Origin of the sequence: Nonomuraea aurantiaca (assembly GCF_020215705.1) — a bacterium.
GTDB lineage: Bacteria > Actinomycetota > Actinomycetes > Streptosporangiales > Streptosporangiaceae > Nonomuraea > Nonomuraea aurantiaca.
In genome coordinates this window covers 166,284-223,549 of record NZ_JAIWNB010000017.1, presented here as the reverse complement: position 1 = coordinate 223,549, position 57,266 = coordinate 166,284, and the positions used below count along the sequence as shown (strand labels likewise).

General features: G+C 69.9%; 50 protein-coding genes and 2 pseudogenes (1 of these 52 only partly in view). 26 read left to right on the top strand and 26 right to left on the bottom strand.

Annotated elements, in window-relative coordinates:
* Both LDL49_RS34465 and LDL49_RS34460 read left to right on the top strand, forming a co-directional pair.
* A protein-coding gene (locus tag LDL49_RS34465; protein ID WP_225297435.1) for a sugar ABC transporter ATP-binding protein crosses the window boundary here: on the top strand, positions 1 to 807 show its 3' portion. 699 nt of this gene lie to the left of the window's left edge; only the last 807 of its 1,506 coding nucleotides appear in the window; the start codon falls outside the window, past its left edge; it ends in the stop codon at positions 805 to 807.
* Positions 800 to 1,822, top strand: a complete 1,023-nt coding sequence (locus LDL49_RS34460; protein WP_225297433.1) for an ABC transporter permease — start codon at positions 800 to 802, stop codon at positions 1,820 to 1,822. The genes LDL49_RS34465 and LDL49_RS34460 overlap by 8 nt, the downstream gene beginning before the upstream one ends.
* Before the next feature lie 110 nt (positions 1,823 to 1,932).
* Here the strand turns inward: LDL49_RS34460 and xynC are convergent, their stop codons facing one another.
* Complete coding sequence (gene xynC / locus LDL49_RS34455; RefSeq protein ID WP_308016234.1) at positions 1,933 to 3,174, bottom strand: glucuronoarabinoxylan endo-1,4-beta-xylanase XynC; 1,242 nt, start codon at positions 3,172 to 3,174, stop codon at positions 1,933 to 1,935.
* A gap of 848 nt (positions 3,175 to 4,022) precedes the next feature.
* Between xynC and LDL49_RS34450 the strand changes: the two genes are divergently transcribed.
* The 4 genes from LDL49_RS34450 to LDL49_RS34435 all read left to right on the top strand — a co-directional run bounded on the left by LDL49_RS34450 (position 4,023) and on the right by LDL49_RS34435 (position 10,343).
* Positions 4,023 to 5,978, top strand: a complete 1,956-nt coding sequence (locus tag LDL49_RS34450; protein WP_225297431.1) for a glycoside hydrolase family 127 protein — start codon at positions 4,023 to 4,025, stop codon at positions 5,976 to 5,978.
* Complete coding sequence (locus tag LDL49_RS34445; RefSeq protein WP_225297428.1) at positions 5,975 to 7,576, top strand: glycoside hydrolase family 43 protein; 1,602 nt, start codon at positions 5,975 to 5,977, stop codon at positions 7,574 to 7,576. The genes LDL49_RS34450 and LDL49_RS34445 overlap by 4 nt, the downstream gene beginning before the upstream one ends.
* 106 nt (positions 7,577 to 7,682) lie before the next feature.
* Positions 7,683 to 9,104: a non-reducing end alpha-L-arabinofuranosidase family hydrolase gene (locus tag LDL49_RS34440; RefSeq protein ID WP_225297481.1), complete on the top strand. Its 1,422-nt coding sequence runs from the start codon at positions 7,683 to 7,685 to the stop codon at positions 9,102 to 9,104.
* A gap of 219 nt (positions 9,105 to 9,323) precedes the next feature.
* Complete coding sequence (locus LDL49_RS34435) at positions 9,324 to 10,343, top strand: LacI family DNA-binding transcriptional regulator (protein WP_225297426.1); 1,020 nt, start codon at positions 9,324 to 9,326, stop codon at positions 10,341 to 10,343.
* Between the two features lie 50 nt (positions 10,344 to 10,393).
* Here LDL49_RS34435 and LDL49_RS34430 read toward each other — a convergent pair whose 3' ends face one another.
* Entirely contained in the window at positions 10,394 to 11,422 is a 1,029-nt protein-coding gene (locus tag LDL49_RS34430) for a LacI family DNA-binding transcriptional regulator (protein ID WP_225297425.1), read from the bottom strand.
* Between the two features lie 97 nt (positions 11,423 to 11,519).
* On the bottom strand, positions 11,520 to 12,938 hold the full coding sequence (locus LDL49_RS34425) for a glycoside hydrolase family 10 protein (RefSeq protein ID WP_225297424.1): 1,419 nt from the start codon (positions 12,936 to 12,938) through the stop codon (positions 11,520 to 11,522).
* Positions 12,939 to 13,669: 731 nt separating this feature from the next.
* Between LDL49_RS34425 and LDL49_RS34420 the strand changes: the two genes are divergently transcribed.
* Positions 13,670 to 14,956 carry a cellulose binding domain-containing protein gene (locus tag LDL49_RS34420; protein WP_225297421.1) on the top strand — a complete coding sequence of 429 codons (1,287 nt, stop codon included), beginning with the start codon at positions 13,670 to 13,672 and terminating at the stop codon, positions 14,954 to 14,956.
* A gap of 32 nt (positions 14,957 to 14,988) precedes the next feature.
* A complete protein-coding gene (locus tag LDL49_RS34415; RefSeq protein WP_225297418.1) occupies positions 14,989 to 16,416 on the top strand; it encodes an arabinofuranosidase catalytic domain-containing protein in 1,428 nt (475 codons plus the stop codon).
* Positions 16,417 to 16,450: 34 nt separating this feature from the next.
* Here LDL49_RS34415 and LDL49_RS34410 read toward each other — a convergent pair whose 3' ends face one another.
* Complete coding sequence (locus LDL49_RS34410; RefSeq protein ID WP_225297416.1) at positions 16,451 to 17,059, bottom strand: TetR/AcrR family transcriptional regulator; 609 nt, start codon at positions 17,057 to 17,059, stop codon at positions 16,451 to 16,453.
* Between the two features lie 148 nt (positions 17,060 to 17,207).
* On the opposite strand from LDL49_RS34410, the gene LDL49_RS34405 reads away from it, so the two are divergent.
* Positions 17,208 to 17,768, top strand: coding sequence for a hypothetical protein (locus LDL49_RS34405; RefSeq protein WP_225297415.1), 561 nt, complete (start codon positions 17,208 to 17,210; stop codon positions 17,766 to 17,768).
* A 75-nt stretch (positions 17,769 to 17,843) separates the two neighbouring features.
* On the opposite strand, the pseudogene LDL49_RS59790 reads toward LDL49_RS34405, so the two are convergent.
* Both LDL49_RS59790 and LDL49_RS34395 read right to left on the bottom strand, forming a co-directional pair.
* A pseudogene (locus LDL49_RS59790) lies at positions 17,844 to 17,927 on the bottom strand (WYL domain-containing protein); the annotation flags it as partial.
* Positions 17,928 to 17,948: 21 nt separating this feature from the next.
* Entirely contained in the window at positions 17,949 to 18,641 is a 693-nt protein-coding gene (locus tag LDL49_RS34395) for a TetR/AcrR family transcriptional regulator (RefSeq protein ID WP_225297413.1), read from the bottom strand.
* A gap of 53 nt (positions 18,642 to 18,694) precedes the next feature.
* Between LDL49_RS34395 and LDL49_RS34390 the strand changes: the two genes are divergently transcribed.
* A complete protein-coding gene (locus LDL49_RS34390; RefSeq protein ID WP_225297411.1) occupies positions 18,695 to 19,891 on the top strand; it encodes an FAD-dependent oxidoreductase in 1,197 nt (398 codons plus the stop codon).
* 46 nt (positions 19,892 to 19,937) lie between these two features.
* On the opposite strand, the gene LDL49_RS34385 is transcribed toward LDL49_RS34390, so the two are convergent.
* Entirely contained in the window at positions 19,938 to 20,546 is a 609-nt protein-coding gene (locus LDL49_RS34385; RefSeq protein WP_225297409.1) for a TetR/AcrR family transcriptional regulator, read from the bottom strand.
* A gap of 93 nt (positions 20,547 to 20,639) precedes the next feature.
* On the opposite strand from LDL49_RS34385, the gene LDL49_RS34380 reads away from it, so the two are divergent.
* From LDL49_RS34380 to LDL49_RS34370, 3 genes are all read left to right on the top strand, one after another.
* Complete coding sequence (locus LDL49_RS34380) at positions 20,640 to 21,389, top strand: SDR family NAD(P)-dependent oxidoreductase (protein WP_225297407.1); 750 nt, start codon at positions 20,640 to 20,642, stop codon at positions 21,387 to 21,389.
* Between the two features lie 311 nt (positions 21,390 to 21,700).
* Positions 21,701 to 21,988, top strand: coding sequence for a hypothetical protein (locus tag LDL49_RS34375; RefSeq protein ID WP_225297405.1), 288 nt, complete (start codon positions 21,701 to 21,703; stop codon positions 21,986 to 21,988).
* A gap of 13 nt (positions 21,989 to 22,001) precedes the next feature.
* Positions 22,002 to 24,011 carry an ATP-binding protein gene (locus LDL49_RS34370; protein ID WP_225297403.1) on the top strand — a complete coding sequence of 670 codons (2,010 nt, stop codon included), beginning with the start codon at positions 22,002 to 22,004 and terminating at the stop codon, positions 24,009 to 24,011.
* A 30-nt stretch (positions 24,012 to 24,041) separates the two neighbouring features.
* Here the strand turns inward: LDL49_RS34370 and LDL49_RS34365 are convergent, their stop codons facing one another.
* The 4 genes from LDL49_RS34365 to LDL49_RS34350 form a co-directional block, all read right to left on the bottom strand.
* Positions 24,042 to 24,734: an aspartate/glutamate racemase family protein gene (locus LDL49_RS34365; protein WP_225297401.1), complete on the bottom strand. Its 693-nt coding sequence runs from the start codon at positions 24,732 to 24,734 to the stop codon at positions 24,042 to 24,044.
* An 83-nt stretch (positions 24,735 to 24,817) separates the two neighbouring features.
* Positions 24,818 to 26,197 (bottom strand): UDP-N-acetylmuramoyl-tripeptide--D-alanyl-D-alanine ligase, encoded by a 1,380-nt coding sequence (locus LDL49_RS34360; RefSeq protein WP_225297399.1) that lies wholly within the window; start codon positions 26,195 to 26,197, stop codon positions 24,818 to 24,820.
* Entirely contained in the window at positions 26,194 to 27,156 is a 963-nt protein-coding gene (locus LDL49_RS34355) for a D-alanine--D-alanine ligase family protein (RefSeq protein ID WP_225297397.1), read from the bottom strand. The genes LDL49_RS34360 and LDL49_RS34355 overlap by 4 nt, the downstream gene beginning before the upstream one ends.
* A 131-nt stretch (positions 27,157 to 27,287) precedes the next feature.
* Positions 27,288 to 28,172, bottom strand: a complete 885-nt coding sequence (locus LDL49_RS34350; RefSeq protein ID WP_225297395.1) for an SDR family oxidoreductase — start codon at positions 28,170 to 28,172, stop codon at positions 27,288 to 27,290.
* Between the two features lie 115 nt (positions 28,173 to 28,287).
* On the opposite strand from LDL49_RS34350, the gene LDL49_RS34345 reads away from it, so the two are divergent.
* The 3 genes and pseudogenes from LDL49_RS34345 (at position 28,288) to LDL49_RS34335 (ending at position 30,787) form a co-directional block, all read left to right on the top strand.
* On the top strand, positions 28,288 to 29,169 hold the full coding sequence (locus tag LDL49_RS34345; RefSeq protein WP_225297394.1) for a LysR family transcriptional regulator: 882 nt from the start codon (positions 28,288 to 28,290) through the stop codon (positions 29,167 to 29,169).
* Between the two features lie 406 nt (positions 29,170 to 29,575).
* Positions 29,576 to 30,469 (top strand): sensor histidine kinase, encoded by an 894-nt coding sequence (locus LDL49_RS34340; protein WP_225297393.1) that lies wholly within the window; start codon positions 29,576 to 29,578, stop codon positions 30,467 to 30,469.
* Positions 30,466 to 30,787: pseudogene (locus LDL49_RS34335) on the top strand (response regulator transcription factor). Before LDL49_RS34340 ends, LDL49_RS34335 begins: the two are co-directional and overlap by 4 nt.
* Before the next feature lie 30 nt (positions 30,788 to 30,817).
* On the opposite strand, the gene LDL49_RS34330 reads toward LDL49_RS34335, so the two are convergent.
* From LDL49_RS34330 to LDL49_RS34320, 3 genes are all read right to left on the bottom strand, one after another.
* The gene (locus tag LDL49_RS34330) at positions 30,818 to 32,623 is read right to left on the bottom strand and encodes a caspase family protein (protein ID WP_225297392.1); all 1,806 of its coding nucleotides are present in this window, start codon (positions 32,621 to 32,623) and stop codon (positions 30,818 to 30,820) included.
* On the bottom strand, positions 32,620 to 33,021 hold the full coding sequence (locus tag LDL49_RS34325; protein ID WP_225297391.1) for a hypothetical protein: 402 nt from the start codon (positions 33,019 to 33,021) through the stop codon (positions 32,620 to 32,622). Before LDL49_RS34325 ends, LDL49_RS34330 begins: the two co-directional genes overlap by 4 nt.
* Before the next feature lie 147 nt (positions 33,022 to 33,168).
* Complete coding sequence (locus LDL49_RS34320; protein ID WP_225297390.1) at positions 33,169 to 34,041, bottom strand: aldo/keto reductase family oxidoreductase; 873 nt, start codon at positions 34,039 to 34,041, stop codon at positions 33,169 to 33,171.
* Positions 34,042 to 34,171: 130 nt separating this feature from the next.
* Between LDL49_RS34320 and LDL49_RS34315 the strand changes: the two genes are divergently transcribed.
* The 6 genes from LDL49_RS34315 to LDL49_RS34290 all read left to right on the top strand — a co-directional run bounded on the left by LDL49_RS34315 (position 34,172) and on the right by LDL49_RS34290 (position 39,766).
* Positions 34,172 to 34,615: a winged helix-turn-helix transcriptional regulator gene (locus LDL49_RS34315; protein ID WP_225297389.1), complete on the top strand. Its 444-nt coding sequence runs from the start codon at positions 34,172 to 34,174 to the stop codon at positions 34,613 to 34,615.
* Between the two features lie 142 nt (positions 34,616 to 34,757).
* Positions 34,758 to 35,873 (top strand): sensor histidine kinase, encoded by a 1,116-nt coding sequence (locus tag LDL49_RS34310; RefSeq protein ID WP_225297388.1) that lies wholly within the window; start codon positions 34,758 to 34,760, stop codon positions 35,871 to 35,873.
* Positions 35,874 to 35,877: 4 nt separating this feature from the next.
* Positions 35,878 to 36,540 carry a response regulator gene (locus LDL49_RS34305; protein ID WP_225297387.1) on the top strand — a complete coding sequence of 221 codons (663 nt, stop codon included), beginning with the start codon at positions 35,878 to 35,880 and terminating at the stop codon, positions 36,538 to 36,540.
* A gap of 190 nt (positions 36,541 to 36,730) precedes the next feature.
* A complete protein-coding gene (locus LDL49_RS34300) occupies positions 36,731 to 38,170 on the top strand; it encodes a nitrilase-related carbon-nitrogen hydrolase (RefSeq protein WP_225297386.1) in 1,440 nt (479 codons plus the stop codon).
* A 304-nt stretch (positions 38,171 to 38,474) separates the two neighbouring features.
* Complete coding sequence (locus LDL49_RS34295) at positions 38,475 to 39,170, top strand: CBS domain-containing protein (RefSeq protein WP_225297384.1); 696 nt, start codon at positions 38,475 to 38,477, stop codon at positions 39,168 to 39,170.
* A complete protein-coding gene (locus LDL49_RS34290) occupies positions 39,110 to 39,766 on the top strand; it encodes a helix-turn-helix domain-containing protein (RefSeq protein ID WP_225297382.1) in 657 nt (218 codons plus the stop codon). The genes LDL49_RS34295 and LDL49_RS34290 overlap by 61 nt, the downstream gene beginning before the upstream one ends.
* 27 nt (positions 39,767 to 39,793) lie before the next feature.
* Here the strand turns inward: LDL49_RS34290 and LDL49_RS34285 are convergent, their stop codons facing one another.
* The 9 genes from LDL49_RS34285 to LDL49_RS34245 are packed head-to-tail and all read right to left on the bottom strand — an operon-like array spanning position 39,794 to position 48,801.
* Entirely contained in the window at positions 39,794 to 40,519 is a 726-nt protein-coding gene (locus LDL49_RS34285; protein ID WP_225297380.1) for an SDR family NAD(P)-dependent oxidoreductase, read from the bottom strand.
* A gap of 1 nt (position 40,520) precedes the next feature.
* The gene (locus tag LDL49_RS34280; RefSeq protein WP_225297378.1) at positions 40,521 to 41,840 is read right to left on the bottom strand and encodes a sialidase family protein; all 1,320 of its coding nucleotides are present in this window, start codon (positions 41,838 to 41,840) and stop codon (positions 40,521 to 40,523) included.
* A complete protein-coding gene (locus LDL49_RS34275) occupies positions 41,837 to 42,619 on the bottom strand; it encodes an HpcH/HpaI aldolase family protein (protein ID WP_225297376.1) in 783 nt (260 codons plus the stop codon). Before LDL49_RS34275 ends, LDL49_RS34280 begins: the two co-directional genes overlap by 4 nt.
* A gap of 60 nt (positions 42,620 to 42,679) precedes the next feature.
* Positions 42,680 to 43,657 (bottom strand): aldo/keto reductase, encoded by a 978-nt coding sequence (locus LDL49_RS34270; RefSeq protein WP_225297374.1) that lies wholly within the window; start codon positions 43,655 to 43,657, stop codon positions 42,680 to 42,682.
* Complete coding sequence (locus LDL49_RS34265; RefSeq protein ID WP_225297372.1) at positions 43,654 to 44,514, bottom strand: ATP-binding cassette domain-containing protein; 861 nt, start codon at positions 44,512 to 44,514, stop codon at positions 43,654 to 43,656. Before LDL49_RS34265 ends, LDL49_RS34270 begins: the two co-directional genes overlap by 4 nt.
* Entirely contained in the window at positions 44,511 to 45,380 is an 870-nt protein-coding gene (locus LDL49_RS34260; RefSeq protein ID WP_225297370.1) for an ABC transporter ATP-binding protein, read from the bottom strand. Before LDL49_RS34260 ends, LDL49_RS34265 begins: the two co-directional genes overlap by 4 nt.
* Positions 45,377 to 46,339 (bottom strand): ABC transporter permease, encoded by a 963-nt coding sequence (locus LDL49_RS34255; RefSeq protein WP_225297368.1) that lies wholly within the window; start codon positions 46,337 to 46,339, stop codon positions 45,377 to 45,379. The genes LDL49_RS34260 and LDL49_RS34255 overlap by 4 nt, the downstream gene beginning before the upstream one ends.
* Complete coding sequence (locus LDL49_RS34250) at positions 46,336 to 47,271, bottom strand: ABC transporter permease (RefSeq protein ID WP_225297366.1); 936 nt, start codon at positions 47,269 to 47,271, stop codon at positions 46,336 to 46,338. The genes LDL49_RS34255 and LDL49_RS34250 overlap by 4 nt, the downstream gene beginning before the upstream one ends.
* A gap of 3 nt (positions 47,272 to 47,274) precedes the next feature.
* Positions 47,275 to 48,801, bottom strand: coding sequence for an ABC transporter substrate-binding protein (locus LDL49_RS34245; protein WP_225297364.1), 1,527 nt, complete (start codon positions 48,799 to 48,801; stop codon positions 47,275 to 47,277).
* Between the two features lie 359 nt (positions 48,802 to 49,160).
* On the opposite strand from LDL49_RS34245, the gene pdxA reads away from it, so the two are divergent.
* Positions 49,161 to 51,512 (top strand): 4-hydroxythreonine-4-phosphate dehydrogenase PdxA, encoded by a 2,352-nt coding sequence (pdxA, locus tag LDL49_RS34240; RefSeq protein ID WP_225297362.1) that lies wholly within the window; start codon positions 49,161 to 49,163, stop codon positions 51,510 to 51,512.
* 38 nt (positions 51,513 to 51,550) lie between these two features.
* Positions 51,551 to 52,366 (top strand): DeoR/GlpR family DNA-binding transcription regulator, encoded by an 816-nt coding sequence (locus LDL49_RS34235; protein WP_225297361.1) that lies wholly within the window; start codon positions 51,551 to 51,553, stop codon positions 52,364 to 52,366.
* 71 nt (positions 52,367 to 52,437) lie between these two features.
* Here LDL49_RS34235 and LDL49_RS34230 read toward each other — a convergent pair whose 3' ends face one another.
* Together LDL49_RS34230 and LDL49_RS34225 are read right to left on the bottom strand one after the other, a co-directional pair.
* Positions 52,438 to 53,559 carry a sensor histidine kinase gene (locus LDL49_RS34230; RefSeq protein WP_225297359.1) on the bottom strand — a complete coding sequence of 374 codons (1,122 nt, stop codon included), beginning with the start codon at positions 53,557 to 53,559 and terminating at the stop codon, positions 52,438 to 52,440.
* Complete coding sequence (locus LDL49_RS34225; RefSeq protein ID WP_225297357.1) at positions 53,556 to 54,218, bottom strand: response regulator transcription factor; 663 nt, start codon at positions 54,216 to 54,218, stop codon at positions 53,556 to 53,558. The genes LDL49_RS34230 and LDL49_RS34225 overlap by 4 nt, the downstream gene beginning before the upstream one ends.
* Before the next feature lie 115 nt (positions 54,219 to 54,333).
* Between LDL49_RS34225 and LDL49_RS34220 the strand changes: the two genes are divergently transcribed.
* Entirely contained in the window at positions 54,334 to 55,824 is a 1,491-nt protein-coding gene (locus LDL49_RS34220; protein WP_225297355.1) for a DUF1349 domain-containing protein, read from the top strand.
* Here the strand turns inward: LDL49_RS34220 and LDL49_RS34215 are convergent.
* The gene (locus LDL49_RS34215; protein WP_225297353.1) at positions 55,815 to 56,669 is read right to left on the bottom strand and encodes a helix-turn-helix transcriptional regulator; all 855 of its coding nucleotides are present in this window, start codon (positions 56,667 to 56,669) and stop codon (positions 55,815 to 55,817) included. The genes LDL49_RS34220 and LDL49_RS34215 overlap by 10 nt on opposite strands.
* A gap of 319 nt (positions 56,670 to 56,988) precedes the next feature.
* On the opposite strand from LDL49_RS34215, the gene LDL49_RS34210 reads away from it, so the two are divergent.
* Entirely contained in the window at positions 56,989 to 57,246 is a 258-nt protein-coding gene (locus LDL49_RS34210) for a response regulator transcription factor (RefSeq protein WP_225297351.1), read from the top strand.
* Positions 57,247 to 57,266: the final 20 nt, after the last annotated feature.

Genomic DNA, 57,266 nt, shown 5'->3' with positions numbered 1-57,266 from the left:
GAGCTGGTGGCGGCCCTGGCGGGTGAGGCCGCCGGCCTGGCCGGCGCATCCTCCCGGACGGCCGTGCCCGCCGGCGCCGGTGTGGTGCTCGGCGTGCGGGGACTGGCGTACGGCGACGCGTACAGGGAGATCGGCTTCGAGATCCAGGACGGCGAGATCGTCGGCCTGGCGGGCGCGGCCGGCAGCGGCCGGACCGAGCTGGCCGAGACCATCGCCGGGTTGCGCGCGGCCGATTCAGGCACGATCGAGGTCGCCGGGCGGGTCCCCAGTCCCGGCAGCGTGCCCGACGCGCTGGCCGCGGGCGTCGGCTTCGTCCCCCGCGACCGGCACCATCAGGGATTCGTCCCGATGATGTCGATCGCCGACAACGCCACCATGACGGTCCCCGAACGGCTCGGCGAGGCCGGCCTGATCAGCGGCCGGCGGCGCGACCGGCTGGCCGGCACCCTGATCGCCAACCTGGCGATCAAGACGCCCGGTCCCGGCCTGCCCGTGATGGGCCTGTCCGGCGGCAACCAGCAGAAGGTCGTCATGGCCAGGGCGCTGGCCTCCGACCCCCGGTTGCTCGTACTGATCACCCCCACCGCCGGGGTGGACGTGAAGTCCAAGGAGTTCCTGCTGGGCAAGGTCGAGGAGACGGCCGCCAAGGGGACCGGCGTGCTGATCGCCTCCGACGAACTCGACGACCTGCGGCTCTGCGACCGGCTGCTGGTGATGTTCCAGGGTCGCGTCGTCGCGGAGATGGCCGCCGGATGGCACGACCACGACGTGGTGGCGGCCATGGAAGGAGTCCGGCTCGATGCCTGAGAAGACCCTCACGCCCCCCACCGGGAGCGCCACCCGGAAGCGGGCACGGCCACAGGTGCGGCTCGCCCGGCTGCGCGACTTCGCGCTGATCCCGGCGATCATCGTGATCGCCGTCGTCGGCCAGATCGTCAACCCGATCTTCCTGCAGGGCGACAACCTGATCAACATCCTGCAGACCATGTCGGAGATCTCGCTCCTGGTGCTGGCCCAGACCATCGTGCTGGTCGCCGGCAAGATGGACCTCTCGCTGGAGTCGACGTTCGGCCTGGCGCCGGGCGTGGCCGCCTGGCTGACCGTCGCCGCCGGCTCGGGCGCCGGGCTCGGCCTGGTGCCCGGCGCCTGGTCGATTCCGATCACCCTGGCCGTCGGGGCGCTGATCGGTATGATCAACGCCCTGTTGATCGTCCGGTTCGGGCTCAACGGCTTCATCGTCACGCTCGGCATGCTGATCGTGCTGCGCGGCCTGCTCACCGGCATCTCCGGCGGTCAGACCTTCTTCAACCTGCCGTCGTCGATGCTCTACCTCGGTTCGGCCATGTGGCTGGGCGTGCCCGCCTCGATCTGGCTGTGCCTGCTGCTGTTCGCCGCCGGCATCGTGCTGCTCGGCTTCACCAAGTACGGCCGTGCCCTGTACGCCATCGGCGGCAACGTGGACGCGGCCAAGGCGGCCGGCATCCGTACCGACCGGGTGCTGTGGACCGCCTTGGTGGGCGCCAGCCTGCTCGCCGCGCTCGGCGGCCTGCTGATGTCGGGTCACCTCGCCTCTGTGGCCGCCGGTCAGGGCGATGGGGCCATCTTCACCGTGTTCGCCGCGGCCGTGATCGGCGGCGTCGGCCTCAACGGCGGCAAAGGCACGATGTTCGGCGCGTTCACCGGCATCCTCCTCCTCTACATGATCCAGAACGTCCTCACCCTGGCCGGCGTGCCCGCCCAGTGGATCCAGGCCCTCAACGGCGCCATCATCATCATCGCCCTGGTCCTGTCCCGGCTCACCGGAGGCAAGGTCCAGGAGTAGGCGCTTCACGACCCGGCGCAGGTGGCCCGGCGGCGGGCGGGGTCACCGCGTTGCTGCTGGGGCCACGCTCAGCTCCTTCTGAGCCGGTGACGCGGGGGCAGGGCCGACGGTCAGCCGGTCACGAAGGTCGTCACACTTCGAGCGGGCAGCGTGACGGTGAAGGAACCGTTCGACACGCCGGTCGAGCCCTGGGGCGCGACGTTCCTGCTCGCGTCGGTCAGCCAGGACGAGACGCTGGACGCGGTGCCGTTCCTCAGGGTGAACTGCTGGCTCACCGCGGCGGTCCCCTTGTTGATGGCGACGATGACGACCGTGGAGTTACCGCCCCGGTACGCCGAGACGTAGACGCTCGACGCCGGGTTCGCCGTCGCCTCGATCCGCACATATCCGGGGCGGACAAACCTCGCGAAGTGCGCCATGTTGGCGCCGCGCTTGCTGATCCGGCCGTCCTCCCGCATGGGGCCGTAGCTGCGCCGGATGTACCACCAGATGTACGCCTGGAACTCGGCGTCCACCATGGCGCGGTGGATGTGCTCCCCCACGTCCAGCGCCTGCGGCCAGAGGTCCGCCGAATCGGTGCTGTTGGGGTGGTAGACCTCGGTCATCCAGAGTTCCTTGCCCGCGCCCTTCTGCTTGAAGAGGGGGTAGGGGAAGTTCGCGAACGAGGTGCCGTAGAGGTGCGCCCCGATGATGTCCACGTTGGCGAGCGCCGTGGGGTCGTTGAGGATCGGGTCCGACATGTTCTTCAGGTACTGGAAGGACTCGGGCGCGATGACCCTGGTGCCGATTGAGGCGGCGTTCTCCCGCAGGAACCGGACCATTTCGGTGGGCGTCCACCATGTCCAGTCATGCGCGTAATCGGGTTCGTTCTGCATCGATATGCCGTAGAGGTTCACCCCGTTGTTCCGCAGGTACCCGTTGAAGTCGTTCAGGTGCTGGGCATAGGCGCCGTACATGTCGTATCTGAGGCGTCTCGCGTTGGTCTGGCTGCCGCGGACGAAGGTCTCGACCATGCGGGCGGGCGGATTCCACGGCGACGCGATGACGGTCGCCCCGAGCTCGATCGCGCGCCTGGCCGTCGCCACGTCACGGCTCCAGTCCGCCTGGTTCTCGGGGACGGGGATCCGCAGCACGGAGAACCCCAGCCGGCCCTCGCCGGTGCCGAACGCCGTGTCCCGCTGGGCGGCTGTCAGGTCGCCGATCCAGGCCGTGTGGGTCATGCCGCCGAAGCCGCGGATCGTCTGCCGCTGCGCGGACGGATCGATGATCACCGCGGCGGCGGCCGTCGCGGCCGCGGCCGACGAGGCGCTCGCGGCCGACGCCCCGGCGGTGAGGACCGGCAGAGCCCCCATCGCGGTCAGGACGCTTCTCCGGCTCGGCAATTTCCGCTCGCTGCTAAGAGGCCCATTCCGACCTTGCGTCATGTCTCCTCCTAGAGTCCGTGCGTTTCCGATCCCGGTCGGCGCCGCTTCTGCGCAAAATGGGAGCGCTCCCACAGGAAAGGGAATCTGCCCCACCCGGCCAGGAAGAGCGGGGTCCAGCGCCGATTGTTCGCGCTAACAGCTCTTGCTGGAAGGTAAGGCCGTGACTGCGGCTCGTCAACCGTTCACCGGGAAGAAACTTAATGAAGATCAAGTAGCCGGTGAGTGGAGGGCGATGAGTAGCGGTTGAGCCCAGAGCCATGCCCGCCTATCGCCGCCGGCGATAGGGCCGGACCTCACTGAAGAGCGGAAATGCGGGCCCGCCACCCCTCGCGAGGCGCCGGGAAACCAGCTGGAGCTGGATGCGCCAACGTGGCCACGCCCGGCGGCGGCAAGTTAACTCCGAAAGCCCCGCAAGTTACCGTTGCCACCGCGTAACTTCGGTGAAACTTTCACATGTACGGGCAGTGCGACTCGATCTTCCCGGAGGCGAATCTCCAGGCGGGAAGACATTCCGCGTCAACGCCCACGTTGGCGAGGGCCGCCCCTCGTTGACGCGGGCCGGGCCGTCGGATGTACTCCGCGACAACGCACTCACTCACCGGAGGTAGGCGCAGATACACAAGCCCCGATGTTAGCGCTAACAATCCTCCGGCGGCCATCTTCGATCTAGTCAAGGAGCCCTGGATGTCCCCCCTCGTTCGCGTACTCCTCGTCGAGCACCGCCGACCGCCGGCCCCCCTGACGGAGCATCACCGCTGACATCCAAGGAGCCTCCCATGTCCCTGAGCCGTCGCCGGCTCTTTCAAGCCGCGGGCGCGACCGTCGCCCTCTCGGCTGCCGGCCAGGTATTCGGCGCTTCCCCCGCTCTGGCCGCACTCCCCTGGGCCAGATCTGACATCGGCGTCTCGGCCTACGAGTTCGACCTCGGCCAGGTCCGGCTGACCTCCGGTCGTTGGCTGGACAACCAGAACCGCACGCTGAACTACCTGCGCTTCGTCGATGTCGACCGGCTGCTGTACGTCTTCCGGGCCAACCACCGCGTGTCCACCAACGGCGCGGCGGCCAACGGAGGATGGGACGCGCCCAGCTTCCCGTTCCGGTCCCACATGCAGGGCCATTTCCTGACGGCGTGGGCACAGGCCTACGCCGTGCTCGGCGACACCACCTGCCGGGACAAGGCCGACCGCATGGTCGCCGAACTGGCCAGATGCCAGGCCAACAACGGCGCCGCCGGGTTCACCAGCGGCTATCTGTCCGGTTTCCCGGAGTCGGACTTCACCGCCCTGGAGAACCGCACGCTCACCAACGGCAACGTGCCGTACTACTGCGTCCACAAGACCCTGGCGGGGCTGCTGGACGTGTGGCGGCTGATCGGCAACACCCAGGCCCGGACCGTGCTGCTGGCCCTGGCCGGATGGGTGGACACCCGCACGTCGCGGCTCAGCGCAAGCCAGATGCAGGCCATGCTCGGCACCGAGTTCGGCGGCATGAACGCCGTGCTGACGGACCTGTACCAGATGACCGGCGACTCCCGCTGGCTGACCACGGCCCAGCGGTTCGACCACGCGGCCGTGTTCAACCCGCTGGCGGCGAACCAGGACCGGCTCAACGGGTTGCACGCCAACACGCAGGTGCCCAAGTGGATCGGGGCGGCCCGCGAGTACAAGGCGACGGGCACCACCCGCTACCGCGACATCGCCGCCAACGCCTGGTCCATCACCGTCGGCGCGCACACGTACGCGAACGGCTCCAACAGCCAGGCCGAGCACTTCCACGCCCCCAACGCGATCGCCGCCTACCTGACCAGGGACACCGGTGAGGCGTGCAACACCTACAACATGCTCAAGCTCACCCGGGAGCTGTGGCTGCTGTCGCCGGACCGGGCCGACTACTTCGACTACTACGAGAACGCCCTGCTCAACCATCTGATCGGGCAGCAGAACCCGGCGGACGCACGCGGGCACGTCACCTACTTCACCCCGCTCAACCCGGGTGGACGGCGAGGTGTCGGCCCGGCCTGGGGCGGCGGCACCTGGAGCACGGACTACAACTCCTTCTGGTGCTGCCAGGGCACCGGTATCGAGACCAACACCAAGCTGATGGACTCGATCTACTTCCACAACGGCACCACGCTGTTCGTGAACCTGTTCGTGCCCTCCACCCTCAACTGGAGCCAGCGCGGCATCACGGTCACCCAGACCACTTCCTACCCGGTCAGCGACACCACGTCGCTGCAGGTCACCGGCAACGTGAGCGGATCGTGGACGATGCGCGTCCGCATCCCGGCCTGGACCCAGGGCGCGACGATCAGCGTCAACGGGGTCCAGCAGGCGGTCACCACGACTCCGGGCACCTACGCTGCCCTCACCCGCTCGTGGGCGCCGGGCGACACCGTGACCGTGCGGCTGCCCATGCGCGTGATCATGAAGGCCGCCAACGACAACCCCGGCGTGCGGGCCGTCACCTACGGCCCGGCCGTGTTGTCGGGCGACTACGGCAACACCAGCCTGTCGTCGGCCCCGACTCTGGCCCTCTCATCGATCACCCGGACCAGCACCTCGTCCCTGGCCTTCACGGCCACCGCCAACGGGGCATCGGTGCGGCTGGAGCCGTTCTACGACGCCCATGGCCACAACTACGTCGTCTACTGGAACACCAGTGGTCAGGAGCCTTCCCGCGCGGCCGGCGCCTCCCAGGGCGCGCAGACCGACAACCTTGGGAGGTTCTCGTGAGGCGCGTGCTCGCGGTGCTCTCGTCTCTGCTGCTCGTGGGCGTGTTCCTCACCGGCCAGGCGTCAGCGGCGACGGTCGACCAGCGGCAGTTCATCCACTCCGGCGGCAACTACACCAACCCGGTCGTCTGGCAGGACTTCGCCGACGGCGACATCATCCGGGTCGGCGACGCCTACTACTACTCGGCCTCGACGATGCACTACTCGCCGGGCGCACCGATCCTGCGCTCCTACAACCTGGTCGACTGGGAGTACGCCGGCCATTCGGTCCCGAGGCTCGACTTCAACTCGGGCGCCTATGACCTCAACGGCGGCCGGGCGTACGTGAAGGGCATCTGGGCCTCGGCCCTGAACTACCGGCCCGGCAACAGCACCTACTACTGGATCGGCTGCGTCGAGTTCAACCGGACCTACGTCTACACCGCCTCAGCCGTCGACGGCACCTGGACCAAGCGCTCGCAGATCAACAACTGCTACTACGACGCCGGCCTGCTGATCGACACCAACGACACCATGTACGTCGCCTACGGCAACGGCACCATCAGCGTCGCCCAGCTCTCGCCCGACGGGCTCAGCCAGGTGCGGGCCCAGCAGGTGTTCCAGACCCCGGGCAACGTCGGCACCCTGGAGGGCTCCCGCTTCTACAAGCGGAACGGCTACTACTACATCTGGCTGACCCGCCCGGCCAACGGCCAGTACGTGCTGCGCTCCACGTCGCCGTGGGGCCCGTACGAGATGCGGCAGGTCCTGCTCAACATGCCCGGCCCCATCTCCGGCGGCGGCGTCCCCCACCAGGGCGGGCTCGTCCAGACCCAGAACGGCGACTGGTACTACATGTCGTTCGTCGACGCCTACCCCGGCGGCCGCGTCCCCGCGCTCGCTCCGATCACGTGGACCGGCGACTGGCCGACCGTGCAGACCGTCAACGGCGGCTGGGGAGTCACCTACCCGAAGCCGAACATCCAGACCAACCGCACCGTGGCCTCCATGATCGGTCCCGACACCTTCACCTCGGGCAGCCTCGGTCACCGCTGGGAATGGAACCACAACCCCGACACCAGCCGCTTCTCCACCGGCAACGGCCTGCGCCTGCAGACCGCGACCGTCACAGGCGACCTCTACAACGCCCGTAACACTCTGACCCACCGCATCCAGGGGCCGTCGTCCACGGCGACGATCGAGCTCGATTACTCGCAGATGACCAATGGCGACCGCGCCGGGCTGGCCATGCTGCGCGACCAGTCGGCGTGGATCGGCGTCAAGCGCGACAACGGCGTCAACCGGGTCGTGATGACGAACGGGCTGACCATGAACAGCTCGTGGCAGACCACCGGCACCGGCACCGAGGCGGCCGGCGCCACCATCTCGGGCGGCCGGATCTGGTTGCGGGTCAACGCCGACATCCGCCCCGGCTCCGGCAGGCAGGCGCGCTTCTCCTACAGCACCGACGGGAGCACCTTCGCGAGCCTCGGCCCGGCTTTCACGTTGAACAACGCCTGGCAGTTCTTCATGGGCTACCGCTTCGGGATCTTCAACTACGCCACCCAGTCTCTCGGCGGCGCGGTGACCGTGCGCCGCTTCGACCTCACCACCCCTTGACGCGATACCTCGACGCAGGAAGGCACCAACCAGCGATGGCAACTCGTCCAAGTCGGATAAATCGGAGCACATCGTGAAATTCAGATCCATATCCGTTCTCGCGACGGTGATCACCTTACTGGCGAGCCTGTTCGTCGCCCTTCAGACCCAGTCCGCCAACGCGGCCACCGTCGACACCAACGCCTGGTACGTCCTGGTCAACCGCAACAGCGGCAAGGCGCTCGACGTCTACAACCAGTCCACCGCCGACGGCGGCCGCATCACCCAGTGGACCAGGAACGACCAGAACCAGCAGCAGTGGCAGTTCGTCGACTCCGGCGGCGGCTACTACCGCCTCAAGTCCCGCCACTCCGGCAAGGTGGTCGACGTCTACAACTTCTCCACCGCCAACGGTGGCTCCATCGTCCAATGGGCCGACGGTAACGGCACCAACCAGCAATGGAGACTCGCCGACTCCGCCGACGGCTACGCACGCCTGATCAACCGCAACAGCGGCAAAGCCCTCGAAGTCCAGGGCGCCTCCACCGCGGACGGCGCGAACATCGTCCAATACGACGACTGGGGCGGCACCAACCAGCAGTGGCAGCTCGTCCGGGTCGACGGCGGCACCCCGAACCCGGGATGCGATCTTCCGTCGACATACCGCTGGACATCGACGGGCCCGCTGGCGACCCCGAAGTCGGGATGGGTCTCGCTCAAGGACTTCACCGTCGCCCCCTACAACGGCAGGCATCTCGTCTACGCCACCACGCACGACACGGGGACGAGGTGGGGCTCGATGAGCTTCAGCCTCTTCACCAACTGGTCCGACATGGCCTCGGCCGGCCAGAACACGATGTCCTCTTCCACCGTCGCGCCGACGCTCTTCTACTTCGCCCCGAAGAACATCTGGGTGCTCGCCTACCAGTGGGGTGGGACCGCCTTCTCCTACCGGACCTCCAGCGACCCCACCAATCCGAATGGCTGGTCCTCGCAGCAGGTGCTCTTCTCCGGCAGCATCTCCGGCTCCGGAACAGGCCCCATCGACCAGACGCTCATCGGTGACAGCACGAACATGTATCTGTTCTTCGCCGGGGACAACGGCAAGATCTACCGGGCCAGTATGCCCATCGGCAACTTCCCGGGCAGTTTCGGCGCCACATCGACCGTGGTCATGAGCGACACGACGAACAACCTGTTCGAAGCCGTCCAGGTCTACAAGCTCCAGGACCAGAACCGCTACCTCATGCTCGTCGAGGCGATGGGCGCGCAGGGCCGCTACTTCCGCTCGTTCACGGCCACCAGTCTGGGCGGCTCGTGGACACCGCAGGCCGCGACCGAGGGCAACCCCTTCGCCGGCAAGGCCAACAGCGGCGCCACCTGGACCAACGACATCAGCCACGGCGAGCTGATCCGGGCCGGCGCCGATCAGACCATGACCGTCGATCCCTGCCACCTGCAACTGCTCTACCAGGGACGCAACCCCAGCTCCGGCGGCGACTACGGCCTCCTGCCCTACCGGCCAGGTCTGCTGACCCTGCAGCGCTAGGGGCGTGACACGGGTCCGGCTCGGATGTTCCTGACGTTCACCGCGAAGGCGTGTGCCCCATCGGGCGAGCGCTGTCACCGCACGCGATCAGGCCCGGACGGAGCCGGTGTGGCGGGCTCGGGCCAGGCCGAGCCCGCCCGTACCCCGTGGGGCACGGAAGCCTTGATCTTGCGAGACGGTGACGGCCGCCTGCCGGTCCTCCGTGGCTAGACTGCCGCCATGACCACGGAGTCGTCTCCCCTCACCATCGCCCAGCTCGCCGAGCTGGCCGGAGTTTCCACCGCGACGGTCTCCAAGGTAGTGAACGGCCGATCCGCGGTGTCGTCCGAAACCCGCGCCGCCGTGGAGACGCTCATCCGCCAGTACGGCTACCGGCGGCAGCGCCGCCGGTCCACCTCGATGGCCCTGGTGGAGCTGGTCTTCCACGCGCTGGAGGGCGACTATCCCGTCGAGATCACCAACGGCGTATCGGAGGTGGCTCGTGAGCACGAGCTCATGGTGGGAATATCGGACCTCCGCCGCGACCACACCGCTGGAGACGTCTGGGTGGAGGGGGTGCTGCGACGCCGTCCGAGGGGAGTGATCGCCGTGTTCTCCGGTCTGACGGAAACCCAGCACGAACACCTCACCCGCCGCGAGATTCCGCTGGTCCTGCTGGATCCGGCCGACGCTCCCGGCAAGAACATCCCGTCGATCGGTGCCGGCAACTGGAACGGCGGGCTCGCGGCCACCCGCCACCTCTTGGAGCTCGGGCATCGCCGCATCGCCATCATCACCGGACCGGACTCCGCGCTGTCCAGCCGGGCCCGTCTCGACGGCTACCGCACCGCCCTGGACATGGCCGGCGTACCCGTTGACCCGCAGCTGGTCGCCCGTGGGGACTTTTTCATCGAGGGCGGTCTGGCGGAAGCCCGACGCCTGTTGCGCCTGCCCGACCGGCCGACCGCGATCTTCGCCACGAACGACGGTCAGGCCATCGGCGTCTACCACGCGGCTCATCAGCTCGGCCTGCGCGTACCGGACGATCTCAGCGTGATCGGCTTCGACGACATGCCTTCGGCACGGTGGGCCATCCCGCCGCTGACCACCATCCGCCAGCCCCTCAGGCAGATGGCCGCCGCGGCCACCTCGATGGTGCTGAAGCTCGCCCAAGGCGAGCCGCTGTCTCAGAGCCGCATCGAACTCGCCACCGAACTCGTCGTCCGCGACAGCACCGCCCCTCCCCCACGCCTGAGCTGAAGCCCGGCCTCCGGGGACAGCGGGGTGAGCTCGGCTGTCACCGGTGACCGTCAGACCGGCGACGGGCCGCTGCTCTCCCGCACGATGAGCTCCGGCTCGTTCCAGGTCGGAAGGGCCAGGGCGGCCTCCGGCTGCAGCCTGCGGAGCAGCCGGCCGAAACACGCGCGGCCGAGGCCCTCGAAGTCGAGCCGTACGGTGGTGAGCGAGGGGTGGAGGTAGGCCGACGCCGGGCTGTCGTCGAAGCCGGCCACGCTGAGGTCGCCGGGGATGTCCCGTCCGGCCTCGCGCGCGGCCCGCATGACGCCCAGCGCGAGGTCGTCGTTGCCGCACAGGATGGCGGTCACCGAGCGGTCCGCCAGCAGGGAGCGCACCGCGAGGTATCCGGAGCGGGGAGTCCAGCCCGCCCGCAGGGGCTCGGGCAGGGGTCGTCCGGTCGCCCGCAGCGCGTCCTGCCAGCCACGGGCCCGCTGCGGAAGCGCACTGGTGGAGGACGGGATGGACACGTAGTGGACGGTCCTGTGCCCCAGGCTCAGCAGGTGGCGCGTCGCGTGCGCCGCCGCGGGCCGGTCGTCCACCCAGACCTGCCATGGGTCGTGGCCCGAGCCGTTGCCGGGGCGTTCGACCGCAGCTGTCACCGGCACGTCCGGCGGCAGCGCGCGTAACGCGCGCACGCCTGGGTCGTCGTAGGCGATCACCATGACGGGCTCCTGAGGCCGGTTGAGGCGCAGAGCGATGTCCGTTTCGCTCGCGCCCGGCTCCAGCACGCTGATGCCCACCGAGAAGCCGGCCGCCCTGGCCGCCTCCTCCATGCCGCGCAGCGTGGCGGCTGCGCCGAACAGGGCGGTGTCCGAGGTCAGCACGGTGACCCAGCTCACCGGGCCGCCGGCCAGCGTCCGGGCGAGCCGGTTGGGCCGGTAGCCGAGCTCGGCGATGACCCGCATCACCTTGGCCCGGGTCGACTCGCTCACGCGGGTCTTGTCGTTGATGACGCGGGAGACGGTCTGCTGGGAGACGCCGGCCACCCGGGCGACGTCCCAGATGCTCGCGGACCGGCCTGGAGGAGTGTCGTTGGGTGGCATGTGACCGGTAACCCCCAAAGATGTCGAGGGCCTGCACGTTGGAGATGCCGGCCGCCGCCGTCAAGGGGTGGCCCATCGTGTCGCCCTCGACGTTCGGTCAGCTACGGGTCCACTTCTGGCCGGCTCCGCCCCCGCAGGAGTAGATCTGCACCTTGGTCCCGTTGGCTGTGCCCGCGCCGACGACGTCCAGGCACTTGTTCGCTCCGACCGCGGTGACGGTGCCGTCGGAGTTGAAGCGCCATTGCTGGTTCGTCTGTCCGTTGCAGTCCCAGATGATCACGCTGGTGCCGTCCGCCGTACCTCCGCCGTTGACGTCCAGGCACTTGCCGCCGTAGACCCGCAGCTCACCCGAGCTGGTGAAGGTCCACTGCTGGTTGCTCTGGCCATTGCAGTCCCAGATCTGGGCCTGGGCGCCGTTGGCCTGGGAGACGTTGGCGACGTCCAGGCACCTGCCGGAAGACGTGCCCTTGATCGTGCCGCCGGTGGGAGTCGGGGTGGAGCCGCCGTTGAGGGCGTTCAGGACGGCGTCGTAGGCGGATTTCTTGTTGTAGTTGCCGTCGAAGAGCAGGGGTGTGTCGCCGCTGCGCCATGAGTATTTGTCGGTGATGCCCCAGACGGTGATGCCTGTGCAGCGGGAAACCGCCATGCAGGCCTGGGTGACACGGCGGTAGGCGTCGGCCTGGGCCGAGCCGGAGCCGCCGATGTCCAGCTCGGTGATCTGCACGTCCACGCCGAGCGCGGCGAACTGGGCGATGTTCTGCTGGTAGTTGGCGGGCGGGTTCCCGAAGTGCGACTGCAGGCCCACGCAGTCGATGGGGACGCCGCGGGCTTTGAAGTCGCGAACCATGTTGTAGACGCCGCGGGTCTTGCCGGCGTTGGCGTCGTCGATGTTGTAGTCGTTGTAGCAGAGCTTGACGTCGGGGTCGGCGGCGTGTGCGGCGCGGAAGGCCTCTTCGATGAAGCCGTTGCCGAGCTTCTGGGTGAACACCGAGCTGCGCAGCGTCCCGACCGCGCCACCGTCGGCGAAGGCCTCGTTGACCACGTCCCAGGCGTAGATCTTGCCCTTGTAGTGGCCCATCACCTGGTTGATGTGGTTGGTCATCGCCGAGCGCAGGTCAGCGGCCGACATGTTGCCGTTCACCCACCCGGGCAGCTGGTTGTGCCAGACCAGGGTGTGGCCGCGGATCTTCATGCCTTTGCTCACGGCGTGGTTGACGATCTGGTCGGCCGGGCCCCAGTTGAACGAGCCACGGGAAGGTTCGATGGGGCCCCACTTCATCTCGTTCTCGGTGGTGACCCCGTTGAACTCCCTGTCCCACGTCGTCACGTACGCCGACTCACCGAGATGACCGGCCGCCACCGCGGCGCCGAAGTAGCGCCCGCTCTGCGCCGCCGCCGCGCCCAAGGTTCCCGCGGCGGCGGCTGCGGGAGTGGTGACAGCCAGTGCGGTGAGCACGCCGATCGCGCCGGTGAGCAGCGCCCGGGCGCCTGATGCGAGTATGGGCTTTTCACTCATGCCTGAGCCTCCACTAGGGGATGCGAAAGAGAGCGTTCGGAGAATCCGCGCGCATCAGCACGCGGCCTGCCGCCCGGACCGCGTCACGCCCTGCGCTCATGTCGTCCGCCACCGACCTCGGCAGAGGGCAGACCGTTCGGGGACTCAGTGTGGAAACCGGCACGAAACATGTCAAGCTCCACCCGAAAGTTTCGCCGCCCTCCCGGTGACCGCCTCATGGAGAGGAGGCCTCGGCACTGCGCGTTCGCGGGAACAGCGGCAATGAACCTTTCATCAGCGCCGGCCTCGGGATCTCGTCCGGCGAAAGGAGTCATGTCCCAGCACTCCGTACTCTTTGCGGCTCGATGGCAGCAGCCCTTTCGCGCGGCTCCATCAGCAACCGGTACGGCTGGTCTTGACATGCTCCAGAAAAGTCTTTAGACGCTTGTGTTATCGATAACGCAAGTCCGTCATTCCATCCGGCGAACACTCCGCCAGATCACCTTCGCCGACCGGCATGACGCCGCCTTCCCCCACCCCCAGGAGAAGGAACATGCAGCAGACCGTCTCGACGTCAATGTGGCAGGCACCGTCGGCGACACCGCGCTGAGACGACTGCCGGTCGCCGCGCCGCCGCGGCCCGGCCGACGGCAAGACCACCGCTGGGACCCGCGTGCCGACCGGCCTGCACCCTTGCGACTGATCCTCCCATCGACGTACGCCGACATCGGATCGGCAGAGGGAGTTGCACGATGTCAAGACGTAGACCCTTCTTCGCCGCCTTAGCAGCCGTGGCACTCGCCGTCCTGGTGGCCACGGGTGGCCCGGCGCTGAGCGCCAGCCTCGGCGCGACCACCACAGGCTCGGCCGGCGCCTTGGCGGCCTCTCCAGGATGTGGCAAGGCACCGGGGCTGGCGAGCGGTACGCGTTCGATCCAGACCAGCGGCAAAAATCGCAGTTACATTCTCAAGGTCCCCGACAACTACGACATGAACCACCCCTACCGGCTGGTCTTCGGGCTCCACTGGCTGGGCGGCACCGCTACCGATGTCGCCACGGGTCAGACCGTGCAACGGGACGTCTGGGCCTACTACGGGCTCCTGCGCCTGGCGAACAACAGCACGATCTTCGTCGCTCCTCAGGGCTTCAACAACGGCTGGGGCAACTCCAACGGCGAGGACCTGACCTTCGTCGATGACATGGTCAGGCAGATCGAAGGAGCTCTCTGCGTCGACACCACGCAGCTGTTCGCCACGGGCTTCAGCTACGGCGGCGCCATGTCGTACGCGATCGCGTGCGACCGGGCGAACGTCTTCCGCGCGGTCGCGGTCCAGTCCGGCGGCCAGCTCAGCGGCTGCGGCGGCGGCACCCAGCCCATCGCCTACATGGGGATCCACGGCATCAGGGACAACGTGCTCAACATCTCCGGCGGACGATCGCTGCGTGACCGGTTCGTCAGGAACAACGGCTGCACCGCCCAGAACCCGCCCGAGCCGGCACAGGGCAGCCTGACACACAGAGTCACCACCTATTCGGGGTGCTCGGCCGGACATCCGGTCGTCTGGGCCGCCTTCGACGAAGGCCACATCGCCGCGCCGCAGGACGGGGCGGGCGGCGACAGCGGATCCAGGACCTGGGTCCCGGCAGAGGTGTGGAAGTTCTTCACCCAGTTCCAGAGCGGCCCGACACCGACACCGACACCGACCCCCACACCCACACCGACACCGACACCGGTTCCGGGGACGTGCTCGGCGACGGTCGAGATCGTCAACAGCTGGGAGGGCGGCTTCCAGTCGACTGTGACGGTCCGGGCGGGCAGTGCGCCGGTCGACGGCTGGACCGTGAAGCTGACGCTGGCCGGTGGCCAGACCATCACCAACCTGTGGAACGGCGTGAACAGCGGCACCAGCGGCGCGATCACCGTCAAGAACACCTCCTACAACGGCACCATCGCCGGCAACGGGGCGACGACGTTCGGATTCACCGCCAACGGCGACGGCTCGACCGCCCCCACCGACGTCACCTGCACGGCCCCGTAGCGGACGTCACCTCTCAAGGGAGGCCAGCACCCATGCGCCAGGTCAGCTCCTTACGCCGACGGGTGGCACTCCCGGTCGCCGCCGCCGTCGCATTGTCGGCAGCCGGTGCCGGGATGGCCGCGGCGCACGTCGCGTCAGCGGCCGCGGCGGGATGCCAGGTCACCTACACCGTGACCAACCAGTGGTCCGGAGGCTTCGGCGCGAATGTCAACGTGACCAACCTGGGTGATCCCATCAACGGCTGGAAACTGACCTGGTCGTTCCCCGCCGGGCAGACCATCACCCAGCTGTGGAACGGCTCCTACACCCAGTCCGGCGCACAGGTCACCGTCGCCAACGTGGACTACAACGGCACCATCCCCAGCGGCGGCAGCACCGGCTTCGGCTTCAACGGGAGCTGGAACGGCTCCAACCCGGTGCCGTCGAGCTTCGCCCTGAACGGCGTCACCTGCACCGGCGACGTCTCCACCCCCACTCCCACCGTCACGCCGCCACCGCCGCCGTCGAGACAGCCGTGCGACATCTACGCCTCGGGCGGCACGCCGTGCGTGGCTGCGCACAGCACGACCCGTGCCCTGTACGCCTCGTACAACGGCCCGCTCTACCAGGTGCGGCGTGCCTCGGACAACACCACCCGGGACATCGGGGTGCTGAGCGCGGGCGGCGGCGCCGACGCCGCCACGCAGGACTCGTTCTGTGCGGGTACGACCTGCCTCATCACCGTCATTTACGATCAGTCGGGTCGTAACAACCGCCTCACCCAGGCGCCTCCCGGCGGGTTCTCCGGCCCGGCTCCGGGCGGATACGACAACCTCGCCAACGCCGTCAAGGCACCGACCACGGTCTACGGCCGCAGAGCCTACGGCGTCTACGTGGATCCCGGCGTCGGATACCGCGACAACACCACCAACGGTGTCGCCAAGGGGGACCAGCCGGAGGGGATGTACGCCATCTTCGACGGCACGCACTACAACGGCGGCTGCTGCTTCGACTACGGCAACGCCGAGACCAACAGCCGCGACAACGGCAACGGCACCATGGAGGCCATCTACTTCGGCAACATCAAGGTGTGGGGCTACGGCGCCGGCAACGGCCCGTGGATCATGGCCGACCTGGAGAACGGCCTGTTCTCCGGGGTGAACCAGAGGTACAACGCCAACGACCCGAGCATCAGCCACCGGTATCTGACGGCCATCATCAAGGGCGAGCCGAACCACTGGTCGATCCGGGGCGGCAACGCGCAGTCGGGCAGCCTGTCGACCTTCTACAACGGGGCGCGCCCCAATGTCGCGGGCTACAACCCGATGAAGAAGGAAGGCGCCATCATCCTCGGGATCGGCGGCGACAACAGCCACGGCGCGGCCGGCACCTTCTACGAGGGCGTGATGACGTCCGGCTATCCGTCGGACGCCACCGAGAACGCGGTCCAGGCCAACATCGTCGCCGCCGGCTACCGGTGAATCGGCCGGGTGGACCGACCTTGGGCCTGCGGTTTCAGGCTCCCGCCGGGGCGCTGTAGTCGGTGGCGGCATAAACCTTCAGGAGCCTCTCGACTCCGTGCAGGAACGTCTCGCAGATCAGCACCGGGTCGAACAGGCAGCCGGCGGCCATGGCGCCGTCGCGCATCATCACGAAGTGGCGGGCGGCGGGCTCGGCGCCGGTCTCCTGGATGTTGGCCAGCAGCTCCGTGACGGTTTCCAGGAACCATTGGCGGTGGGCGAGCACGGCCTTGTGCACCGGGGACTCCGGGTCGGGATACTCGGCGGCGGCGTTGAGGAAGGCGCATCCCCGGAATCCGGGAGCCTGGATGCTCTGGGCGATGGACTCGCTGAGGGCCCGGATGGTGCCGGCGGCCGGTAGTCCGGCGGTGACGGCCTCGTCCGCCTGGCCCCGCATGGCCCGGTCGACCTCGTTCAGGTAGGCGAGGACAAGGTCTTCCTTGCCGGGGAAGTGCCGGTAGAGGGTGGCCCGCGTCACCTGCGCTTCCGCGACGATGCGATCGATGCCGACGGCGTGGATGCCCTCCGCGTAGAAGAGCCGGGTGGCCGTGTCGAGCAGCCGGGACCGCGCTTCGGACGGTCGGCCTTCGGATGGGGTGGGCATGCCACCAGCCTAGCGGATAGAACGTTCGGTCTTGACAGTCCGCACCGCAGATTGCATGCTGTGGCACGACAGAACGTTCGGTCTACCAGGCTGGCCGCAGGACGCGCTGAAGCGCTCTCCTCGCCACCCATCCGCTGAAAGGATCACCATGAGCACCATCGCTGCGTCGCCCGGCATTTCCGGGACCGCGTCCGCGCTGCGGCGGCTGTACTTCGTCCGGTTCGCGTTCGCCATCGTCTGGGCCCTCGCGATGTTCACGACCGCCTCGAATTTGGGTCCGCTCGCGGTCACCCTGCTCGTCCTCTACCCGCTGTTCGACGTGACCGCCGCCGTCATCGACGCCCGCGCGTCGCGCGCCACCGGATCACCTGCCCTGCTGTACGTGAACGTCGCCGTCAGCCTGATCACCGCCATCGGCGTGGCCATCGCCTGCGCGTCCGGCATCCCGGCGGTGCTGCGCGTGTGGGGCGCTTGGGCGGTCGTGGCCGGGCTGGTCCAGCTGATCGTGGGTGTCACCCGCCGCTCGATGGGCGGCCAGTGGCCGATGATCATCAGCGGCGGCGTCTCCGTACTCGCCGGTGCGTCGTTCATCGCCGGCGCCTCCGCGGACAGCCCGACGCTGATCAACGCGGCCGGCTACGCCATCCCCGGCGGCATCTTCTTCCTCATCTCGGCTTTCCGCCTCGGCCGCGCCGCGAAGGGAAACTGACGTCGAGGTCAGGTGGGCGACGGGGTCGAAGCCGTCGGGGGCGGTGAAGCTGTCGGCTCGGGGGGCGACGGAGGCGACGCGCTCGATGCGGAAGGTCCGCAGGTGGTCGTGGCCGACGACGTACCAGCGGCCGGTGTGGAAGGCCACGCCGGAGGGGTTGAGGTCACGTTCGCCCGAGCGTCACGCCAGCGGCCGGGTGAGTTTGGCGGCCACGGCGTCGAGGACCCAGTCCAGGCCGGTCGCGAAGGACGTCTCGGCGTCCACCTCCGTGCCGTCGTACACGGCCTTGGCCAGCGCCGGGAAGCGGCCCGTGTCCAGTATCCTCCTCAGCCGCGGGCCGGAGGCGCGCTGCCAATCGCGCTTGGACAGGCCCGTGGCGCGCTCGGCCCGCAGATTCGCGATCTCGCGCCTGATGGCGCCGGTGAAGTAGGCGCTGACAGTCTCCACGGCGCGCATGACGGTGTCGACGTCGGCGAGGCCGTCGAGGGCGGCCAGCGTGGCCTCGGCCACGGCGAGGGCGTTCGGGCCCAGGGCCGGACGGCCGCCGAGCAGGTCGGCCAGCCATTGGTGACGGAGGGCGGCCTCGCGGGTGCGGTGGGCGTGGGTGCGCAGCGCCTCCCGCCAGTCACCGGGCCGCTCCTCGGGGAGGATCTCGGCGTGGACCTCGTCCACCATGAGGTCGAACAGCTCCTCCTTGGTGGAGATGTACCCGTACAACCGCATCGGGCCGACGTCCAGCCGGGCGGCGACCTTGCGCAACGACACCGCCTCCAGCCCGCCCTCGTCGGCCAGCGCGATGGCGGCGGCCACGATGCGCTCCCGGTCGAGCGGCGCGGGGCGAGTCGGCGGCTCCGGCCGATCCCACACAGTCATGGTTACATCGTACTGTTGCGATACAGCGTATAAGTCAAATACAGTATATCGACATGAGACACCGTATCGCGGTGATTGGGGGCGGCCCCGCCGGCCTTACCTTCGCCCGCGTCCTGCACCGCCACGATCACCCCGTCACCATCCTCGAACGTGATCCCGCCCCCGACGCACGCCCCCCGGGCGGCACGCTGGACCTGCACGAAGGGCTGGGCCAGGTCGCGCTGGACAAGGCGGGGCTGCTGGCGGACTTCCAGGCCCTGTCCCGTCCCGAGGGGCAGGCCATGCGCATCCTGGACACGGACGGGACCGTCCTGCGTGACTGGCAACCCCGTCCGGATGAACGGGCCAATCCCGAGATCGACCGCGGGCAACTCCGTGACCTGCTGCTCGGCCCCCTGGACGTTCAGTGGGGGCGGGGCGTGACGGAGGTGGTGCCGGGGACCCCGGATGGCGCGCTGGTCCGTTTCGCGGACGGACGACAGGAGACGTTCGACCTCGTGGTCGGCGCGGACGGCGCCTGGTCCCGGGTCCGCCCGGCGCTCTCGTCCGTGACGCCGCACTACACCGGCGTCACCTCGATCGAGACCTCCCTGGACGACGTCGACACCCGCCACCCCGACCTCGCCCGGCTGATCGGCGACGGTTCCATGGCCGTGTACGGCGCGAACCGCTCCCTGGTCGCCCAGCGCAACAGCGGCGGCCACGTCAAGGTGTACGCCAAGTTCCGCGCGCCGCTGGACTGGCACACGAACCCGGACCGGCATATGGGCCTGGACCGGGGCGCGGACATGGACGCAGACATGGAGGCGGACCTGGACGCGGGCCTGGACCTGGCCGACGTCGAGGCCATGCGATCGAGCCTGCTGGCCCTGTTCGACGGCTGGGCCGCTCCCGTCCTCGACCTGCTCCGCCACGGCACCGCTTTCGTCCACCGCCCCCTCTACGTTCTGCCCGTGTCCCATACCTGGGCCCACGTCCCCGGGGTGACGCTACTGGGCGACGCCGCCCACCTGATGCCTCCCTTGGGGGTGGGCGCGAACCTCGCGATGCTGGAAGGCGCCGAACTCGCCGAGTCCATCGCCGCCGCCCCCGGCCCCGGCGATCTGGACAAGGCCGTCCGCGCCTTCGAGGAACAGATGTGGGTACGGGCCGGCAGGTTCGCGGAGATGACGAAGGCCGGTCTGGAGCGCCTCGTGAGCCCGGACCCCACCGAAGCCCTCGCCCTCTTCGACGAAGTCCAGCCATCCTGACCGCCAGGCACCAGCGGGCCGGTAACGAGTCCAGGAGTTGTTCGTATCAGGTGGGCGGCCAGTGCCGCAGGGCCATGTCGGCCACCATGTGCAGGTCGTCGCGGGTGGCGCCACCGGCGGCCTGAACGGCGATGCCGTTGGCCACGGCCATGAGGTATCGGGCGAGCAGGCCGGGATCGGTCCCCGCGGGAAGGTCGCCCTCCTCGACGGCCCGCCGGAAGCGCTCCCGTAGGAGCGAGATGCCGTTGTCGCGCCAGGCCGCCAGCGTATCCCGGGCGCTGCGACCGGCCTCGCCCGCCGCCAGGGAACCTTGGACGCCGAGGCAGCCGGCGGGACAGCCGGCACTGGTGGTGGCCCGGACGGAACCGTTGAGGAACGCTGTGGCCACTTGCCGCGCCGTCGACTCCTCCAGGGCCCGCGGGACGTACGCGGCAGGGCCGTCGGTGTAACGCCGCAAGGCCTTGTGGAACAGGTCTTCCTTGCTACCGAAGGCGGCGTACATGCTGGTGCGGCTGATGCCCATCGCGTTGGTCAGGTCGGTGAGGCTGGCGCCCTCGTAGCCCTGCTCCCAGAATACACGCATGGCCTGGTCGAGCGCCTTCTCGGCGTCGAAGCCGCGTGGCCGGCCGATCGGCGCCTTCCCCTGGGTGTTCACGCGATCGATCATACCTCTTCTGTACCGAACGGTGCTGAACTGCTATCTTCCCTTTCAGCACCGATCGGTACAGATATCTATAGAGGTGGAAGCATGGGGCAGTTGGCAGGCAAGACCGCCGTCGTCACCGGCGGCGGAACGGGGATCGGCCTGGCCGCCGCCATTCGGCTGGCGGCCGAGGGCGCGCACGTATTCATCACCGGCCGCCGAAAGGCGGTCCTTGACGCGGCGGTGGAGCGCATAGGCCCGGCGGCGGTGACCGCCGTGCCGGGGGACATATCGGACCTGGCCGACTTGGACCGACTCTATGCCGCGGTCCGGGCTCGGGGCCGGGGCCTGGACGTGCTGTTCGCCAACGCCGCCGCCGCGTCCTTCGCGACGCTGGAGCAGGTCACCGAGGGGCACTTCGACGAGACCTTCGGCGTCAACGTCCGGGGCACCTTGTTCACGGTGCAGAAGGCGCTGCCGCTGCTCAACGACGGCGCGTCGGTGATCCTGAACAGCTCGGTGCGCGCCGGTGACGGTGTCGCGGCGTTCGGCACGTACGCGGCCTCCAAGGCGGCGATCCGGTCCTTCGCCCGGACCTGGGCCAACGAGCTCAAGGACCGGAACATCCGGGTCAACGCGATTTCCCCGGGCACCATCGACACACCTGGGCTCGACGGCGTGGTCGGGACGGAGGACACGCCCGTCAGCAAGTCAGATTTCGCCGCAGCGATCCCGCTCGGCAGGATCGGACGCCCGGACGAGGTCGCCAATGTGGTGGCTTTCCTCGCTTCCGACCAGGGCAGCTTCTTCCTCGGCGCCAACCTGGTCGTCGACGGGGGCGAAGTGCACATCTAACGGGTGTCGTTCTGTCCGACCCCTGCCAGTTGGCCGCGTCAGCGAGCTGACTGGAGACGGCTTGGCGTCACATGGGCGCCGGGATCGCCATCTGGTATCGGCCCAAAGCGCTGAGCCGCACCGGCGCTGCCGACCCGCCCGAGGCGTTCGCGGCCTCGGGCGGGACCGCCGGCCGGCCCCGTCCACTGTCGACCGCCCGTGTCCCCGCCGTGTCATGGTTGTGTCACCGATGCGCCTGCGGTCGCCGCCGTCGACAAACGGTGACATACGGCTGACAACGCGCGCACATTCGGCGCCAATCCTGGTTCGACATGAACGAGCCACGCACGATCCCACCTCGGCCCCGCGACCGGCTGTTCGCCGCGGTCACGCTGGTGCTGGCGGTGCTCCTGCTGCCGGCGGCGTTCCTCCGCCATCCCGGCCGCGCCCGCGAATGGGCCTGCCGCTGGGCGTTACGGCTGCGATTCCCCGCCGAGGACCTCACCGGCCTCACCGACGGCGCCCTACGGGGCCCAGATGTAAGCCCAGGTCCGGGTCCACCAGCAGCGGTATCGACCGGGCGTTCGGAGAGGGGTCAGGGGTATGTCGCCGGGGAGTGACAACAAGTCTGGATTGCTGGGATGGCGCCTGCAAGCGGCGCGGGAGATGGCGTTCGTGGGGCGGGAGGAAGAGCTCGCGGTTTTCCACGCGGCGTTGTACGGCGGCGGCTGCAGCGTTCTGTACGTGCACGGTCCCGGCGGCATCGGGAAGTCGGCCTTGTTGCGGCGGTTCGCGCACGAGGCCGCGGTGGCGGGGCGGCCGGTGTCGATGGTGGACGGGGACATGCCGGAGCCGTCGCCGGGGGCGTTCGAGGCCGAGGCGGAGCCGGTGTTCCGTGATGCGGGGGCGGTGCTGCTGGTCGACTCCTTCGACTGCGTGCAGGGCTTGGAGGGTTGGCTGCGTGAGCGGTTCCTGCCGCGGGTGCCCGTGGGGGCGCTGGTGGTGATCGCCGGGCGCTACCCGCCCGATCCGCGGTGGCGGACGGATCCGGGATGGGCGGGGGCGCTGGAGATACTGCCGCTGGGCGACCTGCCGGCCGGAGATTCGCTGGCCCTGATGGACTCCTGCGGGGTGTCGGCCGAGTCGCGTGAGCCGCTGTCGGCCTTCGCCGGTGGTCATCCGCTGGCGCTGCTGCTGGGAGCGGCCTCGGCGGTGAAGGGCAGGCGGTGGACGCCGGGTCAGGACGTGGTGGCCACGTTGCTGGATCAGCTGGTGGGCGAGGTGCCTTCGGCGGCGCATCGGCATGCTCTGGAGATCTGCGCGCACGCGTACACGACCACGGAGGACCTGCTGCGGGCGGTCCTGCCGCAGGACGCCGGGACGTTGTTCCGGTGGTTGCGGCGCTTGCCGTTCGTGGAGTCGAGCCGTCTCGGGTTGTCTCCGCATGACGTGGTGCGGGAGGTGCTGGAGGCGGACCTGCGATGGCGGGATCCGAAGGGGTACGCGGCGATGCACGAGCGCGTTCACGCGCATCTGGCGGACAGGGTGCGCACGGCAAGCGACGGGGACCTGCTCGGCGCCGTGGCGGCACTGCTCTACCTGCGTCGCGGCAACGGGGCGCCGGCCGATTTCCACGGCCGCCACGACGAGGACGAGTTCCAGGAAGAGGCGTTGCGGGAGGAGGACATCGGCGCGTTGCTCCGGATGGTGACGGCGGCCGAGGGCGCGGCGTCCGCCGGCTGCGCCGCCTTCTGGGCGGAACGGCAGCCGGAGGCGTTCCGGCTGTACCGGCGGACCGAAACCGGCGAGCCCGTGGCCCTCTCCGCGTGGTTGCGGTTGGCGGAATTCGATGAGGAGGAGCTGACGGCGGATCCCATCGTGGCCACGGCATGGGCGCATGCGCGGGCCACCGCGCCGTTGCGCGCCGGTGAGCATGTGGCGGTCAGCCGGCAATGGATGCTGCCGCCGTATCGCGGAGACTCGCCGGCGATGGAGCTGATCTGGTGGCGAGTGATCGGCAATTGCCTGCGGGCCGAGCGGATGGCCTGCTCATATGTCGCGGTACGGCATCCGAACCAAGCGTGGGTGGAGCGTTTACCGCATCACGGGATGCGTGCCGGCTCCGAGCAGCCGCGGCTGGGGGATGCCGCGTACACCCTGTTCGTTCATGACTGGCGCGCGGTGCCGGCGCAGGCGTGGCTGGAGCGGATGAGCCACGGGCCCGCCAGCGGACCGGGTGCCGCGACGGCGGGGCTGGCGGTGCTGTCGCAGGCGGAGTTCGCCGAGGCGGTACGCGGGGCGGTGCGTCAGCTGTCGCGGCTGGACGGGCTGGCCGCTTCCCCGCTGACGCGCACCAGGCTGATCGCCGAGCGAGCCGGGCAGAACCCGGCCACGGCACTGGGTGACCTGCTCCGCCAGGCGATCGACGGCCTGGGTGAGGATCCGCGCTCGGTCAAGTTCCATCGGGCGCTGTCGGTCACGTTCCTCAGCAGCACGCCCACCCAGGAACTGGCGGCGAAACGACTCGGCATCCCTTTCAGCACCTACCGCCGCCATCTGACGGCCGGCATCGAACGCCTCTGCGCCGACCTGTGGCACCGGGAGCTGTACGGCACCGACGCACCGGCGTACCGATCCCCCTGAGCCGCCACACATCGTGCCGGCGCCGCGGTGTCAGTCGGCCAGCGCGAAGCCGGCCGCCGCCTCCGCGTGCAGCCGAGCGCTCGGCAGCACCGGGATGGCGCTGTCCTTCTCACTGATCAGCAGCTCGATCTCCGTGCAGCCGAGGATGACGCCTTCGGCGCCGTCGTCCGCCAGATCATCGATGATCTGGGTGTAGGCGTCCCTGGACGATTCCCGGAGCACCCCGCGCACCAGTTCGTCGAATATCACGCTATGGACCAGTTCCCGCTGCTCACGCCGCGGGACGACCACGTCGAAGCCGTGGGCGGCCAGCCGATCCCGGTAGAAGGGCTCCTCCATGGTGAACCGCGTGCCCAGCAGACCGACCTTGCGCATGCCCCTGGCGCGGATCTCGGCGCCCAGGGTGTCGGCGATGTGCAGCACGGGCACGCTCACGGCCCGCTCCACGTCGTCGCTCACCCGGCTGAAGGTGTTGCTGCAGATGAGCAGGATCTCGGCGCCGAGATCCGCCAGTTTCCCGCCCGCACCGGTCAGCAATGTACTCACCTCGTCCCAGCGGTCGGCGAAGATGAGGTCCTCGACACGGGTGTAGTCGACCGACCAGATGAGGCTGTCGGCGGAATGGCTGCCGCCGAGCCGCTCGCGTACCCGCTGGTTGATGATCTGGTAGTAGATCACCGTCGATTCCCAGCTCAGCCCGCCGATAAGACCGATAGTGCGCATGAAACTCCGTTTCGCCAGCTTGTGCGGGCAAGCAAGATCGAGTGCCTGCTCATTCAGAGGACCAAAAGCCGTTCAGCCGGCTGTCAGGCGCCGGCCAGCGCACGGGCGCAGGCGCCGAGCCCGATCTCGCTGGAGGCCTTGACGAGCACCACGTCGCCCGGTTCGAGGAGCGCGGTGGCCAGTTGGAGAGCCCCGGCCACGTCCTGTGCGGTGTGGACGGCCCCGACCTGGTTCGAGGACCGCGCTGCCTGCGCCATCGCGAGCGGATCCCCTGCTCCGACCGTGATCAGCACGTCGAAGCGGAGGTCGGCGACGAGCCGGCCGATCTCCGCGTGCCGGGCGCGGGAGGCGTCGCCCTGCTGGCCCATCGCGCCGAGTATGGCGACGGTGCGACGCGAGCCGGCCAGGGCCTTGACCGCCCGCAGCCCGGCCCGCATGGATTCGGGGTTGGCGTTGTAGGCGTCGTCGACGATGGTGATGCCGTCAGGTCGTTCGACGATCTCCAGCCGGCCCACGGAGCGCCGCCGTGCGGTGTTCAGCCCATCGGCGATCTCGGCGACGCCCAGTCCGAGCGCGGTGGCGACCGCGGCGGCGGCCAGGGCGTTGCTCACCTGGTGCTCGCCTATGAGGTCGAGCTCGACCGGGGCACGGCCCGAGGGCGTCACCAGCTCGAACGCGGTTCGCGCCCGGTCGCCCATCCGTACGCCTTCCGCTCGCACCCGCGCCCGCGCCGACCTGCCGTACAACAGGATCTGGGCCCTGGTACGGCCGGCCATGCCCATGACGTACGGGTCGTCGGCGTTGAGCAGCGCGAACCCCTCCGCCGGCAGCGCCTCGACCAGCTCGCCCTTGGCCTCGGCCACGTCGGCCCGCCCGGCTCCCATACGCTCCACATGGGCGGTGCCGACATTGAGCACCAGCCCGATCTGGGGAGGCGCGAGCCCGGTCAGGTACGTCAGGTCGCCCTTCCGGCCCGCGCCCATTTCCAGCACCAGGTATCGGGTGGTGGCATCGGCACGCAGCACGGTGAGCGGCAGCCCGAGCTCGTTGTTGAACGACCTGTCGGTGGCGACCGTCGCGGCGTGCCGTTCGAGCAGCTGGGCCAGCAGGTCCTTGGTCGTGGTCTTGCCCACCGAGCCGGTCAGGCCGATCACGGTCGGGCTGATGTGTTCGAGCAGGTGCCTGGCCAGCAGGCCGAGCGCGCGCTGGACGTCCTCGACCACCAGGGCGGGCACGCCGACGGGCCTCGCGGCCAGCACGGCGACGGCGCCGGCCGCGATGGCGGCGGCCGCGTAGTCGTGACCGTCAACGTGGGCGCCCACCGTCGCGGCGAACAGGCCGCCGGGCACCACCTCGCGGGAGTCGACCGCCGCGGGCGCCGTCACCGGCGCCCGCGGGTCGCGCACTTCGTGCGGGCTCGCGCCGACGACCTGCGCGATCTCGTCCAGCGTCATGGGGATCATGAGCCGCTCCTGGCGAACGCGAGGTCGATCAGGCGGCGCAGCAGGTCCGGGTACGGGACACCGCTCGCGGCCCAGGTCCTGGCGTAGACGGAACGGGAGGTGAAGCCGGGCATGGTGTTGATCTCCAGCACGTACAGGCGTCCCGTGTCCTCCTCATAGAGGAAGTCGACGCGGGACAGGCCGTAGCCGCCGATCGCCCGGAAGGCGCGCAGGGACAGCTCGCGCGCCTCCTCGGCCACCCGTTCTGGCAGTACGGCAGGGATGGTGGCGATCTCGGCCTGGCTGAGGTACTTGGCCTCGTAGTCGAGCCAGTCGCCGGGCACGATGAGCTCGCCGCACACCGAGGCATCCGGAGTGTCGTAGCCGCCGAGCACGCCGCAGATGACCTCGCGCGCGCTCACGCCCTGCTCGACGATGACCACCCGGTCGTGGGCCAGCGCCAGCTCCACGCCCGCGCGCAGCTCCTCCATGGAGGTGACACGTGAGATGCCGATGGAGGAGCCCATGCTCGCCGGTTTGACGTACATCGGCCAGTCGAGCAGCTTCACCAGACCCCAGTAGTCGGCGGTAGCGCGCCATTCGTGCTCGGTGAACCACACGTGCGGGGTGACCGGAATGTCCTCCGCCAGGAAGGCGCGCCGCATCGCGACCTTGTTCATGGCCACGGCCGATGCCAGGACGCCGCAGCCCACGTACGGGATGCCCAGCGTCTCCAGGTGACCCTGGACGACGCCGTCCTCCCCGAACGGCCCGTGCAGCACGGGGAAGACCACGTCCGCCAGATCGCGTCGCAGCTCCACCGGCCACCTGCCCTGCCGGTCGATGATGACGGGGACGGGCTCGTACAGATCCCTCGGCAGAGCGTCGAGCACGGCCTGCGCCGACTGCAGCGACACCTCATGCTCGGCGGACGGCCCGCCCGCCAGCACAGCCACGCGTACGCGTTCGGTCACGATCACTCAGCCTTCCTCAGTGGCACGGAGACGGCACCGCCAACGGCCGTCGTAGGACCAGCCCGCCGAGTATCGGCTCTTCACCTGACCAGTTCCCAGGTCATTCGCTGCCCAGTTCCTGACCAAAACGCGCGGGCTCAGCCCGTGAAGTAGTGCCCCGCCTCCAGGTCGGTGATGAGCCCGGGCCAGCCGGGACGCCAGTCCAGCAGCTTCTGGGTCAGGGTGGAGGAGGCCGGCATGTCCAGCGTGAGGAAGGCGGCCAGCCAGCCGAAGTGCTCGCCCGCCTCCCGCTCGGTGATCGCGGTCACGGGCACGCCGAGCCGGCGCCTGATGACGCCGGCGATGTCGCGTACCGGCACGCCCTCCTCGGCGACCGCGTGCAGCCGCGCACCAGCGGGAGCCTCCTCCAAGGCCAGCCGGTACAGGGGGGCGGCGTCCAGCCGGTGCACGCTCGCCAAGCGGTGGCCGCCGTCGCCCACGTACGCGGAGACGCCCTTCGCGCGGGCAATGCCGATCGCGGTGGCGACGAACCCCGGGTCGCCCTCCCCATGCACCAGCGGCAGCCGCAACACCGAGGCCCGCACGCCGCGCTCCACGAACGACAGCGCCACCTGCTCGGCGGCCCCCCGGGGCGAATGCGTCCCCGGCTCGTCCTCCTCGGTGCCGACGCGGCCGGGCGGGAGCAGGCCGGTGCCCGAGGTGATCACGAACGGCCGGCCGGACCCCGCCAGCGCCTCGCCGAGCGCCGCGATGGCCCGCCGGTCGGTCTGGTTGGCGGCCTCGAAGTTCGCGAAGTCGTGCACGAAGGCCAGGTGGATGACGCCGTCCGCAGCGGCGGCCCCGTCGCGCAGGCCGGCGAGGTCGTCGAGCGAGCCGGGACGGGGCTCGGCCCCCGCGGCCCGCAACGCGGCGGCGGCCTCGTCGGTACGGGCCAGGCCGGCCACCTGGTGCCCGGCCTCGATGAGCTCACGAACGACGGCGGAACCCACGAAACCCGTGGCGCCGGTGACGAAAACCCGCATGATGATCTCCTTCTTGAGCGGTGTTCCCATCGTCGGAGCCGGCGCCGTACGGCGTCCAAAGCCTGTTCCTCATCGCGCGATACGTTTCAGGCATCACCGCAGTAGGCTGCGGGTTATGCCCGACTCGCCCGACCTCGATCTGCGGCTCGTGCGCTACTTCACGGCCGTCGCCGAGCACCGGCATTTCGGCCGCGCCGCCGAGGCCCTGCACATCACCCAGCCGTCGCTGAGCCGGCAGATCCGCGGCCTCGAGCGGCAACTGGGCGCCCGCCTGCTCGACCGTAGCCCGCAGGGCACGCGGCTCACCGAGGCGGGCGAGATCTTCCTGCCCCGCGCCAAGACGCTGCTGCGCTCGGCCGCCCAGGCGGCGGCGCAGACCCGTGCCGCCGCTCGGCCCAGCCGGGTCACGATCGGGTACACGGCCGGCCTCATCATCACGCCGGCCGTGCGCGAGCTGCGCCGCCTGCATCCGGACGCCGATGTACGCACCTCACACGTGGCCTGGAACGAGCCGCGCTCCGCCCTGCTCGACCACCGTGTGGACGCGGTGGTGACCCGGATGCCGGTCGCGACCGACGGGCTCGACGTGACGATCCTGTACGACGAGCCGCGCATGCTGCTGGTCTCGCGCGACCACCGCCTGGCCGGCAGGGAGTCCGTGACGCTGGACGACATCGCCGACGAGCCGCTCCCCCGGCTGGCCGACCCGGACCCGGCCTGGGAGGCGTACTGGCGCATCGACCCCAGGCCCGACGGCCGCCCGGCCCCCGGCGGCCCGCTCATCGCCAGCATCGAGGACAAGTTCGAGCCGATCGCCGCCGGGGAGGCGGTGGCCATCGCGGCCGGCCCGATCTTCGTCAACCTCCGCCCGGACCTCACCTCGATCCCCCTGGAGGGCGTCGAGCCGAGTCACGTCATGCTGGCGACCCGGGCCGGCGACCGCAACCGCCTGGTGGCGGCGTTCCGCAGGTCCGCCAAGGCGCTGCTCACCGGCTAGTGGGCAGGTCTGGGGTCGTCGGAGGAGCCGGCGGGGGCGGGATCCGATGGTGCTCCGCTCGACGACGAACAGGTAGTACGTGCCACCGGTCTGGATGTCGACGGTGAAGGCGAGCCGCGGTGGTGCTCCCGCCGCGGAGCTCCCGTTGACCTTCTGCGTCGGGCCGGCCTTGAACAACGCCTCGGCCCGGGCCGCCGAGGTCGCCAGCCACTGCGCCTTCGCGTCGGCGTCGGCCGGCGGGACGACCTGGAGACCGTTACGAGCCAGCGCCCAGCCGTGCGTGCCGTTGTTGCTGTCGGCCGCGTTGGCGGAAGTGCTCTGCTCCAGCGCGTCGGCCGCATCGAAGACGACCGAACCGTTCCGCTCCAGATAGGCGCCGACCGGCGCCCCCGCGGCCCTGCCCACCGTGACGGGCCTGCTCGCGTACGTGCCGGTGTGGTGGATCGGCATGAACTGGATGGCCATGGGCATCTTCGCCCTCGCCTCGACGGTGATGCTGCTGCGCCCGCGGACGGCGTTGCCGGTGTGCGCCGCGCTCATGATGGTCCCCGTGACGTTCGAGTCGGAGTCGGTCGCGGGCGGCTCGATCCCGCAGATCATCACCATGATGATCTACGCCGTGGTCGTCCCGCCCCTGTTCGCCGCCGCGCTGGTCGGCGGCGCCCGGCTGGTCCGGCTGGTGACCGAGCTGTACGCCACCCGCACCGAACTGGCCGCCACGGCGCTCGGCGAGGAACGCGTCCGGGTCTCGCGCGACCTGCACGACCTGCTCGGCCAGAGCCTGTCGGCGATCTCGCTCAAGGGTGACCTGGCCCTGCGGCTGCTGGCCAAAGACGCCGCCACCGCCCGCGGCGAGGTCGGGAGCCTGACCGGGGTGGCGCGCGACGCGCTGCGGGATGTACGCGCGATCGCCCGCGACGAGCACGCCGTGTCGCTCCGTACCGAGATCGAGGGCGCCGCGGCCCTGCTCGGCGCCGCCGGGGTGGACACCGAGCTCGACGTGGCCGACCTGCCGCCGCTGCCCGGCGCCGCGCAGAACGCCCTGGCGTGGGCGATCCGCGAGGGCACCACCAATCTGCTGCGCCACAGCGAGGCCCAGACCTGCGCCATCACGCTGTCCCGGCACAACGGGACAGTACGGTTGGAGATCGTCAACGACGGTGTGCGGGACGTCGCGGCCCCCGGCTCGGGGCTGGCGGGGGTGGGCGAGCGGGCCCGCGCCGTGTCCGGCACCTTCGCCACCGCCCTCCGGAACGGCCGGTTCCGGCTGTCCGTCGAGGTACCCGAGGGAACCCTGTGATCCGCGTACTCATCGCCGAGGACATGCACATGATCAGGTCCGCCCTGGTCGCGCTGCTGTCGCTGGAGGACGACATGGAGGTCGTCGCCGAGATCGAGCGCGGGGACGAGGTGCTGGCCGCCGCGCTGCGGGTACGCCCCGACGTCGCGGTGCTCGACATCGACATGCCGGGCCTGGACGGGCATTACCACCGCCGAGATCGCCGTCCATCTGTCGCAGGCCACCGTGCGCAACTACCTGTCCAACGCGATCAGCAAGGTCGGGGGCCGCAACCGCATCGACGCCATCCGCATCTCCCGCGACGCGGGCTGGCTCTGACCGCGTTCGAGCCGTCCGCCCACGGGTCATTCACTTGCCGATGATTTGGATCAACACGGCCAGCAAGGTGAGGGGGAACGCCGCCCAGGAATAAGCGATCACCATCCTGTTGAGATGCCGGCCGCCATGACGGTGACCGGAGGTGGAGATCGCGTCGTTCGACACGGTAGCCAGCTTGCGCGCTCGGCCGGCCAGGAGAAGCCCGGCCATCCCTCCGAGAAGGACCTTGCCCATCTCCGCCAGTGATGTCCATATGGGGGCCATGCTGCGCTTGAGGCGGTCCGGGTCGAAGTCCTCCGCGGCCTCCCAGACGGCTTGCACGTTCAGGTCGAAGACCTCGACGACCTTCAGAGCGAACCAGACCAGGAGTGCCGCGGAAGCCGTGGCGGCGCATACCGCCCAGATCGCCTTCGAATCGGCCGGCGGGTTCTTCTCCGATGCCGCGGGCGGTGTTGCTCCCACTGCGGCCATGGGCCGGACAGCCTGCGGCTCCCGCGGCGCCGCTGACATGTCCGGAGGCGGCTGCCGCTGCGTCGGCACGACCGGCACCGACCGTTTCGGCGGTATCCGCTGCGGAGGCCCGCCCGCCGGCGTGACCTCGGCGTGGACCTGGACGATCTCCTCTTTGACAGGATCTTTCAAGATGACGTTCCCCTGGATGACGCCCTGACGGGAGGTGTCCAGCGATACCTGCAGTCCCAGGTCGCTGTGCTGGACGTGGATCCGGTCCTCGGTCGCCTGGAAGGCGCAGGCGCGAGCGAGCGGCGGGCCGAGCAGTTCCACGGTCCGGCTCGGCATCGAGTTCTGGGCCACCTGGCCGAAGTCCAACCGGTGCTCGACCGGGTGAACAGTGGCATCGCGCAGTGCCGCGCGTGCGGTCTCCGCCACGTGCGCGATGTCGTTGTGGGCCATCTCCTGCAGCGCGTCCCGGGCTCCGGCCGCGGTAGGGAGATCGTCGCTGATGAGCCGTGTCCGCAGTTCGGCGATCGCACCTTGCCGGGTGTAGATGTTCGCATCGGTCATGGCGGCACGCAGGCCGGGCGGGACGGGTCGCGGCTTGATCCGGCACCGGCTGCTGTGGGCGAGGTACAGCTCGCCCCGCAGGTCGAAGCTGCGGCTGGGGGTCTGGTTCGGGTTCTGGTCGCGTACCCGGTCGAAGACGTATTCGTAGAGCTCGTCGAGGGAGACCTCGCCGTCCTCGTCGCGGTCGGCGTCTCCGCTGGTGAGGCCCTCCACGAGGGCGCTGGTGAAGACCGACGGCCGGGGATCGCACCCTCCGGAGAGCCGGTCGCCCTCGAAGGCGTACTCCATCGAGGTGGAGGCGGTGATGACGGCCTGGCCGCAGCCACCGCGTCCCGGCCGCTGCGTGGGGAAGCTGTCGAGTACGTTGACGTCTCCGGCCGCACGGACCGCCGCGCCTTCGGTGAAGGCTCCGCCGTAGCAGCAGTCCAAGAGCAGCACGACGCTCTTGGATCGGGTGTTGCGCATGCAGCGCCGAACGAAGTCCGCCGGGACCGCGGTGGAGCCGAGCCTGTTGGGGAGCGTGTTGCTGGCGGCGAAGAACAACTCTCCAGAGTCGCTTTTCAGCCCGTGGCAGGAGAAGTGCAGCACCAAGAGATCGTCCGGCTTGGTGTCCTGGAAGAAATCCTCAAGACGGATCTGGATCAGGTGGGCTGGTTCATTGTGGACCACCTGCACGTCGAAGGCACCGATTTCCGGGTCGCCCAGTACCTGGCCGAGTGCCTTGGCGTCCTCCACCGGTGAGCGGAGCCGACCGAGCGAGGGATTCTCGTACTGGTCATTGGCGATGATCAGGGCCTTGCGTTTGCCCGTCACGGCCGGTCTCCTGTGGTGGTGTGCCGGGCGATGAAGAGGTCGACGAGGATCGCCTGATCGGCCTCCGTCGCATCGGAAAGCTCGAGGGCGTCGCCATCAAGCTCCATCCGCACCGCTCGGCTGGTCCCGTCCCGGCGGGTCAGCCAGTTACGGACGGTAAAGGTGATCGCCTGGAGCGCTGGGGCCGACTGGCTCAGGCTGACGACGAGCCCGCCGATCATGTCGGCGTCGAGCGCCCGTGTTCCAGGCGGGGTCGCACCGGCCCGCACGGGTGTCACGTCTTCCACGTCGAGTTCGAGCAACTCCCGGCGCAGGGACCCGGTCAGCCGGGCCAGGCGTTCCGGTTCGGCCTCCTGCTCAGCCAGATAGATATATAGCTCGCCTCCCATCAGTCTCATCCCCCTTCTTCAGGTGGCGTGACCTACAGGCGATATGCCCTTTTTGTCACTTTACTCCTGTGTGTCCGGTCGCTCACTGAACCGGTGGACCACCGTCCCGGCCCGCCACCGCGTACAACGGGCCGGGACGATCAACCGGCATTGCCGCTAGCGGCCGATCTTGTCCAGCTCGGCGAGGTCCTCGTCGGAGAGCGGGACTCCCGCGCCGGCGACGTTCTCGCGCAGGTGCGCCGACGACGAGGTGCCGGGAATGAGCAGGATGTTCGGCGATCGCCGCAGCAGCCAGGCCAGGGCGACAGACATCGGCGTCGTGTCCAACCGGGTGGCCACGGCCGAGAGCGCCGAGGACTGGAGTGGGCTGAAGCCGCCGAGGGGGAAGAAGGGCACGTAGGCGATGCCCTCATCGGCGAGCGTGTCGATCAGCCCGTCGTCTTGGCGGTAGGCGAGGTTGTACATGTTCTGCACGCACACGATCGGCGCGATCGCCCGTGCCTCGGCGACCTGTTCGGCGGTCGCGTTGCTCACTCCGAGGTGCCGGATCAGGCCCTGCCGCTGGAGTTCGGCGAGCGTCTCGAACGGCTCGGCGAGCGAGCCGGGCTGGGGTCCCTCGGCGTTGCCGAGCCGGAGGTTGACCAGGTCGAGCACCTCGAGGCCGAGGGTCTCCAGGTTCTCGTGGACGGAGCGGCGCAGGTCTTCGGGCTGCCGGGCCGGGGGCCAGCCACCCTGCTGGTCCCGGATCGCGCCGACCTTGGTCACGATGTGCAGCGATTCGGCGTACGGGTGCAGCGCTTCACGGATCAGCTGGTTGGTGACACGCGGCCCGTAGGCGTCGCTGGTGTCGATGTGGGTGATTCCGAGGCCGACGACCTCGCGGAGGACGGCGAGCGCGCCGCGGCGATCGGCAGGCGGACCCATGACGCCGGGGCCGGCGAGCTGCATGGCGCCGTAGCCGAATCGGGTGACGGTCAGGTCGCCCAGGGTCCAGGTGCCGCCGGGGAGCGAAGTGGAGAGCGTGCTCACGCCTCTGCCTTTCGTGTTGAGCGGGGTGGTGGTGCCGAACGGCTCCTTGTATAAATATGGGAGATAACTTCCCGATGGGAAGTAGGCACCTCAGAGTGCGTAAGTCGCCCACGGGTACGAGGAGCGGTCGATGACAACCATGACGGCGGCCCAGAAGAAGGCACAGGCCAAGGCGGAATATGACGCTTTCGTCGCGGCATGTCCTAGCCGCAAGCTGCTCGACCGGATCTCCGACAAGTGGGTCACGCTGATCCTGGCCGCGCTGGGCAGCGACGGCTCGCATCAGCTCGGCACCCACTGCGCCGGTGAGTCCAGGTCGATGCGCTACTCGGAGCTGTCGCGCCTGCTCGCCGGCGTCAGCCAGAAGATGCTCACGCAGACGCTGCGCTCCCTGGAGCGCGACGGTCTCGTCACCCGCACCGTGACGCCGACAGTGCCCGTCACGGTCACCTACGAGCTGACCGACCTCGGTCTCTCCCTGCACCAACTGATGCGCGGCCTCAAGAGCTGGGCCGAGACGCACATGGACGACGTACTCGCCAACCGCGCCACCTACGACACCCACGCCACCTGAACCGGGACCGCGCCGGCAGGAAAACCACGCCTCCGCGATGCGGCGCGCCCTCCTACGTACCGCCTTTCACTCCTGAGAGTGAAGGGCGCTATCCGTCGTGGGAGGGATGCGCCGGGCGGCTTGGATCCCGATACTGGGCGAGATGCCCGGACTTATTGAGCGGCTGCGCACCCGGTTGACGGACGTGCCGCCACGAGTGGTCGACGTCGCGATCACGGTCGCCGTGTCGGCGGCCACCGTCGGTCCCGCGCTCGTCCCCTCCTCGCAGCCGTGGTGGGTGGTGGCGCTGGCCGTGCTGGCCTCGGTGCCGGTGCTGTGGCGGCGCAGGGCACCGCTCGTGGTGACCTGCGTGGTCGGGCTGGCGATGACGGCGCTGGTGATGTGGGAGAAGCCGATGCTGCCGTACGGGCCGCTGGTGGGCACCTACACCATCGCCGCGCTGAGCCCGCCGCTGCTGCGGCTGGCGGCCGTTCCGGTCATCGGCGCAGGGGTGTCCGTCTCGCTCGCCCTGCCGCAGGAGGGACTGGACTCCTATCGCGTGGTGGGTACGGCGTTCGTCGCCGCGTACGCGCTGGGCACCAGCGCCCGCGCCCGCCGCGCCCGGGCCGCCGAGCTGGCCGAACGGGCGCTGCGGCTGGAGCGGGAGCGAGCCATCGCCGCGGCTCACGAGCGGGCGCGCATCGCCCGGGACATGCATGACATCCTCACTCACTCGGTCGGCCTCATCGTCGTCCAGGCCGAGGCCGGGCCGCTGATGCTCCGCTCTGATCCCGTACGCGCGCAGGCCGCCTTCGACACGATCGCCGACACCGGCCGGGGCGCGATCGCCCAGCTGCGGACCCTGCTCGGCACCATGCGCTCGGGCCAGGCCGGTCACCGGGAGCCGCAACCCGGGCTCGCGGCCCTGCCGGAGCTTCTCGAGCGGACCGGCCGTTCCGGGCTGCGGGTGACCTTGACCAGCGACGGCGTGCCGCGGCCGATCCCCGTCGAGGTCGACGTCGCGGCGTACCGGATCGTGCAGGAGGCGCTGACGAACGTGCTGCGCCACGCGGACGCGCGCTCCGCGCGGGTGCGGCTGCGCTGGGCATCGGGCGTGCTGGCGGTCGAGGTGGCCGACGACGGCAAGGGCGCCGACGGCGCCGCCGAGGGACATGGCCTGATCGGGATGCGCGAACGGGCCGCCGCCTGCGGGGGGACGCTGCGCGCCGGCCGGGGAGAGAAAGGCTTCGTCGTGGCGGCCTCGCTCCCGGTTGGATAGGCGTATGATCCGCGTGCTCGTGGCCGACGACCAGGACCTGTTCCGCGCCGGCTTCGCCATGATCCTTGACGCCCAGGCCGACATCACCGTCATCGGCGAGGCGGCCGACGGCGCCGAGGCCGTTCGGGCAGCCACCGAGCTGCGCCCGGACGTCGTGCTGATGGACGTCCGGATGCCCGGCATGGGCGGGATCGAGGCGACCGAGCGGATCTGCGCGACGACGTCCGCCAAGGTGCTGGTGCTGACCATGTTCGATCTGGACGAGTACGTCTACGACGCGCTACGCGCGGGGGCCGGCGGTTTCCTGCTGAAGGACATCCGGCGCGACGAACTGGCCGCGGCGGTGCGCGTGGTGGCGGCGGGCGAGTCACTGCTGGCGCCGACGGTGACCAGACGCCTGATCGAGGATCTGGTCCTCCGGCCGGGCCATGGGGTGGCGCCCCGGCTGGCCGCCCGCCTCGCCGAGCTGACCAGCCGTGAGGCCGAGACGCTGCGGCTGGTGGCACGGGGGCTGTCCAACGCGGAGATCGCCGGCGAGATGGTCCTCAGCGAGTACACCGTCAAGAGCCACGTCAGCAGGATCCTGACGAAACTGGGGCTGCGCGATCGGGTTCAGGCGGTCGTGTTCGCCTACGAGTCGGGACTCATCGTCGCCGGCGACGCCTGAGCGGTCCCGGAGGGGGCGTAAAGCGTCCGTGGCCTGAGTGCCCTGAGCGGTCCCGGAGGGAGCGTGAGACGTCCGCGTGGCCTGAGTGCGTCCGTGAGAGGGAGCGCGGAGTTCACTCTCGCCGCCGATGTGGGCGCGGGACGCCGGTGTGGAGTATCGAGGCAGTTTCCCTGGTGAAGGAGTCTGCTCGATGAGATCCCCACGATGGTGGTTGATCGCCGCGGCGGTGCTGTCTGCCACGCTGTTCTTGTTCGGTACCGGCTTACGGCCGGTGCCATGGTGTACGTGGATCGCGCCGATCCCGGTCCTTGCCCTTGCGCCGCGCTGCTCAGCACGTGCGGCGTTGGCCGCCGCGTCCATCGCTTGGCTCGGCGGCCAGACCCCCATGTGGGGATATTTCCTGAACACGGTGCAGATCCCGCCGGCCTTGGTCGTGCTCCTGCTCGTCGGCTCGGCGCTGCTGTTCGGTCTGGTGGTGATCGCCTACCGGGGCCTGGCGGTAGGCGGACACCCGCTGATGGCCGTCGGCGTCGTCCCGGCCGCGTGGGTCGTCATCGAGTACGCGCTGTCGCTGATCACGCCGAACGGCGCCTGGTGGAGCCTGGCCTATACCCAGGCCGACGTCCTTCCCGTCATCCAGATCGCCTCGGCCACCGGACCATGGGGCGTGACGTTCGTGCTGATGGGCGTCGCAGCCACCGCCGCCACCCTGCTGAGGCCCGGTGCGGCCGGTCGGGTGAGGATCGCCGTGGTCGCCGCGACGGTCGCGGCCCTGGTGACGGGCTACGGGTGGTGGCAGCTACGACCGGCCGAGGCCGGGGCGGCGGTCAAGGTGGCGCTGCTGGCCACCGACCGATCGGTCGACCCGGTGGCGGTGACCGACCCCGAGGGGCGCGACCTGCTGGCCGGTTACGTGAGCCGCATCCCGGCCCTGGCCGGGCGCGGGGCCGACGTCGTCGTTCTTCCCGAGAAGGCGTTCCGGGTGGATGACGCGGACCTGTCGCTGCTCGCCGGACCGCTGTCCCGGCTCGCCTCCGGCCACCACATCGACATCGTCGCGGGGCTGGTCCTCGCGAGGGACGGGCGCGAGTACAACGCGGCCATCGACTTCCCCGCCGATGGCGGACGGCCCGTCGAGTACGTCAAACGCCACCTCGTCCCCGGACTGGAGAGCGATTTCGAGGCCGGTCAGGCGCAGGCGTTCGTGCCCGGATCCGGCCGGCGATGGGCGATCGCGATCTGCTTCGATCTCGACTTCCCCGGCCTGGTCCGCGACTATCGGCGCGACGGGGCGAGCGCGCTGTTCGTACCCGCCTGGGACTTCGGTGACGACGCGTGGCTGCACAGCCGCATGGCGATCACGCGCGGCATCGAGAACGGCCTCGCGGTGGCCCGGGCGGCCCGGCAGGGCGCCTTGACCGTGAGCGACCCGCACGGCCGCCTCCTGGCCGAGGCGCGCACCACCGGCACGTCCTTCGTGTCGGTGACCGCGGACCTGCCGGATCATGCGGTGCCGACTCTGTACACCAGGCTCGGCGACTGGTTCGCATGGATCTGCGCCCTCCTGCTGGTCTCGATATTCGCCTCCGGGGCATTCCTGCGCCCCTCCCCCGCTCCACGCGGACGTTGACGTGAGGTTGACCTGTCGCGGTCCCACCGCGGCCTCCTGCTCTGCATGCTCCCGATGCTGTGCCGTACGAGTGACGACCATGACAGCACCTCCGACGGTGATGACCCCAGCGCATCACGTCAGCAAGGCCGCCCGGCAGGGTCGAAGGTCCCGCCCCGTTAGAGGCATCGCCCCTGAGGCGCACGCCCCGCGCTCCGCCCGCACTGACCAACGACCGTCGCCGTCAGGACTTACGGCCCTACCAGCCGCACCACCGCGGAGCTGTGCTGAAGGTACGAGAGCAGCAGACGAGAAGGGCTGAGCCGTGAAGCGCAGGACCGTCGCCGACGTGATGACCGCCAAGGTCGTCACCGTTACGGCGAAGACCCCGTTCAAGGACATCGCCGAGACCCTGATCGCCGGCGGCATCAGCGCCGTCCCGGTGGTCGACGACGACGGCCACGTCGTCGGCATGGTGTCGGAGGCCGACCTGCTGCGCAAGGAGGAGTTCCGCGAGCAGTTCTACCGCGAGGGCTACCAGCCGCCGCTGCGCGCCCGGCTGCGCCACCCCAAAGGCAGGCAGAAAGCCGCCGGTGACATCGCCGCCGAGGTGCGCGAGGACATCCTCGACCGAGGGCTGTGGGTGGACACCTCCGGTGTCGTCGTCCAGGTACGCCAGGGCGTGGTGACGCTGAGCGGCCGGATGGACCGCAAGACCGAGACCGCGATCGCCGTACGGATGACCGGCCGCGTCAACGGCGTGGTCGACGTCATCGACGAGCTCACCTGGAAGCACGACGACTCCACGTGGGAGGCCCAGGTAGCCATGCTCGTGCGCGAGGCGCTGTGCACGCTGGGCGACGGCCGTTTCGCCACGCTTCCGCGGACATCAGCTCTTCATCGAGGCCGATCAGTGGCGAGACCGACTTTTCCTTCACCAGGTGGCAAGGAGAAACCATCATGGCAAGCACCGGCGACCTCGGACGTCGCATCACCTATCACCGCGTGCGACTCGGTCTGACCCTCGACCAGGTCGCCGAGCGTGCGGAGATGTCACCCGGCTACCTCCAATACCTGGAGGAACGCCCCGGCACACCCACCGCGGAGACCATGTACCGCCTGGCCGGAGCCTTGGAGACCACCGTGGACGACCTCCTCGGCGGCGGCGTCGATCGGCCGCCGGGCCGCGGCCGCGCCCACGCGGCTCCGACGCTGGAGAGCCTGGACCCCGAAGAATGCCTCAAGCTGATCGAGCCCGGCGGCATCGGACGGGTGGCCTTCAGCGGCTCCCACGGCCCGACCGTGCTGCCCGTCAACTACAAACTGCACCACGGCTTCATCGTCTTCCGCACCGCGTCGAGCGGTCCCATGGACCAGGATCTGCGCACGGGCGCGGAAGGCGTGGAGATCAAGGTCGGGTTCGAAGTGGACCGGATCGACGAGGCCCAGCGCGAGGGATGGAGCGTCCTCATCCAGGGCCCCGCGCACCACATATCCCCCGACGAACTGCCGGAGGTCACCGATTCCGGCGTCACCCCGTGGGCGGGCGGCGAGCGGCACCTTTACCTCCGCATCGTCCCGCACCAGATCACGGGCCGCCGCCTCCATCACCTTTGACGGTCATGCTCCAGGGAGCCCGGCGGCTCACAGTGACGCGCCGCCGCACATCACGAGGTGCTGGCCGGTGACCGAGCCTCCTTCCGGGCCGAGGAGGAAGGCCGTCAGCCCCGCCACCTCCTCGGGCCGGATGAACCGGCCCAGGGGCGGAACCCGTGGCGGGGTGGCGGCACGTCCGGGATCCCGCAGCATGGGGGTGTCGGTCGGCCCGGGGGCGACCACGTTGACGGTGATGCCACGCGGAGCCAGTTCCATGGCCCAGGAACGGGACAGGCCCGCGAGCGCGGCCTTGGTCGCCGCGTACTGGCTCTTGCCCGCCGCGCCCGCCATCGTGCGGCTTCCGATCAGCACGACGCGGCCACCGGGGCGGATCGCCCCGGCGAGGGCGTTCACCAGAACGGTCGCCGCCTCGACGTGGACCCGCCACATGAGGGCGCCGTCCTGTGCCGACAGACCTCCGAGCGGCGCGGAGCGCTGCACGCCGGCCGCGTGGACGACGGCGTCGACGGCGCCCACCGAGGCCGAGGTGCCGGCCAGCTGGTCGAGGTCGGTCAGATCGGCCTCGATCCACGAGTAGGCCGACGTTTCCTGCTCGCACTCAGGAGGCCGGGTGCGGCTCATCCCGGTGACTCTCCAGCCCTCGGAGAGCAGGCGCGCGGCGATGGCCTGACCGATGCCGGAGCTGGCCCCGGTCACCACCGCGTGGGGTGGCTCGTCCGCGCTCTGTCCGGCCTCGGGCGCGTGCGTCGACACCTCAGAGCCCGTCGGTGCGGGCGGCCCATTCGGGTCGTACCCGGACGTACTTGATGACGCGGCGGTGGTAGATGAAGACGATGTGCAGGTCGCCGTCGGCGGTTTCCTGGATGGACGGGTAGGAGAACTCGCGGTTGAGGCCGTCACGAGAGTTGTTGGTCAGGCAGTAGCCGTCGCCTACCTCCAGATCGCGGCGGATCGGCCACGTGCGTCCTCCGTCCGCGGACAGCGCGAGGGTCATGGGCGCACGCGGGGCGCCCCAGAACGCGGTCCGCTCCTCGCGCCCAGCGGGTGCGGAGTCATCGCGCCCAGCGAGTACCGGCTCTTCGCTGGTCGGACTCGCCGAAGTGGCGGCTTTCGGCTCGGTCGGACTCGCCGAAGTGGCGGCTTTCGGCTCGGTCGGACTCGCCGGAGTGGCGGCGAGCCCGTCATCGTCGATCTCGTCGTACAGGGACGCCCGGCGCTCGACGGCGTCGGCCGCGCTGCTGGCGTTGAACACCAGTGCCAGCCGGCCGTCACTCAGTGTGACGTACTGGATGGAGGAGTTGTTGTTGGGCAGTTCGGTGGCGGCGGGAACACTCCAGGTCGCGCCCTCGTCCGCCGACCGGCTCGCGTAGATCGCATCCGCCCATCGGCTGCGGAACAGCGCGAGCAGCGTGCCGTCGGCCAGCAGGTGGACGTTCATGTGGACGCAGCCGGTGCTGTCGGGGACGGGCTGCTCGCGCCAGGTCCGCCCCTCGTCGTCGGAGATCATGAGCGAGCTGGTGTCACGGTCGCCGACCCAGCGCTTGCCCGGTGTGGTGACGCAGTTGAAGACGGGCAGCAGCCAGCGGCCGGACGGCAGCACCAGCACGGGCTGCCGGACGAAGACACCGCCGCGGCTCGTGGCGGGGAAAAGGGTACGTACGGGCCCCCAGGTGTGACCGTCGTCCCGCGAGATGCGGCAGCGGACTTCGGCGGTGTCCTGGTTGCCGGCGCGCTGGGCGGTGTACAGCAGCCACAGCTCGTCGGCGGGAGTGGGGAACAGGACGGGGTTCTGCTCGGAACGCGTCAGATCGTCGGACAGCCGCGTCGGCGTGGACCAGGCCTCCGCCCCCTTCTCCAGCCGGGAGAACCAGATGGAGATGTCAGAGACGCCTTCCTGCGTGCCGCCGAACCACACGCAGCCGAGATCGCCGTTGCCCAGCGCCATGATGTTGGCCGCGTGGTTCTGCACGGCGGGCGCGATCAGGTACGCCTCGGAGCGGTCGGGATCGGCGTCGTGAACGCGGATCACACCGTCCATGGGCAGGTCGGCGACGGCGGGCTGGGGCTCGCTCACGATTCTCCTCGGGAAAACTCGGCTCGGGCGTCGGTCAGGTGGGATTTCGCCACCTGTTCGAGGTGGACGAGGTCTGAAGCGACGGTCGCGAAGGTGTATCCCTCGGTCAGGCGCCTGGCGGCGCTACCGCCGTCGGGGGTGTGTGTCCCGGCGGCGATACCGGCGGCCCTGGCGGCTTCGCGCACCGTGACCAGCGCGTCCTCGAACCGGGCAGCGATCGCGGGATCACCGGGGAATGCGGCGCCCAGGGCCAGGGCCAGATCGGACGGGCCGACGTAGACCCCGTCCAGGCCGGGGGTGGCGCAGATCGCCTCGATGTTCGCCAGTCCCTGTGCCGTCTCGATCATGGCGAGGACCAGCACGGTGGCATCGCTGTCGGCGGGGCGCGGTCCGATGCGCAGCGCCGAGCGCATCGGCCCGTACGAGCGGCGCCCCTTCGGCGGATAGCGGGTCGCGGAGACGGCCGCCGCGGCGTCGTCGGCGGTGTCGATGAGCGGCACGATGACACCCGCGGCGCCCGCGTCGAGGGCGCGGCCGATGCGGGCGGGATCGTTCGCCTCGACCCTGACCAGGCCCGCGGACACACCGCCCGCGTCGATCGCCGTCAGACTGTTGAGCAGACCCGAGTAGCCCAGCAGGCCGTGCTGGACGTCCAGGCACACGTAGTCGTAGCCGAGGCGGGCGATGCGCTCAGTGGACACCGGCGAATCGAGGACGGACCAGTAGCCCAGTGCGGGTTCCCTGGCACGGATCCTGGCGGTGAAGTCGGTGATGCTCACTGCTGGTCTTCTCCTCGGTGGTCATCTCTCAAAGGGATCCGCTCTCAAAGGGATCCGCGCTCATCGGTTGTAGGCGGGCATGGGGCCACGCAGCGCCGCGCCCACGCTGTCACAGGCTGCCACGACGTCCTCGGGAAGCGGTCCGGCCGCGGCGGTCGCGATGTTCGCGCGGAGGTGTTCGGCCGTGGAGCCGCCGAGCAGGACGGCCCCCACGCCGTCGCGATGGAGCAGCCACCGCAGGGACAACTCGATGAGGGACAGGCCCGACTGCGCGGCGATCTCGCCGAGGGTGGTGACGGCCTCGAACAGCGCCTGGTTCCAGTAACGCTGCTGGTACATGGGTGCGAGCTTGGAATCGCCGAAGCGGCCCGCGGCCGGGTCCTGGTCGAAGGCGTGACGCCCGGTGAGCAGGCCCCCGCCGAGCGGGTTGTAGACCATGGTCGTCAGGCCGGTGCTCCGCGCGAACTCCAGGTATTCCTCCTCCACCCTGCGGGCTAGGAGGTTGTACAGCTGCTGGGCGACGACAGGACGCGGCGCGCCGACGGCTTCGGCGGTGTGGTTGATCTCCGCGATCTGCCAGGCCGCGTAGTTGGAGACGCCGAGCGCGCTGATCTTGCCCTCGGCGACGAACTCGGCGATGACGCCGAGCGTCTCGGCCGGCGGAGTGCGGCGGTCGGGCTGATGCAGGTAGAACAGGTCGACGTGGTCGACGTTCAGGCGGCGCAGGCTGCCTTCGAGGCTGGCGCGCAACCCTTTGGCGGACAACGGCGCATGATCTCCCGCGTCCGGATGGGGCATGCCGGCCTTGGTGGCGAGGACGACCCGGTCGCGCCGGGTGGCGAGCAGGGGCCCGAGAATGGATTCGGTCGCGCCGCCCGCGTAGGCGTTCGCGGTGTCCACGCCGGTGATGCCGGAGTCGAGCGCCAGGTCCAGCATCCGCTCGGCCTCTTTCGCGTCGGCCGTGTCACCGAACGTCATGGTGCCCAGCACCAGCCGGGACAGCCGGACGGGTGCCGCCGCCGGTAGGGAAGTCGTCATCGGTCGGTTCCTCGCTGAACGGGTGCCGCCGGGAGCCGCATAGCGGACGGGGCCACCAGCTCGCGCGGCTTGCGCCCGTGTATCGCCGTCGGATCCAGCGCGGCCCTGCGCAGGGCACGGGTGTAGGGATGGTCCGGTGCGGCCAGCACCTTCCTGGTCGGGCCGGACTCGACCAGGCGCCCTTCGCTCATGACGATGATCTCCTCGCTGATCTCCCTGACCACACCGAGGTTGTGGGAGATCACGACATAGGTGAGGCCGGTCTCGGCCTGGATCTTCATCAGCAGGGCGAGGACCTGCGCCTGCACGGACACGTCCAGCGCGCTCGTCGCCTCGTCGCAGACCAGCAGGTCGGGCTTGGAGGCGAGGGCTCTGGCGATGCCGATGCGCTGGCGCTGACCACCGGAGAACTCCGGCGGGCGGCGCTCCAGGGCCGTGGCCGGCAGGCCGACCTGGTCGATGAGCGTGGCCGCCTCCTTGGCCCGTGCGCGTTTGTCGCGCATTCCGCGCACGCGCAGCGGTTCGGCGACGATCTCCTGCGCCGACAGGTGCGGGTCGAGCGATCCGTACGGGTCCTGGAAGATCATCTGTACCCGGGTACGCATGGGGCGCAGCTGTTTCTCGCTCAGCCGGGCGATATCGGTGCCACCCACCACGATGCGCCCCGCCGTGGGCTTGACCAGCCGGACGATCGACCGGGCGATGGTGGACTTGCCGCAGCCCGACTCCCCCACGATGGCCAGCGTGCCGCCCCGCCGGACAGTGAAACTGACGTCGTCGACCGCGCGGAACACGCCGTGGGCGACGGGATAGTCCACGACCAGGCCGTCGACCTCGAGCAACGCGTCTTCGGTCATCGGGGTTCTCCCAGCGCTATGGGCGCGTCCGGAGACTCGCCGTCCTCGTCCCACGGGCCGAGCCGTGGGACCGCCGTCAGCAACTTCCTGGTGTACGGGTCGCGGGGGGCGTTGACGATCTGTTCGGCCTCACCGGACTCGACGAATCGGCCGTCCTTCATGACATGGATGCGGTCCGAGACGAGCCGGGCCACCCCGATGTCGTGAGTGATCATGAGGATGCCGATACCGGTGTTCTCCTGTACTTCGAGCAGCAGGCCGAGGATGCCCGCCTGGACGGTGACGTCCAGGGCGGAGGTGGGTTCGTCGGCGACGAGCAGGACGGGCGATCCGGCGAGCGCGATCGCGATGAGCACGCGCTGCAGCATGCCGCCCGACAGCTGGTGCGGATACTTGCCCAGCTGGGACGCAGGGTCCGGGATGTGCATCCGGGCCAGCAGGTCGACGGACCGCGAGACGGTTTCCGCCCTGGACAGGCCGCGGTGCCGCAGCCGTACGGCCTCGCGGAGCTGCTGCCCGATGGTGTGGACGGGACTGAGCGCCGTCATCGGATCCTGCGGGATGAGAGAGACGGTACGCCCGCGCACTTTGCGCACCGCGCGCGGGTCGGCGATGACGTCGACTCCCTGAAAGCGGGCCGTGCCGGAGAGAACCGCCAGCTCCGGGGGGAGCAGCCGCAGGATGCCCATGGCCGTGGTGGACTTGCCGGATCCCGACTCGCCGATGATCGTCACGGTTTCGCCGTGGCGGATGACGAAGCTGACGCCGTCGACGGCCCGGACGATGCCGGCCTCGGTCATCAGCTCGATCTGCAGGTCCTCGACCTCCAGCAGGGGACGGTCGTCCTCGTCGAACTCGGCGGTCATGCCCGGCTCACCTTCCCTTCCGTCTGCGGGCCCTTCCGCCGGCGAGCACGGTCCCGCAGGCCGTCTCCGAGCAGGTTGACACCGACGACGAGCAGCACGATGACCAGTCCGGGCAGCGTGACCAGCCACCACGACGTCGTGATGTAGTCCTGGCCGTCGGCGATGATGCGGCCCCACGTGGCGAACGGGCGCTGCGGACCGGCGCCCAGATAACTCAGCGCGCTCTCCAGCAGCACTGCCTGGGCCAGCAGCAGCAGGATCACGAGCGAGGCCTGCTTGACCACGTTGGGCAGCACGTGCCGGAGCAGGGTGGTGACGCGATGCAGGCCGAGCACGCGCGCCGCGGCCACGTACGGTTTCTCTCGCTCGACGAGCACGAGGGAGCGCGTCAGGCGGGCCACCTCCGGCCACTGCGCGAACGCGATCACGAAGGTGATGACCGGAATGGACGGGCCGAAGAGCGCGACGACGAGCAGCAGCATCAGCAGCAAAGGCAGCGACAGCTGCGCCTCCAGCAGGCGGGAGACCACGGTGTCGACCCAACCGCCGAAGAATCCGGCCGCCGCGCCGGCAATGAGGCCGATGACGCCGGACACGATGATGGCCAGCACGCCGACGGTCAGCGACACCTGGCCGCCGTGCAGGACCCGGGAGAGCAGGTCCCTGCCGAGCTGGTCGGTTCCGAACAGGTGCCCGCCGGTCAGAGGGGGCAGGCGGCGCAGGCTGAGGCTCTGCTCGTCCGGTCCGGGAATCGGCAGGAGGTTGGCCAGGGCGACGGGGAGGACGACCAGGGCCACGCCCACCGAGCCGACCCATATCTTCAGCCGCGCGCTCTTGCGGCGGCGGACCGCCGCGGATCGGGCGAGATCCTTGGCGGTCACCGCGCTGGGCCGCCCGGGCGACGCCGCGGTGTCCCGGCTGCCGGAGCCGTCGGCGGGACCGACTGTCGTGGCGGTCATGAGGCCACCGCCTTCCCGAGTCGCACCCGCGGGTCGAGCAGCGGGTAGGTGAGATCGATGAGGAGCTGGACGAGCACGGTCAGGACGGCCGTGACCAGGACGGTCGCCTGGATCAGCGGGTAGTCCCTGGTCTCCAGCGCGCGTACGACGAGCGACCCGACACCTGGCCAGGCGAAGACGACCTCGACCACCACCACGCCGTTGAGCATGGCGGCGAAGCGGGTGCCGAGCGCGGTCACCACCGGGACGGCCGAGTTGCCCATGGCGTAGCGCCAGGTCAGGCCGCGTTCGGGGATGCCGCGGGAGCGGGCGATCGTCAGATAGGGGGCGGCGAAGCCGGCTCCCATCTCCCGGCGCACCAAGCGGGAGATCAGCGCGATCTGCAGGATGCCGACGGTCACGGTGGGCAGCACCAGGCCGGCCCAGCTGGTGAAACCGGATGCCGGGAGCACGGGGACGAGCACCGCGAAGACGGTCAGCAGCATGATGCCGCTCCAGAACTCCGGCATGGACTGCCCGGCGATCATGGCCACGTTGGCCCCCAGCTCGCGGGCGGTGTCGGCGTGCCTGGCCATCCAGACGCCGGCCGGGATGGCCACGACCGCGGCGAACAGGATGGCGGACACGGCGAGCATGATGGTGTAGGGCATCCGGCTGAGGACGACGTCCAGAGCGGAGGCCTGGAAGGAGAAGGACGTGCCCAGGTTGCCGTGGAACAAGTCCTGGACGAAGATCCCGTACTGCTGTATGAGCGGTTTGTCCAGGCCGAACTGGGCTCGGATGCGGTCGAGCTCAGCCGTGGTGGCCAACGGGCTGGCGTATGCGGCCGCCGGATCCCCTGGTGCCAGTCGTACGAGGACGAACACCGTCGAGACGGTCAGGAAGATCGCCAGGATGCTCTGCCCGACACGCTGCGCAACATAGCGGACCACGATTCATCCATTCAGTCGCACGGATGCGAGTTCGTAGGAGTTGGTGGGACTGAGCAGCACGTTCTCCACGCGCTTGCGCCGGGCGATGACGGTCTTGGGGACGAAGGCCCACATGCAGGGCCAGGTGTTCCAGATCTCCTTCTGGGCGGTGGCGAGGACGCTCTCCCGGACCGCCTTGTCGGTCTCTTGCGAGGCCTTCTCCAGCAAGGCGGCGATCTTGGGGAACACGTAGCCCTGGTAGGTGTCGCGGGTGGCCTCCTTCTCCTTCGTGCCGGCGAACATGCCCTGCAGCGGCGTCAGCGCCAGCCCGGTCGGGCCGGGATAGCCGTTGCCGAGCACGTCCCAGTCGCCGCCCCGCCCCTGCCGCCACTTGGAGATGTCGCCGCCCGGCTGGAACTGCTGGAGTTCGGCCTGCACGCCGACCGCCTTGAGCATCTCCACCACCGCCTCCATGACGCTCGTGTCGTTGGCGAACTCTCCGGTCTCCCAGATGATCTTGATCTTGAGATCCTTCACTCCGGCGGCGTCGAGCATCTGCTTGGCCTTCTGCGGGTCGTAGACGTATTCGCCCGTCTGGACCGCGCCGGTCAGGGTGTCGGCCACCACGCCTCGAGCGGGGGACACCGAATCGGCGAAGACGTCCTTGATCAGGGCCGGGCCGTTGATGGCGTAGCTCAGCGCCTCACGTACGCGCGGGTCGGCGAGCGGGTGCCCGGCGGGCTTGCGGAAGTTGTAGAAGAGCTGGGTGATCCGCGTGCTCGGCACCTGCTGCACCTCTACGTCACCCAGCCCCGACAACTGGCTGATCGCATCGGGGGAGATCGCGTCGATCACGTCGACCTCGCCGCTGCGCAGCGCGACGACGCGGTTCGCCTCCTCCGGCAGGAACCTGACCTGGACGGTCTTGATCGCGGGCGCGGGGCCCCAGTACTTGTCGTTGACCTGCAGCGTGTACTCGCCGGTGCCCCGGTTCGCGGCGGTGACGACGTACGGGCCCGATCCCACGCCGCCCTGGAGTTCCTCAGGTTTGTTGGCGGCGGCGGGGGTGATCAGGATGTTGGCCATCAGGTAGTCGAGCGTCGGCACCGGATGCTTGGTGACGAGCTTGAAGGTGGCGGCGTCGACGGGGGTGACCGTCGGCCATTCGGGGAAGAGGCCGGCCAGGAACGATCCGGGGACCTTCTGGTACATCCGCAGCGCGGTTGCGACGTCTTCGACCGTGACCGGGCTGCCGTCGGAGTAGCGGACGCCGTCGCGCAGCTTGACCGTCCACTCGGTGGGCGCCGTCAGCTCGAACCGCTCGGCCAGGACGTGCTGCACGGTGAGCTTGGGGTCGATGAAGGTCAGCGCCTGACGGACGCCGCGCTGGACGGTGACGGCGGCATCGAACTGGTTGAGCTTGTTGTCCAGCGACACGAGCGAGCGGTTGAGCGCCAGGGTGATGCCGGAGCCGGCGGCGGCCCCGCTGCCGGCGCCCACGCCGGGCGCGCTCCCCGGTCCCGCGCAGGCGGCCAGGGGACTCAGGGTCATGGCCGCACCCGTGAGAGCGCCGAGACGGAGAAGACTGCGACGGGAGAACTGGGGGCCGCTTCCGGGATGAGTCACTGGGCTTCTCGCTTTCTGAACCGTCCGCAGTGGAACGCCGCTCAACAGCGGCCGTCTGCCAGGACCGGATGTTTCCCACGTCACAACGATGTTGCTGCACCATTACACGGCTGCGCATCTCGCGCAAGAGGTCTAGCGCATTTTGTGCAAGCTGTGACATCATCCAGTCAAGACGAAGGCTACGCCGACGTGCCCGCCTCGCTCCGGAGCGGATCGCGCATGAGGATTCGCGAACGCCGCGAGAGCCTTCCTGACCTGCAAAGATCAATCACACCGGGGGTTCCTTGACGCCCAAGCCCAGCACGGCCGCGCACGGTGTCCTCATCGTGGCCGACGACCTGTCGGGGGCAGCCGAGTCCGCAGCACGAGTCATGATGCGCGAAACACGCACGAGGGTCCTTCTCACTCATGACGCCGTGCGCGGCGAGCGCGATCTCGCCGGCATCCTGGTCGTCGACACCGACTCCCGGCACCGGCAGCCCGCCGAAGCCGCCGCGGCGGTGCGTTCCACGCTCGCGGCGGCCGCCGGGCGGCCGCGGCTGATCTTCAAGAAGATCGACTCTCTGCTGCGCGGCAACGTCGCGGCGGAGGTGGCCGCGCTCGCGGCGCCCGGGGCCGCTGTCGTCCTCACCCCTGCGCTGCCCGGCCTCGATCGGGTGGTACGCGGCGGTGTGCTGTACGTGGCCGGTGTCCCCCTCCATCTGGTGAACGCCTGGGCGGTGGATGGCGTCCCGGCTCCAGAGTCGGTCGAGGCGGCTCTGGCGCCGCTCCCAGTCCGCGTGCTGGATCTCGCGACCGTACGATCGGATCGCCTTTCCGCGGCGATCGCCTCCTGCGCGCGGGATGCGCGCGTCGCACTGTGCGACGCGGAGACGGATGAGGATCTGGACGCCGTGCTGCGTGCCGCGCTGGCCGTGCCGTCGGTGCGGCTGGCCGGATCCGGCGGGCTCGCCGACGCGCTCGGACGCCATCTGCGCAGTCTCGGCCCAGCCGCCGGGGAACATTCGCCTGTTCCCCCGTCTGTTTCGCGGCGCGGCGGCGTGTCCTCACTGGCCCCGCTCGTCGTGGTGGGCAGCGCCGAGCCGGTCGCGGCCGAGCAGGTGCGCCGACTGGCCGAGGCCGGAGCCGTGCCCGTGGCCCTGCCTCTGACGGCCCTCCTCGGCACAACCGACGGCCGCGAACCCCTCCCCCGCATTCCCCTCGGCGACCGGGCGGTCGTGGCCTACCTCGATTCAGCCGGCGTCGTCCTCCCGGCGGCCTCCCGTGACATCGCGCGCCGGCTGGCCGAGACCGTCGCGGACGCGGTGCGCGCGTACGGGAGGCCGGTGGACCTCGTGCTGACCGGCGGCGAGACCGCCCGGCGCGTCCTCGACGCCCTCCAGGTGCGGGAACTGACCCCTGTCGGGCAGGTGCACCCGGGAGCCGTCCACTCCCGGACGGCCGACGGCCGTTCAGTGGTCACCCGCCCAGGCAGTTTCGGAGGAGCCGACTCACTCGTCGAGATCGTCAGGGCCCTGGCCCCGCACTCCCTCGGATCTCTTGACCCCACTCTCTCCCAACGCGAAAGCTCCCACAACCAAGCGAAAGGTCCCGTCGTGAGCATCAGCACTGCCGGCGTCAGCCGACAGCCGCGCACAGCGGCCACTCCGATCATCGCCGTCACCATGGGTGACGGTGCCGGTGTGGGTCCGGAAGTCATCGTCGGCGCCCTCCAGGACGCCGGCACCGCCGGACTCTGCCGTCCGGTCGTCATCGGCGACGCCGTACGGCTGCGCCAGGCGGCCGACATCCTCGGGATCGACACCGAGATCGTCGCGATCGACACGGTGGCCGATGCCGTGTTCCAGCCGGGACGCCTCAATGTCATCGACCTGGGGCTGCTGCCGGCGGACCTGCCGTGGGGGAAGATCTCCCCCGTGGCGGGGGCGGCCGCGTACCACTATGTCCGCGTCGCCAGCGAGCTGGCGATGGCCGGGGAGGTGCAGGCGATCTGCACGGCGCCGCTGAACAAGGAGGCCCTGCACGCGGGCGGCTACATCTTCCCCGGCCACACCGAACTCCTCGCGCACCTGACCGCGACCGGCGAGGTGTCCATGATGTTGTCCTCGCCGAAGATCCGGGTCATCCACGTCACCACGCACATCGGGCTGATCGACGCCATCGCGAAGATCGAACCCGGCCTGGTGGAACGGACCGTCCGCCGTGGCCACGAGGCGCTGCGGCGGGCCGGGATCGAGAACCCGCGCATCGGCGTGTGCGGCATCAACCCGCACGCCGGGGAGAACGGCCTGTTCGGCTACGGCGAGGAGGACGAGAAGATCGTTCCCGCCATCGAGGTCCTGAAGGCCGACGGCATCGACGTGCAGGGGCCGCTGCCCGCCGACACGGCGTTCTTCGTCGCGGGACGTGGCGACTACGACCTCATCGTGGCGATGTACCACGACCAGGGGCACGGCCCGGTGAAGATCCTCGGCATCGAGGCCGGGGTGAACATCACCGTGGGCCTGCCCGTGATCCGCACGTCCGTGGATCACGGAACCGCCTTCGACATCGCGGGGAAGGGCGTCGCCGAGGTCGGTAGCATGATCGAGGCGCTGCGGCAAGCCGCCCAGATGTCTCCCAGTCCGGCGAGCTGATCCGGGACCGTTGAACGACAAGCCGAGAAGGAGGAGCGTTGTCCAGGAACTCTGACCGTCGGCGCGCCGAGATCGTGCGCCTGGCCACGACCAGTGGTCTGGCCAGTGTCGAAGAACTGTCCGCCACGTTCGCCGTGACGCCCTCCACCATTCGCCGCGACCTCGCCCGGCTGACCACGCAAGGGCTGCTGACCCGGACGTTCGGCGGCGCGATGGCCGTCGTCGCCCACCCCGAGGACTCGGTACGCCAGCGCGTCGGGGACGCCTTCGAGGCCAAACACGGAATCGCCCGATGGGCGGCGCAGCAGATCGGAGCCGGCGAGTCCGTGCTGCTCGACGCCGGCTCGACCGTCGCGGCGCTCGCTCACGAGCTGCGCTCCAGCACCCAGCTCTTCATCGCCACCACGAGCTTGACCGTGCTCAAGGAGCTCGGCGACGTCGAGAGCCTCCATGTGGAGTGCCTCGGCGGCCGGCTGCGCCACCTCAGCCAGGGGTTCGTGGGCCCCATCACCGAGGCCTCTTTGGAGCGGATGTCGTTCGACCGCGTCTTTCTCGGGGCTGACGGAGTCACCGCCGACCGAGGCATCTGCGAGGCCGACCTCCAGCAGACCCGGCTCAAGGAGCTCATGGCCCGCAGCTCCCGCAAGACCTACGTACTGGCGCATGCGGCCAAGCTTGGGCGAGGTCCGTTCCACGCCTGGGTGCGCCTCCCCCGGCCCTGGACTCTGGTGACCGACGACACGGCCGCGGAAGACGCGCTGGCCCCGTTCTCCAGAGAGGGAGTCGAGGTGATCGTGGTCGACGTCGAAGGCCAGATCAGCAAGCCGAAGCCGGCCGCGGGCCAGCCGGCATAACCCCAAACCCCCTTGTGTGGATGGCGGGCTCGCCGCCGCCGGGCTGTTGGTGATCGTCAGGACTCATGCCTTCAAGGCTGTCGTTGAACCGTTCCCGGAGGCAGAGCTCCGTGAGCGAACCGTACGGTGATGGACAGGCCGCCTTCGGGGCGGGCGCCGGCGGTGAGGGTGGCGTGGTGGGCTTGGGTGACGGCGTTGACGATGGCCAGGCCGAGGCCGTAGCCGTCGCGGCCGTGACGATCGGGCGCCAGTTTCTGGAAGGGCTGGAAGAGCCGCGGGATCTGGTCGTCGGCGATGACCGGCCCGGTGTTGGTGACCGTCAGGACCACCTGGGGGCCGGAGGTCTGAGTGGTGATCTTTACCTGCCCGTCCGGGTGGTTGTGGCGGATGGCGTTGTCGATGAGGTTGGCGACGAGGCTTTCGATCAGCCCCGGATCCCCGGCCGTCACCGCGGGCGTGAGGTGTTCGGCGAGGTCGATGCCCGCAACCGCGGCTCGGTCGCGGCGGGAGGCGAGCACGCCCGCCACGATCTGGGTGAGGTCGAGGGCCTCCCAGCGGGTGACGCCGCGCTCGCTGGTGGCCAGAGCGAGCAGCGCTCGGACGAGCCGCTCCTGGTGCTCGCCCAGGGCGAGGGCCTCCTGGCAGGCCGAGCGCAGGGTCTCGGCGTCGGCGTCGGGGTCGGCGAGGGTGACTTCGAGGAGGGTGCGCAGGCCGGCGAGCGGGGTGCGCAGCTCGTGGGAGGCGTTGGCGACGAAGTGGCGTTGGGCGTCGAAGGAGGCTTGCAGGCGGGTGAACAGGTCGTCGAGGGTGTGGCCGAGTTCGGTCAGCTCGTCCGCGGGCTCGCCGAGGTCGAGGCGCCGGTGGAGGTCTCCGGCGGAGATGATTCTGGCGGTGGTGGTGATGGCGCGCAGCGGGCGCAGGAACCGGCCGGCGACGTACCAGCCGAGAGCCAGGGCGACGGGGATCAGGACGACCAGGGCGACGGCGGATCCGATGAGGAGTTGGGGCAGGCTGATCCCGGCCCCCGTTTCGGGGGTCGGGCTGGATGAGCCTTTGGGCGTGACCTGCTGGATGCTGGCCAGCGGGACGTCGACGAAGATGAGCATGAGGGTCCCGGCGGCGTAGATGCCCGCCGCGTAGGCGAGCGCGAGCCGCGTCTGCAGGGACCTTCTGGTGAACGTCCGGGAGGTCATGACGGTCCGATGCGGTAGCCGCCTTCGCGGATGGTCTCGATCACGGGCGGGTCGCCGAGCTTGACCCGCAATCGGTGCATGGTGTGCTTGACGGCACTGCTGAAGGGGTCGGCTGCCTCGTCCCAGACGCGTTCGAGCAGCTCCTCGGCGGAGATGACCAGCCCGGGCACGGCCAGCAGGCATTCCAGCAGGCCGAACTCCCTGGGGCTCAGCTCAAGGCGCCGGCCGGCCCGGAACGCGACACGGCGGGCCGGATCGAGGGTGATGTCCCCGCAGGCCAGGGTGGGCGGCAGCGGCGGGGTGGCGCGGCGGGCCAGGGCACGGACCCGGGCGACCAGTTCGGCGAACGCGAACGGCTTGGGCAGGTAGTCGTCGGCGCCGAGGCTGAGCCCGTCGACGCGGTCCTCGATCGTGCCGGAGGCGGTGAGCATCAGCACGCGGGTCTCACAGCGGCCATGAGCGAGCCGCCGGCAGATCTCGTCCCCGTGGACGCCGGGCAGGTCACGGTCGAGGACCACCACGTCGTAGCGGGTGGCGGCCAGGCGGTCGAGGGCGTCGGTACCGTCCAGGACGACGTCGACGGCCATGCCCTCGCGGCGCAGCCCGGTGCCGATGGAGCGGGCGAGGATTTCGAAGTCCTCGACAACCAGGACCCTCACCGCCCCTCACCGCCTGATTGAGGTGCCATGCCTTCACGATCCCAGATCCCCGGTCGCAGCCAGGTCGCGGCCGCTGCGACGTGGCTGCGACCGGGTGCCGCGTACAACCGTCGGCATGAATCCATCGACGCCGTACCGATCCGGCCTGCACGCGGAGTGGACCAGGTTCCGCACCGGGCGAGGCTGGGTGCTCGCCATGGCGGCCTCCGTGCTGGTCACCGTGTCCCTCGGACTGCTGATCAGCGGGGGCGTCCGCAGCAGCTGCGTGACCGGGAAGGGCGAAGGCCCCTGCCCGCCGCCCTTGCTGGGACCCGATGGCACGGCGGTGCAGGACAGGTACTACTTCGTGCACCAGCCGCTCAAGGGGAACGGCGGCATCACCGCCCGCGTGGCGGACATGACCGGGCAGATGCGGTTGCCGGACGCGGTGCCCGGGGTGCGCAACATCAAGCAGGGGGTGGTGCCGTGGGCGAAGGCCGGGCTGCTCGTACGGCAGAGCCTCAAGCAGGGCACACCGTACGCCGCCGTCATGCTCACCGGAGATCACGGCGTGCGGATGCAGTACAACTACACTCACGACGTGGCCGGCGGCCCGCACAACGGCCCGCAGTGGCTGCGGCTGACCAGGTCGGGCGACACCATCACCGGCTACGAGTCGGACGACGGCAAGGCGTGGACCGAGGTCAGCACGGTCAAGCTGGCCGGGCTGCCGGAGACGGTCGAGATCGGGCTGTTCGCCACCTCGCCAGGCGCCTTGTGGGACATGGCGAAGGCCTTCGCCCAGGCCACCGCCACCTTCGACCAGATCAAGCTGCAGGGCGCGAACGGTTCGTGGCGCCGCGACGACGTCGGCGTCGCCCTGGAGTCCGACGGCAAGACCCCGCATCACCCGGGCGGGGTCGTCGAGTCCGGCGACAAGCTCATCGTGACCGGGGGCGGCGACATCGGGCCCGCCACGGTGGAGGGCGGTATGCGCGCCGACTTCACGCTGATCGGCGGCGTCTTCGGGCTGGTCCTGGTGCTCGGGGTGGCGGTCACGTTCTTCACGGCGGACCACCGGCGTCGGCTGAGCAGAACCGGCCCGCCGGTCGAGCCGCGTCCGGCGCGGCCGCTGGCGGCCAAGGCCACGGTGCTCGGCGCGGTCGCGTTCGCGACGGGGCTGGTGACCTCGGGGATCGTGGTCCCTGGCGGTCTGGCGCTGTTGCGTGCCCACCAGAACCCGATCCAGCCGCTCACCCTGGGTACCGAACTGCGGGTGATCGTCGGCTACGCGGCGCTGACCGCGGCCGTCGCCGTGCTGGCTCTGGGCCTCGCCGCGCTGGTCAAGCGGGGCATCGTCGCCATCGGGCTGGCCATCGCGCTGGTCGTCGTGCCCTACCTGCTGGCGAGCGCGGGTCTGGCGCCGTGGCTGCTGATCATCACCCCTGCCGCCGGGTTCGCGATCACGCAGAGCGTCCCCACGTTCGCGCATGTGGACGTGGGTCCGTCACTGTTCGGGAGCTATTACCCGCTCCCGCCCTGGGCAGGGTTGGGCGTGACCTGCGCGTACGCCGCCCTCGCCCTCGGGGCGGCGATAGCCGTACACCGCACGAGAAATCATCGATGACTGCGGTGGGCGGTCTCCGGGCCGATGACCCGCAGGAGCTCGAGAGCCTCAATGCTCTTGGATCCGGGCGGCGGCGTGAACAGGCGCAGACGCTGGTCCGCGGCCTGCGTCTGCAGCATCTCGAAGTCGAATTCGATGGGCCCGACAGCGGGATGAATGACGCGCAACCGGCTCTCGCGGCGCACGGCGACCTCGTGCCGCTGCCAGAGGTCGGCGAACTCCTCGCTCGCCGCCCCAAGCCGCTCGATCAGGGAGCTCGCGGGCCGATCGTAGTCACGACGCGTCGCGGCGGCCCGCAGGTCGGCGACGCGCAGGCGGCTGTGGCGGTCGTGCTCCTCGGCGGGGTACGCCTGTCGCACGAACGGGTCGGTGAACCAGCGCCACACGATGTTCCGGTCCTGTTCCTCAATCCTGCACACGCACCCGAACAGGGCCTCGGCCAGGGCGTTCTGCGCGAGCAGATCGCCGAGGTCGGTGAGGAGCTGGGCGGGCGTGTCGCCCAGCCGGTCGAGAAGGTAGAGCAGGCCGGGCCGGACCTGATGTCCGGCGCGCGCCCCTTCGGGCGGCCGGTGGCCCGCCAGCAGGTAAAGGTGATCTCTCTCGTCGTCGGTCAACCGCAATGCCCGGGCGAGCGCGGCCAGGAGCTGGACCGACGGCTGGGAGCTGCGCGCCTGCTCCAGCCGCATCACGTAGTCGGCCGAGACCCCGGCCAGCTGGGCCAGCTCTTCGCGGCGCAGGCCGGGCGTGCGGCGTCGCGGTCCGGCGGCCAGGCCGGCCTCCTGCGGCCGGAGCCGCTCGCGGGAACGGCGGAGGAAGTCCGCCAGCTTGACGCGGTCCATCTTCATGTCACCCATCCTCGCCGCCCGGCCGACCTTGGCAAACCGCTGTGTCTTGGCGGTGCGGCCTGATCCGGATTGCCAGGGATATCGACCGCCTATACGCGATGCTCCGCAAGGTGGGCAGCCTCTGATGCCGCTGAGCTCCTACGGCTTGAGCACGGAGTTCGGCTGAGTCGACGACCGCTTCGGTGTCTTCTGGCACGCGGCGCTGCGCGGTGGCGCCGGCGGATTTCTGCTCAAGGACGCACCGCCTCGAGACCTGCTGACCGCCGTACGGGTGGTCGCCGCCGGGGAGGCGCTGCTCGCCCCCAGCGTCACCCGGCGGATGATCACCGAGTTCGCCCGGCACGATGTCCGGCCCGCACCGATGTCGGCGGCCCTGCGCGGACTGACCGAGCGGGAACGGCAGGTGTTGACCCTGATCGCTGAAGGCCTGTCCAACTTTGAGATCGCGCAGCGCCTGCACATCGGTGAGGGAACGGCCAAAACCCACATACGCCATCTCCTGACCAAGCTCGACGCACGCGACCGGGTCCACCTCGTCATCACCGCCTACCGGTCCGGGTTGATCTCTCCCGACTGAAGCCAGGCTGGAGCCCCTGC

Coding starts and splice junctions, on each gene's coding strand:
- LDL49_RS34380 (WP_225297407.1), top strand. CDS start 20,640: ATGGGGCAGTTGGCAGGCAAGACCGCCGTCGTCACCGGCGGCGGAACG.
- LDL49_RS34245 (WP_225297364.1), bottom strand. CDS start 48,801: ATGACCCTGAGTCCCCTGGCCGCCTGCGCGGGACCGGGGAGCGCGCCC.
- LDL49_RS34315 (WP_225297389.1), top strand. CDS start 34,172: ATGACAACCATGACGGCGGCCCAGAAGAAGGCACAGGCCAAGGCGGAA.
- LDL49_RS34425 (WP_225297424.1), bottom strand. CDS start 12,938: ATGAGTGAAAAGCCCATACTCGCATCAGGCGCCCGGGCGCTGCTCACC.
- LDL49_RS34450 (WP_225297431.1), top strand. CDS start 4,023: ATGTCCCTGAGCCGTCGCCGGCTCTTTCAAGCCGCGGGCGCGACCGTC.
- LDL49_RS34210 (WP_225297351.1), top strand. CDS start 56,989: ATGATCACCGAGTTCGCCCGGCACGATGTCCGGCCCGCACCGATGTCG.
- LDL49_RS34325 (WP_225297391.1), bottom strand. CDS start 33,021: ATGAGACTGATGGGAGGCGAGCTATATATCTATCTGGCTGAGCAGGAG.
- LDL49_RS34255 (WP_225297368.1), bottom strand. CDS start 46,339: ATGACCGCCACGACAGTCGGTCCCGCCGACGGCTCCGGCAGCCGGGAC.
- LDL49_RS34420 (WP_225297421.1), top strand. CDS start 13,670: ATGTCAAGACGTAGACCCTTCTTCGCCGCCTTAGCAGCCGTGGCACTC.
- LDL49_RS34345 (WP_225297394.1), top strand. CDS start 28,288: ATGCCCGACTCGCCCGACCTCGATCTGCGGCTCGTGCGCTACTTCACG.
- LDL49_RS34230 (WP_225297359.1), bottom strand. CDS start 53,559: ATGACCTCCCGGACGTTCACCAGAAGGTCCCTGCAGACGCGGCTCGCG.
- LDL49_RS34390 (WP_225297411.1), top strand. CDS start 18,695: ATGAGACACCGTATCGCGGTGATTGGGGGCGGCCCCGCCGGCCTTACC.
- LDL49_RS34305 (WP_225297387.1), top strand. CDS start 35,878: ATGATCCGCGTGCTCGTGGCCGACGACCAGGACCTGTTCCGCGCCGGC.
- LDL49_RS34405 (WP_225297415.1), top strand. CDS start 17,208: ATGAGCACCATCGCTGCGTCGCCCGGCATTTCCGGGACCGCGTCCGCG.
- LDL49_RS34415 (WP_225297418.1), top strand. CDS start 14,989: ATGCGCCAGGTCAGCTCCTTACGCCGACGGGTGGCACTCCCGGTCGCC.
- LDL49_RS34215 (WP_225297353.1), bottom strand. CDS start 56,669: ATGAAGATGGACCGCGTCAAGCTGGCGGACTTCCTCCGCCGTTCCCGC.
- LDL49_RS34430 (WP_225297425.1), bottom strand. CDS start 11,422: ATGCCACCCAACGACACTCCTCCAGGCCGGTCCGCGAGCATCTGGGAC.
- LDL49_RS34395 (WP_225297413.1), bottom strand. CDS start 18,641: ATGACTGTGTGGGATCGGCCGGAGCCGCCGACTCGCCCCGCGCCGCTC.
- LDL49_RS34310 (WP_225297388.1), top strand. CDS start 34,758: ATGCCCGGACTTATTGAGCGGCTGCGCACCCGGTTGACGGACGTGCCG.
- LDL49_RS34360 (WP_225297399.1), bottom strand. CDS start 26,197: ATGATCCCCATGACGCTGGACGAGATCGCGCAGGTCGTCGGCGCGAGC.
- LDL49_RS34220 (WP_225297355.1), top strand. CDS start 54,334: ATGAATCCATCGACGCCGTACCGATCCGGCCTGCACGCGGAGTGGACC.
- LDL49_RS34410 (WP_225297416.1), bottom strand. CDS start 17,059: ATGCCCACCCCATCCGAAGGCCGACCGTCCGAAGCGCGGTCCCGGCTG.
- LDL49_RS34460 (WP_225297433.1), top strand. CDS start 800: ATGCCTGAGAAGACCCTCACGCCCCCCACCGGGAGCGCCACCCGGAAG.
- LDL49_RS34265 (WP_225297372.1), bottom strand. CDS start 44,514: ATGACCGAAGACGCGTTGCTCGAGGTCGACGGCCTGGTCGTGGACTAT.
- LDL49_RS34270 (WP_225297374.1), bottom strand. CDS start 43,657: ATGACGACTTCCCTACCGGCGGCGGCACCCGTCCGGCTGTCCCGGCTG.
- LDL49_RS34375 (WP_225297405.1), top strand. CDS start 21,701: ATGAACGAGCCACGCACGATCCCACCTCGGCCCCGCGACCGGCTGTTC.
- LDL49_RS34290 (WP_225297382.1), top strand. CDS start 39,110: ATGGCAAGCACCGGCGACCTCGGACGTCGCATCACCTATCACCGCGTG.
- LDL49_RS34300 (WP_225297386.1), top strand. CDS start 36,731: ATGAGATCCCCACGATGGTGGTTGATCGCCGCGGCGGTGCTGTCTGCC.
- xynC (WP_308016234.1), bottom strand. CDS start 3,174: ATGGGGGCTCTGCCGGTCCTCACCGCCGGGGCGTCGGCCGCGAGCGCC.
- LDL49_RS34260 (WP_225297370.1), bottom strand. CDS start 45,380: ATGACCGCCGAGTTCGACGAGGACGACCGTCCCCTGCTGGAGGTCGAG.
- LDL49_RS34435 (WP_225297426.1), top strand. CDS start 9,324: ATGACCACGGAGTCGTCTCCCCTCACCATCGCCCAGCTCGCCGAGCTG.
- LDL49_RS34350 (WP_225297395.1), bottom strand. CDS start 28,172: ATGCGGGTTTTCGTCACCGGCGCCACGGGTTTCGTGGGTTCCGCCGTC.
- LDL49_RS34365 (WP_225297401.1), bottom strand. CDS start 24,734: ATGCGCACTATCGGTCTTATCGGCGGGCTGAGCTGGGAATCGACGGTG.